General features: G+C 72.8%; 57 protein-coding genes and 1 riboswitch (2 of these 58 cut by a window edge). Of the genes, 23 read left to right on the forward strand and 34 right to left on the reverse strand.

Annotation, left to right across the window (positions count from 1 at the left end; genetic code table 11):
- Positions 1–383: the final stretch of a PAC2 family protein gene (locus ACIA6A_RS25075; RefSeq protein WP_396100276.1), read on the forward strand. The gene continues 487 nt to the left of window position 1, outside the view; only the last 383 of its 870 coding nucleotides appear in the window; its start codon lies off the left edge, out of view; its stop codon occupies positions 381–383.
- A gap of 69 nt (positions 384–452) precedes the next feature.
- Here the strand turns inward: ACIA6A_RS25075 and ACIA6A_RS25080 are convergent, their stop codons facing one another.
- Positions 453–716, reverse strand: coding sequence for a hypothetical protein (locus ACIA6A_RS25080; RefSeq protein WP_396100277.1), 264 nt, complete (start codon positions 714–716; stop codon positions 453–455).
- A gap of 72 nt (positions 717–788) precedes the next feature.
- Entirely contained in the window at positions 789–1,142 is a 354-nt protein-coding gene (locus ACIA6A_RS25085) for a hypothetical protein (RefSeq protein WP_396100278.1), read from the reverse strand.
- Between the two features lie 186 nt (positions 1,143–1,328).
- On the opposite strand from ACIA6A_RS25085, the gene ACIA6A_RS25090 reads away from it, so the two are divergent.
- The gene (locus ACIA6A_RS25090; RefSeq protein WP_396100279.1) at positions 1,329–2,120 is read left to right on the forward strand and encodes a GntR family transcriptional regulator; all 792 of its coding nucleotides are present in this window, start codon (positions 1,329–1,331) and stop codon (positions 2,118–2,120) included.
- Positions 2,121–2,261: 141 nt separating this feature from the next.
- On the opposite strand, the gene ACIA6A_RS25095 is transcribed toward ACIA6A_RS25090, so the two are convergent.
- From ACIA6A_RS25095 to ACIA6A_RS25125, 7 genes are all read right to left on the reverse strand, one after another.
- Entirely contained in the window at positions 2,262–2,486 is a 225-nt protein-coding gene (locus ACIA6A_RS25095; protein ID WP_396100280.1) for a hypothetical protein, read from the reverse strand.
- A 31-nt stretch (positions 2,487–2,517) separates the two neighbouring features.
- Positions 2,518–2,898, reverse strand: a complete 381-nt coding sequence (locus tag ACIA6A_RS25100) for a VOC family protein (protein ID WP_396100281.1) — start codon at positions 2,896–2,898, stop codon at positions 2,518–2,520.
- 425 nt (positions 2,899–3,323) lie between these two features.
- Positions 3,324–4,562, reverse strand: a complete 1,239-nt coding sequence (gene mshC, locus ACIA6A_RS25105) for a cysteine--1-D-myo-inosityl 2-amino-2-deoxy-alpha-D-glucopyranoside ligase (protein ID WP_396100282.1) — start codon at positions 4,560–4,562, stop codon at positions 3,324–3,326.
- Between the two features lie 55 nt (positions 4,563–4,617).
- On the reverse strand, positions 4,618–5,433 hold the full coding sequence (locus ACIA6A_RS25110) for an SCO1664 family protein (RefSeq protein WP_396100283.1): 816 nt from the start codon (positions 5,431–5,433) through the stop codon (positions 4,618–4,620).
- A complete protein-coding gene (locus ACIA6A_RS25115) occupies positions 5,430–6,029 on the reverse strand; it encodes a DUF3090 domain-containing protein (RefSeq protein ID WP_396100284.1) in 600 nt (199 codons plus the stop codon). Before ACIA6A_RS25115 ends, ACIA6A_RS25110 begins: the two co-directional genes overlap by 4 nt.
- Before the next feature lie 109 nt (positions 6,030–6,138).
- On the reverse strand, positions 6,139–6,810 hold the full coding sequence (locus ACIA6A_RS25120; protein WP_396100285.1) for a histidine phosphatase family protein: 672 nt from the start codon (positions 6,808–6,810) through the stop codon (positions 6,139–6,141).
- A gap of 1 nt (position 6,811) precedes the next feature.
- Entirely contained in the window at positions 6,812–7,864 is a 1,053-nt protein-coding gene (locus ACIA6A_RS25125; RefSeq protein WP_396100286.1) for an LLM class F420-dependent oxidoreductase, read from the reverse strand.
- A 141-nt stretch (positions 7,865–8,005) separates the two neighbouring features.
- Between ACIA6A_RS25125 and ACIA6A_RS25130 the strand changes: the two genes are divergently transcribed.
- On the forward strand, positions 8,006–9,022 hold the full coding sequence (locus tag ACIA6A_RS25130) for an aldo/keto reductase (RefSeq protein WP_396100287.1): 1,017 nt from the start codon (positions 8,006–8,008) through the stop codon (positions 9,020–9,022).
- Between the two features lie 5 nt (positions 9,023–9,027).
- Entirely contained in the window at positions 9,028–9,219 is a 192-nt protein-coding gene (locus ACIA6A_RS25135; RefSeq protein ID WP_396100288.1) for a DUF5703 family protein, read from the forward strand.
- 324 nt (positions 9,220–9,543) lie between these two features.
- On the opposite strand, the gene ACIA6A_RS25140 is transcribed toward ACIA6A_RS25135, so the two are convergent.
- Positions 9,544–10,212, reverse strand: a complete 669-nt coding sequence (locus ACIA6A_RS25140) for a hypothetical protein (protein ID WP_396100289.1) — start codon at positions 10,210–10,212, stop codon at positions 9,544–9,546.
- Positions 10,213–10,231: 19 nt separating this feature from the next.
- Entirely contained in the window at positions 10,232–11,542 is a 1,311-nt protein-coding gene (locus ACIA6A_RS25145; protein ID WP_396100290.1) for a M20/M25/M40 family metallo-hydrolase, read from the reverse strand.
- Positions 11,543–11,610: 68 nt separating this feature from the next.
- Between ACIA6A_RS25145 and ACIA6A_RS25150 the strand changes: the two genes are divergently transcribed.
- From ACIA6A_RS25150 to ACIA6A_RS25180, 7 genes are all read left to right on the forward strand, one after another.
- Positions 11,611–12,216 carry a hemerythrin domain-containing protein gene (locus ACIA6A_RS25150; protein WP_396100291.1) on the forward strand — a complete coding sequence of 202 codons (606 nt, stop codon included), beginning with the start codon at positions 11,611–11,613 and terminating at the stop codon, positions 12,214–12,216.
- Between the two features lie 151 nt (positions 12,217–12,367).
- Positions 12,368–13,345 (forward strand): LysR family transcriptional regulator, encoded by a 978-nt coding sequence (locus ACIA6A_RS25155; protein WP_396100292.1) that lies wholly within the window; start codon positions 12,368–12,370, stop codon positions 13,343–13,345.
- An 8-nt stretch (positions 13,346–13,353) separates the two neighbouring features.
- Entirely contained in the window at positions 13,354–13,728 is a 375-nt protein-coding gene (locus tag ACIA6A_RS25160; protein WP_396100293.1) for a hypothetical protein, read from the forward strand.
- Between the two features lie 129 nt (positions 13,729–13,857).
- Complete coding sequence (locus tag ACIA6A_RS25165) at positions 13,858–14,118, forward strand: hypothetical protein (RefSeq protein ID WP_396100294.1); 261 nt, start codon at positions 13,858–13,860, stop codon at positions 14,116–14,118.
- 4 nt (positions 14,119–14,122) lie between these two features.
- The gene (locus tag ACIA6A_RS25170; protein WP_396100295.1) at positions 14,123–15,019 is read left to right on the forward strand and encodes a hypothetical protein; all 897 of its coding nucleotides are present in this window, start codon (positions 14,123–14,125) and stop codon (positions 15,017–15,019) included.
- Complete coding sequence (locus ACIA6A_RS25175) at positions 15,012–17,651, forward strand: FtsK/SpoIIIE domain-containing protein (RefSeq protein ID WP_396100296.1); 2,640 nt, start codon at positions 15,012–15,014, stop codon at positions 17,649–17,651. The genes ACIA6A_RS25170 and ACIA6A_RS25175 overlap by 8 nt, the downstream gene beginning before the upstream one ends.
- Entirely contained in the window at positions 17,648–18,349 is a 702-nt protein-coding gene (locus ACIA6A_RS25180; protein WP_396100297.1) for a hypothetical protein, read from the forward strand. Before ACIA6A_RS25175 ends, ACIA6A_RS25180 begins: the two co-directional genes overlap by 4 nt.
- 12 nt (positions 18,350–18,361) lie before the next feature.
- Here the strand turns inward: ACIA6A_RS25180 and ACIA6A_RS25185 are convergent, their stop codons facing one another.
- Both ACIA6A_RS25185 and ACIA6A_RS25190 read right to left on the reverse strand, forming a co-directional pair.
- Positions 18,362–19,630, reverse strand: a complete 1,269-nt coding sequence (locus tag ACIA6A_RS25185; protein WP_396100298.1) for a cupin domain-containing protein — start codon at positions 19,628–19,630, stop codon at positions 18,362–18,364.
- Between the two features lie 13 nt (positions 19,631–19,643).
- Positions 19,644–19,961, reverse strand: coding sequence for a BatC protein (locus tag ACIA6A_RS25190; protein ID WP_396100299.1), 318 nt, complete (start codon positions 19,959–19,961; stop codon positions 19,644–19,646).
- Positions 19,962–20,099: 138 nt separating this feature from the next.
- Here ACIA6A_RS25190 and ACIA6A_RS25195 point away from each other — a divergent pair, with 138 nt between their 5' ends.
- Entirely contained in the window at positions 20,100–20,882 is a 783-nt protein-coding gene (locus ACIA6A_RS25195) for an aminotransferase class IV (RefSeq protein WP_396100300.1), read from the forward strand.
- Positions 20,883–20,935: 53 nt separating this feature from the next.
- Here the strand turns inward: ACIA6A_RS25195 and ACIA6A_RS25200 are convergent, their stop codons facing one another.
- From ACIA6A_RS25200 to ACIA6A_RS25210, 3 genes are all read right to left on the reverse strand, one after another.
- A complete protein-coding gene (locus ACIA6A_RS25200) occupies positions 20,936–21,358 on the reverse strand; it encodes a TraR/DksA family transcriptional regulator (protein WP_396100301.1) in 423 nt (140 codons plus the stop codon).
- A gap of 214 nt (positions 21,359–21,572) precedes the next feature.
- A complete protein-coding gene (locus ACIA6A_RS25205) occupies positions 21,573–22,205 on the reverse strand; it encodes a uridine kinase (RefSeq protein ID WP_396100302.1) in 633 nt (210 codons plus the stop codon).
- A 9-nt stretch (positions 22,206–22,214) separates the two neighbouring features.
- Complete coding sequence (locus ACIA6A_RS25210; RefSeq protein WP_396100303.1) at positions 22,215–23,033, reverse strand: helix-turn-helix domain-containing protein; 819 nt, start codon at positions 23,031–23,033, stop codon at positions 22,215–22,217.
- 103 nt (positions 23,034–23,136) lie between these two features.
- Between ACIA6A_RS25210 and ACIA6A_RS25215 the strand changes: the two genes are divergently transcribed.
- A complete protein-coding gene (locus ACIA6A_RS25215) occupies positions 23,137–23,880 on the forward strand; it encodes an SDR family oxidoreductase (protein ID WP_396100304.1) in 744 nt (247 codons plus the stop codon).
- Positions 23,881–23,887: 7 nt separating this feature from the next.
- On the opposite strand, the gene ACIA6A_RS25220 is transcribed toward ACIA6A_RS25215, so the two are convergent.
- A complete protein-coding gene (locus ACIA6A_RS25220) occupies positions 23,888–24,454 on the reverse strand; it encodes a winged helix-turn-helix domain-containing protein (protein ID WP_396100360.1) in 567 nt (188 codons plus the stop codon).
- A 923-nt stretch (positions 24,455–25,377) separates the two neighbouring features.
- The gene (locus tag ACIA6A_RS25225; RefSeq protein WP_396100305.1) at positions 25,378–25,842 is read right to left on the reverse strand and encodes a signal peptidase I; all 465 of its coding nucleotides are present in this window, start codon (positions 25,840–25,842) and stop codon (positions 25,378–25,380) included.
- Between the two features lie 101 nt (positions 25,843–25,943).
- Between ACIA6A_RS25225 and ACIA6A_RS25230 the strand changes: the two genes are divergently transcribed.
- Both ACIA6A_RS25230 and ACIA6A_RS25235 read left to right on the forward strand, forming a co-directional pair.
- Positions 25,944–26,336 carry an ankyrin repeat domain-containing protein gene (locus ACIA6A_RS25230; protein WP_396100306.1) on the forward strand — a complete coding sequence of 131 codons (393 nt, stop codon included), beginning with the start codon at positions 25,944–25,946 and terminating at the stop codon, positions 26,334–26,336.
- Positions 26,337–26,347: 11 nt separating this feature from the next.
- Positions 26,348–27,244, forward strand: a complete 897-nt coding sequence (locus ACIA6A_RS25235; protein ID WP_396100361.1) for a DUF3500 domain-containing protein — start codon at positions 26,348–26,350, stop codon at positions 27,242–27,244.
- Here ACIA6A_RS25235 and secA2 read toward each other — a convergent pair.
- Genes secA2 through ACIA6A_RS25255 form a run of 4 tightly spaced genes read right to left on the reverse strand, consistent with a single transcriptional unit; the run spans position 27,241 to position 33,360 of the window.
- Entirely contained in the window at positions 27,241–29,529 is a 2,289-nt protein-coding gene (secA2, locus tag ACIA6A_RS25240; RefSeq protein WP_396100307.1) for an accessory Sec system translocase SecA2, read from the reverse strand. The two genes, ACIA6A_RS25235 and secA2, sit on opposite strands and share 4 nt — an antisense overlap.
- Positions 29,530–29,567: 38 nt before the next feature.
- Entirely contained in the window at positions 29,568–31,274 is a 1,707-nt protein-coding gene (locus ACIA6A_RS25245; RefSeq protein WP_396100308.1) for an ABC transporter ATP-binding protein, read from the reverse strand.
- 21 nt (positions 31,275–31,295) lie between these two features.
- Entirely contained in the window at positions 31,296–32,372 is a 1,077-nt protein-coding gene (locus tag ACIA6A_RS25250; RefSeq protein WP_396100309.1) for a zinc-binding alcohol dehydrogenase, read from the reverse strand.
- Positions 32,365–33,360 (reverse strand): Gfo/Idh/MocA family protein, encoded by a 996-nt coding sequence (locus ACIA6A_RS25255; RefSeq protein WP_396100310.1) that lies wholly within the window; start codon positions 33,358–33,360, stop codon positions 32,365–32,367. Before ACIA6A_RS25255 ends, ACIA6A_RS25250 begins: the two co-directional genes overlap by 8 nt.
- 144 nt (positions 33,361–33,504) lie before the next feature.
- Here ACIA6A_RS25255 and ACIA6A_RS25260 point away from each other — a divergent pair, with 144 nt between their 5' ends.
- From ACIA6A_RS25260 to ACIA6A_RS25275, 4 genes are all read left to right on the forward strand, one after another.
- Positions 33,505–34,518, forward strand: coding sequence for a glucosyl-3-phosphoglycerate synthase (locus tag ACIA6A_RS25260; RefSeq protein ID WP_396100311.1), 1,014 nt, complete (start codon positions 33,505–33,507; stop codon positions 34,516–34,518).
- Positions 34,515–35,681: a glycosyltransferase gene (locus ACIA6A_RS25265; protein ID WP_396100312.1), complete on the forward strand. Its 1,167-nt coding sequence runs from the start codon at positions 34,515–34,517 to the stop codon at positions 35,679–35,681. The genes ACIA6A_RS25260 and ACIA6A_RS25265 overlap by 4 nt, the downstream gene beginning before the upstream one ends.
- Before the next feature lie 9 nt (positions 35,682–35,690).
- Positions 35,691–36,419, forward strand: a complete 729-nt coding sequence (locus ACIA6A_RS25270) for an ATP-binding protein (RefSeq protein WP_396100313.1) — start codon at positions 35,691–35,693, stop codon at positions 36,417–36,419.
- A gap of 221 nt (positions 36,420–36,640) precedes the next feature.
- The gene (locus ACIA6A_RS25275; RefSeq protein ID WP_396100314.1) at positions 36,641–37,270 is read left to right on the forward strand and encodes an ATP-binding protein; all 630 of its coding nucleotides are present in this window, start codon (positions 36,641–36,643) and stop codon (positions 37,268–37,270) included.
- Between the two features lie 5 nt (positions 37,271–37,275).
- Here the strand turns inward: ACIA6A_RS25275 and ACIA6A_RS25280 are convergent, their stop codons facing one another.
- Positions 37,276–38,100, reverse strand: coding sequence for a hypothetical protein (locus tag ACIA6A_RS25280; RefSeq protein WP_396100315.1), 825 nt, complete (start codon positions 38,098–38,100; stop codon positions 37,276–37,278).
- 2,709 nt (positions 38,101–40,809) lie between these two features.
- On the opposite strand from ACIA6A_RS25280, the gene ACIA6A_RS25285 reads away from it, so the two are divergent.
- A complete protein-coding gene (locus tag ACIA6A_RS25285) occupies positions 40,810–41,049 on the forward strand; it encodes a CDGSH iron-sulfur domain-containing protein (RefSeq protein ID WP_396100316.1) in 240 nt (79 codons plus the stop codon).
- Here the strand turns inward: ACIA6A_RS25285 and ACIA6A_RS25290 are convergent.
- Positions 41,046–41,999 (reverse strand): iron-containing redox enzyme family protein, encoded by a 954-nt coding sequence (locus tag ACIA6A_RS25290; protein ID WP_396100317.1) that lies wholly within the window; start codon positions 41,997–41,999, stop codon positions 41,046–41,048. The genes ACIA6A_RS25285 and ACIA6A_RS25290 overlap by 4 nt on opposite strands.
- 142 nt (positions 42,000–42,141) lie before the next feature.
- Here ACIA6A_RS25290 and ACIA6A_RS25295 point away from each other — a divergent pair, with 142 nt between their 5' ends.
- Positions 42,142–42,681 (forward strand): hypothetical protein, encoded by a 540-nt coding sequence (locus ACIA6A_RS25295; RefSeq protein ID WP_396100318.1) that lies wholly within the window; start codon positions 42,142–42,144, stop codon positions 42,679–42,681.
- 5 nt (positions 42,682–42,686) lie between these two features.
- On the opposite strand, the gene ACIA6A_RS25300 is transcribed toward ACIA6A_RS25295, so the two are convergent.
- Positions 42,687–43,952: an SGNH/GDSL hydrolase family protein gene (locus ACIA6A_RS25300; protein WP_396100319.1), complete on the reverse strand. Its 1,266-nt coding sequence runs from the start codon at positions 43,950–43,952 to the stop codon at positions 42,687–42,689.
- Between the two features lie 98 nt (positions 43,953–44,050).
- Positions 44,051–44,368, reverse strand: coding sequence for a DUF3817 domain-containing protein (locus tag ACIA6A_RS25305; protein WP_396100320.1), 318 nt, complete (start codon positions 44,366–44,368; stop codon positions 44,051–44,053).
- A 75-nt stretch (positions 44,369–44,443) separates the two neighbouring features.
- Here ACIA6A_RS25305 and ACIA6A_RS25310 point away from each other — a divergent pair, with 75 nt between their 5' ends.
- Positions 44,444–45,919 (forward strand): glutamate--cysteine ligase, encoded by a 1,476-nt coding sequence (locus tag ACIA6A_RS25310; RefSeq protein ID WP_396100321.1) that lies wholly within the window; start codon positions 44,444–44,446, stop codon positions 45,917–45,919.
- On the opposite strand, the gene ACIA6A_RS25315 is transcribed toward ACIA6A_RS25310, so the two are convergent.
- Positions 45,916–47,424 (reverse strand): serine hydrolase domain-containing protein, encoded by a 1,509-nt coding sequence (locus tag ACIA6A_RS25315; protein WP_396100322.1) that lies wholly within the window; start codon positions 47,422–47,424, stop codon positions 45,916–45,918. The genes ACIA6A_RS25310 and ACIA6A_RS25315 overlap by 4 nt on opposite strands.
- 96 nt (positions 47,425–47,520) lie before the next feature.
- Between ACIA6A_RS25315 and ACIA6A_RS25320 the strand changes: the two genes are divergently transcribed.
- On the forward strand, positions 47,521–47,817 hold the full coding sequence (locus ACIA6A_RS25320; protein ID WP_396100323.1) for a hypothetical protein: 297 nt from the start codon (positions 47,521–47,523) through the stop codon (positions 47,815–47,817).
- Here the strand turns inward: ACIA6A_RS25320 and ACIA6A_RS25325 are convergent.
- The 7 genes from ACIA6A_RS25325 to ACIA6A_RS25355 all read right to left on the reverse strand — a co-directional run.
- The gene (locus ACIA6A_RS25325) at positions 47,771–48,160 is read right to left on the reverse strand and encodes a cobalamin biosynthesis protein (protein WP_396100324.1); all 390 of its coding nucleotides are present in this window, start codon (positions 48,158–48,160) and stop codon (positions 47,771–47,773) included. The two genes, ACIA6A_RS25320 and ACIA6A_RS25325, sit on opposite strands and share 47 nt — an antisense overlap.
- Positions 48,157–49,515, reverse strand: a complete 1,359-nt coding sequence (locus ACIA6A_RS25330; protein ID WP_396100325.1) for a cobyrinate a,c-diamide synthase — start codon at positions 49,513–49,515, stop codon at positions 48,157–48,159. The genes ACIA6A_RS25325 and ACIA6A_RS25330 overlap by 4 nt, the downstream gene beginning before the upstream one ends.
- Positions 49,509–50,111 (reverse strand): cob(I)yrinic acid a,c-diamide adenosyltransferase, encoded by a 603-nt coding sequence (gene cobO, locus ACIA6A_RS25335; RefSeq protein WP_396100326.1) that lies wholly within the window; start codon positions 50,109–50,111, stop codon positions 49,509–49,511. The genes ACIA6A_RS25330 and cobO overlap by 7 nt, the downstream gene beginning before the upstream one ends.
- Positions 50,111–50,269: a hypothetical protein gene (locus ACIA6A_RS25340; RefSeq protein ID WP_396100327.1), complete on the reverse strand. Its 159-nt coding sequence runs from the start codon at positions 50,267–50,269 to the stop codon at positions 50,111–50,113. The genes cobO and ACIA6A_RS25340 overlap by 1 nt, the downstream gene beginning before the upstream one ends.
- A 38-nt stretch (positions 50,270–50,307) precedes the next feature.
- Positions 50,308–52,356, reverse strand: coding sequence for a VWA domain-containing protein (locus ACIA6A_RS25345; protein WP_396100328.1), 2,049 nt, complete (start codon positions 52,354–52,356; stop codon positions 50,308–50,310).
- Positions 52,357–52,413: 57 nt separating this feature from the next.
- A riboswitch (cobalamin riboswitch) is annotated at positions 52,414–52,490 on the reverse strand.
- A 69-nt stretch (positions 52,491–52,559) separates the two neighbouring features.
- The gene (locus ACIA6A_RS25350) at positions 52,560–53,429 is read right to left on the reverse strand and encodes a helix-turn-helix domain-containing protein (protein ID WP_396100329.1); all 870 of its coding nucleotides are present in this window, start codon (positions 53,427–53,429) and stop codon (positions 52,560–52,562) included.
- Between the two features lie 47 nt (positions 53,430–53,476).
- Positions 53,477–54,929 carry the 3' portion of a gluconokinase gene (locus ACIA6A_RS25355; protein WP_396100330.1) on the reverse strand. It continues 122 nt past the right edge of the window, so only the last 1,453 of its 1,575 coding nucleotides appear in the window; its start codon lies off the right edge, out of view — the gene reads right to left on this strand; its stop codon occupies positions 53,477–53,479.

The raw sequence follows: 54,929 nt of genomic DNA on the forward strand, positions 1-54,929 counted from the left end.
GCCCCACCGGCATCGTCGGCGTCCTGCAGGAGGCGGCCGGACGGGCCGACCTCGAGGCGCTGTCGTTCTGGGTGCACGTTCCGCACTACGCGAACAACCCGCCCTGTCCCAAGGCGACGCTGGCCCTGCTCAGCCGCCTCGAGGACGTGCTGGACCTGCCGATCCCCCTGGCCGACCTGGCCGAGGAGTCCTCCGAGTGGGAGCAGCGCGTGCGAGCGGCCGCCGAGCAGGACGCGGAGCTCGGCGATTACGTCCGCGAGCTGGAGGAACGGGTCGGCGACGAGGGCATCACGCCCCTCACCGGCGACGAGATCGCCAGCGAGTTCGAGAAGTACCTGCGCCGCCGCGGCGGATCGGCCGGCCCGACCGCCGGCTCCTGGTAGTCACCGGAACGGCCCCCGGACACTCCCGGGGGCCGGTTCCGATTACCGCCCGTCGCGTGTTGCCGCCGGTCAGCGCGCCAGAGCCGGGCCGCGGATCGAGTGCCGGGTGGTGCGAGCCGCCGCCGTCGCGGTCAGGGTGGTCGCGGCGAGCACGATCATCGCGTACGGGATGATCGACGCACCCGGCCAAAGCGACCGGCACGGGCCGATCCACCCCGCACCCTGCGCCAGGTCGTCGACGTCGCGATCCGGGTCGCCGACGCGGAAGGCCGCACCGGCCTGTCGATGCGCCACCTCGCCGCCGAGGTGGGACTGCCGACGATGCCGCTCCACCCAGCCGGACCGGACGCCGATGTCAACCTCGACATCCTTACGGCCTCGAACACCTGGCCGGCCGCTGACGGCTCAGTGCCAGAACGTCGCCACCGCGGCATTGACCAGGGTGAGCGTGATGATGCCGATGAAGTGGCCACGGTTGACGTTCTCGCGCTTGCGACGCCAGGGCACGAACACCATGACGAAGATGAGGATCGCGATGACCAGCTTCACCGCGAGCTTGACCGGGCTGGGCTCGGCGTCACCGCCACCCCGCAACGGGGCCGCGAGCGCCAGGCCGGTGAGAACCTGGATGATCGAACCCCACAGCATCGCCGGATTGATGCGCAGTTTGCCCGCGACGAACTGGGCGATCGTGCCCCCGAGCAACAACGCGAACCCGATCAGATGCGCATAGCGCAGGATCAACCGCAAAGCCTCCATGGCCGGACAGCTTAGTCACCGGTGATCACCCTCGAGCCTGCAGGCCCGGCGAGCGGATCCGCAGCGAAGACGGTACGAACCCCGGCAGCGACCGCCGATCACCGGGCCACATCACCGGGCGTGTCGGTATGGCGCCACCCACCCCGTCTGGGGCATCCTAGGAACCTAGGGTTTGGAGGTCGGCGCATGACGATCAACCCCGGCGCCGCGGAGTTCCCGCATCGCCAGATCGCCGCTCAGCTCAAGGAACGGATCCGGCGTGGTGAATGGCAGCCCGGAGAACGGCTGCCGTCGATCCCGGCGATGGCGGAGATGTTCGGCGTCGCCAAGCAGACCGTCCAGCGCACCGTCGACCAGCTGCGCGTCGAAGGCATCCTGATTACCAAGCCCGGATCCGGAACGTACGTCCGGGGCACCCGCCGCCGCCTCAACCGGCTCTCCCGCGGGCGGTACGGCGTCCACCGCGGATACCACGCCGACCTCGCGGCCCGCTATCGCCAGCAACTGACCGCGGTCGGCCGGGAGCCGGCCCCACCCGAGGTCACCGACGCTTTCGGGGTGCGCGACGGCACCGAGATGCTGGTGCGCCGCCACATCGTCCGGGCCGACGACGCCACGGTCGAGCTGGGTGCTTCCTGGTTCCGGGTCACCGACGCGTCGGGCACCTCCCTGGAACGGCGCGAATCCTACGGACGGCCGCTGTACCAGGAGGCCGAGGAAGCGATCGGCCGCCGATACGCCTCCGCGACGGACACGATCAGCGCCCGCCAGCCGAGCCGTGACGAGGCGGAGACCCTGCAGATCCGCCCGGACACACCGGTTCTGCACCTGCTGCACGTCGCCTTCGACGAGACCCGCAAGCCGATCGAGGTGGCCCAGGCGACCTGGCCCGGCCCGATGACCACGCTGACCGAGGAATACCGCATCCCGGCGCCCACCCCCGAACCCGACCCGGATCCGGGTCTCACCCTGGCCTGAACCCGGCCCGCCCACCGGTCGCTCCCCCGCCGGCCCCGTTCCCGCCCACCGGTCGCTCCCCCGCCGGCCCCGTTCCCGCCCACCGGTCGCTCCCCCGCCGGCCCCGTTCCCGGGCGGCGGCGGCGGAGCGAGCGTCGGCTCCTATTCGGAGCACACCGGATCGGGCGGGAACGGATACTCCACCGAACTCGTCGCGGCTGTCCGCGCGGCATACCGTGCCACCAGCCCGTGGGCCCGCCGGGCCGCCTGTGCTCTGCGAAAATCGTCCTTCGCCGCTCTCCTGCGGGCGGTCTGCTCCGCCCGGGCCCGGAGCCCGGCCTGCCACTCGTCGAACTCCGTCAAGCACATCTGCTCAGCGTCACTCATCGCACCATCATCGGGACCGAGTACGACAGTTTCAGGGGTATCCCGGACACGGCCGCCGGTGACGGGCACCACACGCGTGGCACGGCCGGTCGCAGAGCGCGGTGCGGCGGGACCTGAGCAGGCAGAACTCATTGCCCTCGGGGTCGACCAGGACGTGCCATGACTCCTCGCCGGTCTGGCCGATGTCAACCGGGCGCGCACAGATGCCCAGGAGTCGTCCGAGTTCGGCGTCCTGGTCGCGATCGGTGGGGTTGACGTCGATGTGCAGCCGGGACTTCCCCCGTCCGGCTTGTCGCGGCGACTGAGGAAGATCGTCGGTTGCGGGCCGCCGCGGGGGCCGATCTCCACCGAGCCGTCGTCCTCGCGGCCGAGGACGACGAAGTCCAGGACCTCGCACCAGAATCGCGAGCACCTCGGGGTCACGCCATCGCGAACCCTCTCAACCGGAATCTGGTGGGACGGCTGTGCACACAGAGTGCGGGCACCCACCGATGGGGACAGTCTCGGACCGGCCGAAACGGCGGGCACCGGCCGGGAGCGCGAGCAGGCGCGCCCCACAGGTCGGGCGGCGGGTAGGCCCGGACGGTCTGACAACGGCGTACGCACTCGACGGGTGAAACGGCAGCAGGGCACGCCCGAAGGGGTTCAACGGCCACGCACACACCCGGCGGTAAAGACGGTGACGGCGCCCGGAAGGCAAACCGGCCACGCACGCACACCCATGAGGGTGAAGCGGTGACGGGCGCGCCCAGAGGGTGAAGCAGTGACGGGCGCGCCCGGAGGGTGAAGCTGGTCGTGGGCGCGCCCGGAGGGTGAAGCTGGTCGTGGGCCGGTCGGTCAGAGGCGGATGCCGAGGAGAGCGTCCACCGTCCGGGACATCAGCTTCGGGGCCTCGGGGTCGGTGCCGGTCGCGGTGAGGGCCGCTTCGACCCAGGTGTCCACGATGGCGATTGCCCTGGGGGCGTCGAGGTCGTGGTGGAGGGCCTCGCGGACCGCTGCCAGCAGGGCCTCCCCGGAGGGGCCGGTGGGGGCTTCGGCGGCTGCCCGCCAGCGGGCGAGGCGTTGCTCGCCCGACTTGAGGGTTTCGTCGGTCCATTGCCGGTCGGAGCGGTAGTGGCCGGTCAGCAGGCCCAGGCGGATGGCCATGGGGTCGACGCCGTCACCGCGGAGGCGGGAGACGAAGACCAGGTTGCCCTTGGATTTTGACATTTTCTCGCCGTCCAGGCCGATCATGCCGGCGTGCACGTAGTGGGTGGCGAACGGGGACTCGCCGGTGAGGCGTTCGGCGTGGGCGGCCGAGCACTCGTGGTGGGGGTAGAGCAGGTCGTTGCCGCCGCCCTGGACGTCGATGCGGTTGCCGAGCAGGCCCAGGGCGATGGTCGCGCACTCGATGTGCCAGCCGGGGCGGCCGGGGCCGAGGTCGCCGCCGTCCCACGCGGGTTCGCCGTCGCGGGCCCCGCGCCAGAGCAGCGGGTCGAGGGGGTCGCGTTTGCCGGGGCGTTCCGGGTCGCCGCCGCGCTCGGCGGAGAGGGTGAGCATCTCCGGCCGGGTGAGGTTGGACTCGTAGCCGAACGACGGGGTGGCCGCGATGGAAAAGTAGACGTCGCCGGTGCCGTCGTCGAGGGTGTACGCGGCGCCGCCGGCGATGAGCTCGCGGACGTGGGCGGCGATCGCGGGGATGGACTCGACCGCGCCGACGTAGTGGGCCGGCGGAATCATCCGCAGGGCTTCCATGTCCTCGCGGAACAGGGCGGTCTCGCGCATGGCCAGGACGATCCAGTCCTCGCCGTCGCGGTTGGCGCGTTCCAGCAGGGGGTCATCGATGTCGGTGACGTTCTGCACGTAGGTCACGTCGATGCCCGCGTCGCGCCAGAGCCGCTGCACGAGGTCGAACGTGATCATCGTGGCGGCGTGCCCGAGGTGGGTCGCGTCGTACGGGGTGATGCCGCACACGTACATCGTCGCGGCGGGCCCGGAGGTGGTCGGGAACACCCCGCGGCGTGACGAGTCGTAGAGCTCCGGCGGGGTGGCGTTCCCCGGCAGTTTCGGCACCTCGTGCCCGGTCCAAGCGTCCATGCCCGTGAGCCTAGCGAGCACCTGCGACAGAATCGGCGTTCACGTGAGTAAAGCCTCAGACCGGCGGCCAGGGCACCGCGGGCCAGTCCTGCGGCGGGCTGGGGAAGCGTCCCTTGCGCAGCAGGCGGCGGACGCGCAGCCGGGTCTGCTGCACCTCGGAGATCATGAGGTGTTCGTCGAGCTTCTCGCCGAGGCCCTCGTCGAGCGCGGCGGAGAGCTGTTGCAGCACGGCGAGGGAGTCCGCCGGGATGGCTTTGCCGGTCCACCCCCAGAGGACCGTACGGAGCTTGTTCTCGACGTGGAAGCTGATGCCGTGGTCGACGCCGTGGATCCGGCCGTCCGCGGCGTACAGGACGTGACCGCCCTTGCGGTCGGCGTTGTTGATCACCGCGTCGAGGACCGCGAGGCGGGACAGGCGCGGGTCGTCGGCGTGGGCCAGCGCGTACGCGTCGCCGTCCTCGTCGCGGGCGTTGGCGACCGGGAACCAGCCCTCGGGCACGTCGAACGCCGGGACGAACCCGATCAGCGTCTCGGTCTCCTCCGGCTCGTCGATCCAGAGCTGGCAGGCGCCGGGGCCCATCGGGCCGTCGCGCAGGATCGTGGGCGGCACGAGGCCCCAGCCGGTGGCCTGCGAGACCAGGAACGCCGAGACCTCACGCCCGGCGAGGGTGCCGTCGGGGAAGTCCCAGAGCGGCCGCTCGCCCTGCACGGGCTTGTAGACGCAGCGCCGGGTCACGCCGTCGAGCGTGATCTCGGCCCGCAACGTGGTGTTGGAGGCGTCGACGAGGCGGCCCTCGAGCTCCATCGAGCCGCGGCTGAGCAGCTCCAGGGCGTCGTCCTCGGCGAGCACCGACGTCTGCTCCGTGGTCACCGGTGGTAACCGTTGTGCCGGGGGCAGAGGTGGCCGGCCGGGTCGAGCGGCTGGCCGCAGAGCGGGCAGGGTGGACGGCCGGCGTTGACGACGCGGCGGGCGCGGTCGATGAACGCCCGGGTCGCCTCGGGGGTGAGCCGGACCCGGAGCCGGTCGAGGTCGTCGTCCGGCTCGTCGTCGTCCTCGTCGTCATCGTCGTCGTCGACCGGGCCGTCCTCGTCCTCGACGAGCTCGACCTCGGGGTCGGCCTCCCCGGCCTCGATCGCCTCGATGACGACCGTGCTGGTGTCGACGTCGAAGGCGAGGCCGAGGGTGCCGACGCGGAATTCCTCGTCGACCGGGTTGTCGAGGGGCTCGTTGTCGTTGACCACGAGCGGGGACGTCTCCGGAAGGTCGACGCCGAACCGCTTGCTGGCCTCGACGAGCAGCTCCTCGAGCTTTTCGGCGAGCAGCGACACCTGGACCTTCTCCAGCGACACGCTGACGACCCGGCCACCACCGCGGGCCTGAAGGAAGAATGTCCGGTCGCCCGGCTCGCCCACCGTCCCGGCGACGAACCGCTCCGGCGGCTCGAAAGCATGCACCTGGTGGGTCATAACAACGACCCTATCCGCCTGCGCGCGTGAGCGCGCAGCGCACCGGGCCGGTTCGCCGAGGGCGCAACGCGAGCACACGCAGCGGTAACACGACGGTCACCAAAGGTAGTCACGCACCCGCGCCGCCACCCACGACGGCATCGGAACTCGCGGTCTTGCCCGGGGGTACGAGACCGGCCAGATCAGCGGTGTCGTTGAGCCGGACGAGAAACGGGCGGGTCGGGGTGTACCGGATGACGCTGACCGACGCCGGGTCCGCGACGAGACGCTGGAACTGGTCCAGGTGCAGCCCCATCGCGTCGGCGACAATGGCCTTGATCACATCGCCGTGGCTGCACGCGAGCCAGAGCGCGTCCGGCCCGTGCTCGGCGGTGACCGCGGCGTCCCAGAACCGCATGGCGGCGACCGCGCGGGCGGACATCGCCGCCATGGCCTCGCCGTTGGGGAACACCGCGGCGCTCGGGTGCTGCTGCACCACCGGCCAGAGCGGCTCCTTGGCCAGCTCCTGCAGCGGCCGGCCCTCCCAGTCGCCGTACCCGCACTCGATCAGTGCGTCGTCGACCCGCGGTGACACGCCCGGCAGGGCAAGCTCGAGGGTCTGCCGGCAGCGGATCAGCGGGCTGGTCACGACCGCCGACAGCGGCAGCTCGCGCAGTCGCTCGCCGACCCGTTTCGCCTGCTCGCGACCGGTGTCGTCGAGCTCGACGGGCTGGCGCCCGGCCAGCGTGCCGCCGGCGTTGGCCGTGGTCCGCCCATGGCGGAGCAGCAGGACGGTCGCCACGTTACTCGGCCACCCCGGACTCCTCGTAGGCCTCGGCGACCGTGCGGAGGGTGGCGATGCCGCTCTCCCGGTCGCCCACGTACAACGCGATCGACAGCGTGCCGACGCCGGCCGCCGCGTACTCCCGGATGCGCTCGACGATGCGGGCCTTGGGGCCGATGAGCGACGTCCGCTCGATGAATTCCTGCGGCACGGCCGCGGCCGCGTCGCGCACCTTGCGGTCAAGGTAGAGGTCCTGGACCTCCTTGGCCGCGTCGGCGTAACCCATGCGCACCGCGAGCTGGTTGTAGAAGTTCTGGTCGCGGCTGCCCATGCCGCCGACGTACAGCGCGGCGTAGGGCCGGATCAGGTCCGCGCAGGCGGCGATGTCGTCGCCGATCGCGACCGGCACGGTCGGGCAGACGTCGAAACCGGCCAGGCCGTTGCCACTCCTGGCCCGCCCCCGCTCGATGTGCTGCAGGCTCTCGCCCGCGGCGTCCGGGGCGAAGAAGATGGCGAGCCAGCCGTCGGCGATCTCGCCGGCCAGCTCCAGGTTCTTGGGACCCACGGCCGCGAGATAGATGGGTACGGAGGCCCGGGGCGGATGGAACCCCAGCCGCAACGCCTTCCCGGCCCCGTCGGGCAGCGGCAGCTGGTAGTGCTCGCCGTCGTAGGCGACCGGTTTGCGGGCGATCGCCAGTTTGACGATGTCGACGTATTCCCGGGTGCGGCCGAGCGGCTTGGCGAACCGCACGCCGTGCCAGCCCTCGGAGACCTGCGGGCCGGAGACGCCGAGCCCCAGCCGGAAGCGGCCGCCGGAGAGCGTGTCGATGGTCGCCGCGGTCATCGCCGTCATCGCGGGGCTGCGGGCCGGGATCTGCATGACCGCCGCACCCACGTCGATGCGCTCGGTCTGACCGGCGATCCACGCGAGCATGGTGGGCGAGTCCGAACCGTACGCCTCCGCCGCCCACACCACGGAATACCCGAGCCGGTCGGCTTCCTGGGCCATGGCGAGGTGATCGGCGGGTGTGGTCCACGAGGTCTGGTAGCCGAGGCTGAATCCGAGCCGCACGCGTCCTCCCGATGTGCTCCGGAGCTCCGGTGCTCCGCGATACCCACCCTAGCCCGCTGGTCCTCGACGAATTCGCACGGGTTTTCCGCCGCGGGTGGACAGAGCGTTCCGCAGGTTGTCGAAGCTGAATAGGGTTCACTCATGCAACAGCGACCGCTCGGCCGGAGCGGGCTCGCGGTCACGCGGCTCGGCCTCGGCACCATGACGTGGGGCCGGGACACCGACCCCGACGACGCGGCCGCCCAGCTCAAACTCTTCCTGGACGCCGGTGGCACGCTGGTCGACACCGCCGACGTGTACGGCGACGGTGACGCCGAGGCCGTGATCGGTTCGCTGCTGGACCACTTGGTCCCCCGCGACGACGTGATCATCGCCACCAAGGCGGGGCTCGGGCAGTCCGGTTTCCGCCGCCGCGACAGCTCCCGCGGCCACCTCCTGAGGACGCTCGACGCCTCCCTGCGCCGGCTCGGCACGGACTATGTGGACCTCTGGCAGCTGCACGGGTACGACCCGCACACGCCCATGGAGGAGACGCTCGCCGCGCTGGACCACGCGGTCACCAGCGGACGGGTCCGTTACGTCGGGGTGTCCAACTTCGCCGGCTGGCAGACCGCCCAGTACGCGACGTGGCAGCGGGCCTACCCGGCCCGGGCCCCGATCGTCGCCACCCAGGTCGAGTACTCCCTGCTGGAGCGCGGCATCGAACGCGAGGTGCTGCCCGCCGCCATGGCCCTCGGCCTGGGCATCCTGCCCTGGTCGCCGCTGGGGCGCGGCGTGCTCACCGGCAAGTACCGCAACGGCCGCCCGCTGGACTCTCGCGCCGCCACCGACCACTTGGCGCCGTTCGTGCGTACCTATCTCGAACCCCGCAGCTCCAGCATCGTGGAGGCGGTCGTGACCGCCGCCGCGGGCCTGGGTGTCGAGCCGCTCGAGGTGGCGCTGGCGTGGATCCGGGACCGTCCCGGCGTGGCCGCGCCGATCCTGGGTGCCCGCACCTCCGGACAGCTGCGGGGCGCGTTGCTCAGCGAGGACCTGACCCTGCCGGCCGAGATCGCGCTGGCCCTCGACGACGTGTCCGCCGACCCGGTGGGATATCCGGAGAGAGAGGGCCTGACCGGCCCGGGGACTGGTCACCCGCCGGAGCCTGGCGCATATTAGGAGCCATGGATTATGAGTACGCGCCGCTGCGGTTGCCGTCGAACGTCGATCGCCTGACCGCCGCGGCCCAGCTGGCGATCCAGGCCGAATTCTCCGGATGGGAGCTGGCCCGGGTCCAGCTCTTCCGCGACGGCAGCCGCAAGGTCGTGCTGCGGCGCAAGGTCCGCGACACCCCGCAGCCGGGCCTGTCCCTATGATCGCCGTCTGACCGCTGGGGAAGTTCATGTGGTCGTTCGGATGGTATGGCGAGCGCGTCGCGTCACCGGTGCAGTGCCGGTGCACACCGACGGCCGTCACGGAACAGCGGCGAACAGCCCGTTCGTCGAGGTCAGCCCGTCGCTCACGCCCTGCTCGGCACGCTCACGGCCTGGACCCGCTGACAGCCCGACCAAAGTCGCACTTCGCCCGTCGCGGTCCGGGGTGCCGAAACAGACAAGCGCCTTCTGCGTGGTCTGTTTCGGTGCCCCGGACCGCGGCTCCCAGGGCGAAGTGCCCGCCGGAGCGAAGCGGAGGCCAGTAGATCAGTGGTTGTGACCGGCGTGGTCTTCTTCCTCGTCGGGCAGGAAGGGGTGTTCGTCGAGACGTCCGACGAGCAGGTCGTCGGCGCCGGGGGTGAACGGGCCGGTGCCGTCCTCGTCGGCGAAGGACTCGAGGTCGAGGGGCTCCTTCACCTCCGTGACGGTCAGCAGGCCGTCGAGCGGCTCGAGCTCCGGGACGTCGAGCGACGACAGCGAGCCGTCGCCCGCCTGCAGGAGTTCGAGGACCGCCTCGCCGACCGATTCGACCGGGCCGGCCTCCTCGTCGTCGGGGACGAGGTCGCCGCGGGCCGCGTCGGCGACCTTGAGCAGAGCGGCCACGCTGGGGACGCGGTAGTCGCGGCGCTGGCGCACCGAGATGATCTGGGCGTACGGGTCGGCGGCGGAGCCGTCGGCGCCGGTGACCGTGGCGGCGAAGCGGGCGTCCGCCTCGTCGGGGTCGATGGCCTCGACATCCCAGGGGGTGACCTCGCCGAACGACTCGAGCAGCTGCTCGTCGTAGGCGAAGGACGCGTTGTTCAGGTCGACGTAGGCCTGCCACACGTCGTCGTCGTCCACGCGACCCTGGGCGGCCTTGACCGCGGCCAGGTGCGTCTTGGCCGCCTCCACGACCCTGTCGAGGGCGGCGTCAAGCTCCGCGTACTGGTCGGTCATTATCAGTTGAGTCCTCTCATCAGCTCGCCTTGAGCAGGCGGTCGAGCACACGCACGCCGAACTGTAGTCCCTCCACCGGGACACGCTCGTCGACGCCGTGGAACAAAGCGGAGAAGTTCAGGTCGGCGGGCAGCTTGAGCGGCGCGAAGCCGAAGCACCGGATGCCGAGCGTGCTGAACGCCTTGGCGTCGGTGCCGCCGGAGAGCATGTACGGCACGGCCCGGGCGCCCGGGTCCTCGGCGCGCAGCGCGGCGCTCATCGCCTCGACGAGCGGGCCGTCGAAGCTGGTCTCCAGCGCGTCCTGCTGCTGCAGGTGCTCGATTTCGATGTCCGGCCCGATGACGGCGCGCAGCTGGGCGAGGAATTCCTCGCTCTGCCCGGGCAGGAAGCGGCAGTCGATCGTCGCGGTCGCCTTGCCGGGGATGACGTTGTCCTTGTACCCGGCCTCGAGGCGGGTCGGGTTGGCCGTGTTGCGCACGGTGGCGCCGATCAGGTTGGCGATCGGGCCGAGCTTGGCGATGGCCAGTTCCGGGTCGGACGGGTCGAACTCGATGCCGATCGCGTCGCAGACCTGTTCGAGGAACGTGCGCACGGTCGGGGTGATGACCATCGGGAACTTGTGCCGGCCGACCGCGGCGACGGCCTCGGCCAGCGCGGTGACCGCGTTGTCGTCGTGCACGAACGAGCCGTGCCCGGGGCGGCCCTTGGCGTGCAGGCGCAGCCAGTCGATGCCCTTCTCGGCGGTCTCGACGAGGTACAGGCGCAGGTCGTCGTTGACGGTGTAGGAGAAGCCGCCGACCTCGCCGATCGCCTCGGTGCAGCCGTCGAACAGGCCGGCGTGCTCGCGGACGAGGAACTGCGAGCCGTATTCCATGCCCGCTTCCTCGTCGGCGGTGTAGGCCAGGACGATGTCGCGGGGCGGGACGTAGCCGGTGCGCTTCCAGTCGCGCACGACGGCCAGCATCATGGCGTCGAAGTCCTTCATGTCGATCGCGCCGCGGCCCCAGAGGTAGCCGTCCTTCTCCTCGCCGGAGAACGGGCCGACCGACCATTCGCTCGCGTCGGCGGGGACCACGTCGAGGTGCCCGTGCACCAGCAGTGCCCCGCGGGACGGGTCGCGGCCGGGGATCCGGGCGACGAGGTTGGCCCGGGTGGGCGCGGACTCGAGCAGCACGGAGTCGATGCCGACGTCGCTGAGCTGGGCCGCGACGTACTCGGCGGCGACCCGCTCACCCACGGTGGTGCGCGGGTCACCGGTGTTGCTGGTGTCGATCCGCAGGAGATCGCGGCAGATCCCGACAACCTCGTCGGCGGCGGTAAGTGGTTCCATCGGTTCTTCTTACCAGCTGGTGATCGACGGCGTTTGGCGGGCGACCGGGTCCGGGTACTACCGGCGGCGTGTCCGCACATCTTCCCCCGCTGCCACCCGTAGGTGGCGAGACGACCGGCGTCAACGTCGTCGACCTGATCACGCGTGAGCACCGTGAGCTGCTCGCGCTCTGCGAGGAGCTCACCGCGAGCGGTACGGACGCCGCGCGGCGCCGCACCCTGGCGCAGGTGCTCGTGGCGTCGCTGTCGCGGCACCTGTCGGCCGAGGAGCAGTACCTGTATCCCGCGGTGCGCTCCACGGTGCCCGACGGTGACGGCCTGACGACCCGGGAGCTGCAGGAGGACCAGGCGCTGCTGGTCGCGTTGCGGATGCTGGACGCCGCGGGTGACGGGGACCGGGCGGAACGCGCCGCGAACGTCGCCGAGCGCCTGCACCGCCACGCCGAGGCGGCGGCGGGTGAGCTGGTGCCGTTGCTGGCACGGCTGGTGCCGGTCGAGGACCTGATCCGGCTCGGCAACCGCTTCGAGATGGCCGAGGAGGCGGCGCCGACCCGGCCGCACCCGGGCACCCCGCTGCGCCCGCCGTGGAACAAAGTGGTCGATCCGGCGGTGGCTCTGGTGGACAAGGTGCGCGATGTGATCGGTCGCAGGACCACGTACCACCGCGACTTGTGACTTTGAGCATCTGGAAGAACACTTAACGTTCCCGTACGGGCGTACGGCTTAGTCGTTTCTGTCCTTTTGTTTAACCGGTTCGTCATATATGGGGGATCTTTGACTGGCCGAAGGTCTAGCCCTTATCCCGCGAACGTCCTACCGTCACGCTATGAACCTGGAGCTGCGGCATCTCAAGGTGGTCTGTGCCATCGCGGAGACGGGCAGCGTGACGAAGGCGGCGTCGCTGCTCGGCCTCGCCCAGCCCGCCCTGACCGCGCAGTTGCAACGCATCGAGCGCACGCTCGGTGGTCCGCTGTTCGAACGTGACCGTCGCGGTGCCCGGCCGACCGCCCTGGGTGAGCTGGTGCTGTCCCGGGCCCGGGTGCTGCTGCCGGCCATGAAGGGCCTGCAGGACGAGGCCGCCCGCCTGGCCGGATCCGGGTCGGACCGCACGATGAGCCGCTACCGCATCGGCTCGGTCGGCGGGCCGGTCGTCGGCGGGATGGTGCAGCGACTGGCGGAGGCCCAGCCCGAGGCCCAGATCACCACCCAGGCGTCGTACTACATGGAAGAACTCGCCGAGATGACGATGGCGGGCAAGCTGGACTTCGTCCAGGTCGGGGTCTGCGGCGACGCCAACCCGTCCGCGGAGTACGGCCTGACCTGGCAGTCCATCGCGATGGACGCGGTCTGTGTGCTGATGCCCGAGGACCACCCGCAGGCCAAGGGCATGGACGTCGACCTCGCCGAGCTCAGCGACGCCACCTGGGCCGGCGGTCCGGGCGGCGGCTGCTTCACCGACTGCTTCTCGGCCGCGTGCGCCCGGGCCGGTTTCACCCCGCGCAAGATCCTCGAGACCGACATCCGCTCCGCCGTGGACCTGGTCGAGACCGGCGTGGCGGTGACGGTCGCGCAGCCCAGCTTCCGTCCCCCGGCCGGCCTGGTCACCCGGCCGCTGCGCAACGCTCCGGTCCGCTGGCGGCAGATGCTCGGCTGGCACCCGGACAGCCCGGCCGCCCAGGAGGCCGGCCGGCTGATGGCGATGGCCCGCGACGCCTATGTGGAGTCCGCCACCCGCAACCCGCTGTACCAGGAATGGCTCGCCGACTACCCGCACCTCGGCGTCGACAACCTCGCCACGGTCTGACCCGTCACATGACTCCCGCGCTGCTGGTCGTCGACGGCGCCAACGTCGTGGGCTCGAAGCCCGACGGGTGGTGGCGTGACCGCGCGGGGGCCGCCGTCCGGTTGCGGGACAAGCTCGTCCCGCTCACCGCCGCCGGCCTGCCGGATCTCCCCGGGCCCGTCGAGGTCGTCCTGGTCGTGGAGGGCAAGGCCCGCGACATACCGGAAACCGGCGGGGTACGCGTGGAGCGCGCGCCCGGATCCGGTGACGACACGATCGTGGACGTGGTGGCCGGGGCGGGCGCCGGACGCCGGGTGGTCGTGGTGACGGCCGACCGGGGCCTGCGGGAGCGGGTCACCGCCCTCGGCGCCGAGGTCCGCGGGCCGTCCAGCGTGCCGCGCTGACGTGTTTTCGACAGCGTACGGTACAGCCACCATTACGCGCTGAAACGGGCACTCGGGCACGACCTCCGCATCCGGGACGACTAAGCTGATCCCAGCAAGGTGGTGCCGATCAACCGGGAGGCTGCACGAGTGGCCAGCGTCGCCGAGGTCAGAGCGGCTGTGGACGCCGCGCTCCAGCAGGTGAACGAGGGGCAGGCCGCGATCCAGGCGGCCCGCGACAAGATCGCCGAGGCCCAGCAGAGTCTGGCCGCCGCGCTGGACGGATCCGCCAATGACGCGGTGGGTTCCGCGCACGCGTCGCTGTCGCAGGCCGACCAGCAGCTCGAGGAGTGCTTCGGCGCCACCGCCCTGGCGGTCGAGCAGGCCCAGACCTACACGGCGACACTCTGACCCGATGTCGCTGCTGCAGGAACTCGGCGCCCAGCTCCGCGCCACCTCCGAGGAGCTGCCCACCGGTCTCGTCTCCGTCGCCCGCGAACGCCTGCGCAGCGCGTCGGAGCTGCTCGACTGGGTCCGGCAGACCTCCGTGGACCCGCTCGGTGTGCCGCTGCTCGGCAACGCCGTCGAGCACGCGGAGCACGCCGCCGCCGCGCTACGGATGGCCCAGGATGCGATCGAGGCCTACCTCGCCGCGGTCGGGCTGGCCGGCGCCGGCGGCCCGCCCCCGGACACCGACTACAAGGCCGGCCTCAAGCCCGAGGAGACCCGGATCGCCGCTCAGCAGGATCAGCCGGCGCCCGAGAAGCTCGGCCGGTGGTGGCAGGAGCGGGTGGCCCAGCTCACCGGCGAGGCCGCACCCGCCCAGGACCCGGACGCCGCGCCCGGCACCAACGGCGACACCGCCGAGCTGCTGCGCAAGGTGGCCGCCGGGGTGCGCTCCGGCGACAAGGCGCGGGTCGGCCGGGACCTGCACGAGGTCAACGCGGCGACCGGGCTGGGGCTGTCCGCGGTCAGTTCCCCGGTCCTGCACCGCCTCGCCGGCGACCTGCTCGGCCACGAGCCCGGGCCCGACGACCTGAAACGACTGCGCAGTGCCGCGGCCGGCCGGGTGCAGTCGCTGCTGCCGGGCACCCCGCCTGAGGTGCTCGACACCCTGCTGGCCCGGATCTGCCGCACCCCGGCCGGGTCGCCGGCGCCGGCCCACCCCGCCGACTCGGCCGTCACCGCGAGCGTGCTGACCGGCGTGCTGCTCGCCCGGCTCGGCCGTGACCCGGCCACGCTCGACCCGAGTGCCCCCGAACCGCTGCGTAGGAACCCCGAGTCAGGACGGAGCCAAGGCGTCGATGCCTGAGTCCGCCGCCCGCCAGGTCGTCGAGGTCCGGGCCCTGCTGTCGCACGCCCTGGGCGCCGCGACCGGGGCCCTGCGCGCCGCCCAGGACGAGTACGAGAACGCCCGCACCCGCCGGAGCCGGGTGGTGACCGCCGCCCGCGAACGCCGGGCCCGGCTCGTCCACGAACGCGACAAACGGTTGCGCGAGATCGACGAGAACCACGACGCCGACCTCGCCGACCTGGCCGGGGCCGCCGCGCAGACCGGGGCGCTCGCCGCCCCCGGTGCCGCCGGGGCGCCCTGGTCCCGCTGGGCGCCCACCCCGGCCGCCTCCGGCACCGCCGCGCCCGAGTTGCGGGCCGGCCGGCTGCTGCTGCCGTACGAGGGTGAGGTCCCCGCCCTCGTGCCGCTGCTCGACCAGGGCCACGTGCTGGTCCGCGGCGACGAGCGGATCGGTGACGACGTGGTGGCCGGGCTGCTGCTGCGCGCGCTCGGCAGTGCCGAACCCGGCCGGATCCTGCTCACCGGGTACGACCCCGAGCAGCTCGGCGGCGGTCTCGCCGGTTTCGCGCCGCTCGCCCCGGCCGGGGCCCTGCAGTTCGTCGGGCCGGGCGGGCTCGGCGCGCTGCTCGACGACCTCGTCGACAACGTGCGGCGGATCAACGAGACGGTCCTCGCGGGCGAGCACTCCTCGCTGCGGGAACTGGCCGCCGCCACCGGGCGCCGCCCCGAGCCGTGGCGGATCGCGATCCTGCTCGGCCGCCCCGACGAGCTGTCCAAGCACGAACGCGGCCAGCTCGACCGGCTGCTGCGCACCGGCGCGGCCTGCGGCGTACACCTGATCGTGCGGGGTCTGGCCGTGCCGCGGACCGCGAAGGTCGAGGTGGTCGACGCGGCCCCCGGCGACGCCGCCCGCCTCAGCGGCCTCGGCGACCTGCCGGTCCGCCTCGATCCCGCCCCGGACCCGGGCCTGATCACCCGCACGTGCCGGCAGATCGCCGACGACTTCGCGGCCGGTCCCGCGCCGGTGGCCCTGGACAGCCTGCTGCCCGACCAGGAATGGCAGGAGACGTCGGCGCGGGCGCTGACCGCCCCGCTGGGCGACAACCCGCAGGGCGCGCCGGTGCACGTCACGCTCTCGGACTACCCGCCGCACGCGCTGATCGCCGGACCGTCCGGCACCGGCAAGACCAACCTCATCTACGCGTGGATGGGTGCGCTGGCCTCCCGCTACTCCCCCGCCGAGCTGGCGTTCTACCTGCTCGACTTCAAGGAGGGCGTCTCGTTCGCCCGGTTCGCGCCGGGCCGCCGCGACCCGAGCTGGCTGCCGCACGTGCGTCTCGTCGGCGTCAACGTGAACACCGACCGCGAATTCGGCCTGGCCCTGCTGCGGTTCCTCGGTGCCGAACTGCGCAGCCGGGCCGACGCCGCCAAACGCCACGAGGTCACTAACCTGGCCGAGCTGCGCGCCGAGGACCCGGACGGCTCCTGGCCCCGGATCGTGGCGGTCGTCGACGAGTTCCAGGTGCTGCTGTCCGGCCGGGACGCGGTCGCCGCCGAGGCCGTCGACCTGCTCGAGGACCTCGCCCGCCGGGGCCGCTCGCAGGGCATCCACCTCGTGCTGGCCAGCCAGGACGTCTCCGGCATCGAGGCGCTGTGGGGCCGGCCCGCGCTGGTCGCCCAGTTCTCGCTGCGGATCGCGCTGCCCCGCGCCCGGCGGGTCCTCGCCGAGACCAACACCGCGGCCGACGTGCTCCCCCGCTACCACGCGGTGGTCAACGCCGACTCCGGCGCGGTCGAGGCCAACCGGATCGTCCGGGTGCCCGACGCCGGCAACCGGGAACGCTGGAGCGCCCTGCAGCACCGGCTCTGGGACAACCGCCCGCCGGAGCTGGCCGCGCCCCGGCTGTTCGACGGCGACGCGATCCCGCGGCTCGACGCCAGTCCGGACTTCGACCAGCTGACCCCGGCGGCGACCGTCGCCGCCCCGATCGTGCTGCTCGGCGAGACCATCGATGTGCAGGCCCGCTCGGCGCGCACGCTGCTGCGCCGGGCGCCGGGCCGCAACATCGCCGTCATGGGTACCCGCGTCGAGGAGGCCTGCGCGGTCCTGCACACCGCCGCCCGCTCGCTCGCGGCCCAGTTCGAGCCGGGCGCCGCCCAGTTCGCGGTGGCCTGCCTCGACACCGACGCCGGGCCCGCGGTCGAGGCGCTCAAGGGGGTGCTGCCCGACGACACCGGCTACTACGACATCGACACGGTGGAGTATCTGTTCGAGGACGCGGCCACCCGCGCCACCGAGGGCACCGCCGCCGACCGGCCGCTGTTCCTGCTGCTGTACGCCGTCGACGCGGCCCCCGGCAAGACCCCGGCCCTGCTGCGCCAGATCCTGCGCCAGGGCCCGGAACGCCGGGTCCACGTCATCGGCTGGTGGCGGGGGGCGTCCCTGCTGCGCGACACGCTCGGCGGGCAGGCCAGTCGTACCGATGTCATCGGCTCCTGGGTCGCGCTCGACGTGCACGGCAGCGAACTCTCGCCCTACTACCCCGGGCACGGCTCCCCCACCTGGTATCCCCGCCCCTGGCGGGCCCTGCACTTCGACCGCTCGGTGCATCGTGGCGCCGAGGTGATCATCCCTTACGGACCGACATGACCTCTGAATCCGACGGCACCCTCGAGCGCCGCACCCCCGACTACCGCAGCGTCGTGCACAAACTGATCAACCTCGACGACGAAGCCGCCGGCCACCGCGGTGAGGCACACTCCTGGCACGACACCCGGGCCGACGAGACCGACGAGGCCGTACGCGCCGCCGACCAACGGGTCCGCGACGCCCAGCAGGCCGTCGAGGTCGCCCAGCAGCGCCTCGACGAGGTCGACGCGGACGTGGCCGGCCTCTGGGCAGAGTTCGCCCACCGGACCGGCCGGCTCGCGGACCGGTTCGGCGGGGCGCCCCAGCCGGAGATCCCCCGCCAGCGCGACCGCGACGCGGCGGAATACCTGCAGGAGGCCGCCGCCACCGCCGCCTGGACCCCGGCCGCCAAACCGCTCAAGGGAGCGGCACTGCTGTACACCGGTCTGGGCGCGCTCGGCGGCGCGGTGGGCCTGGCGGCCTGGTCCCTGCTGCGCTGGGCGGGCCGGGAGAGCGGCGGCGACCTGGCGGCCGGGCTGCCGGTGGTGGCCCTGATCGTGGCCCTGCTCGGCCCGATCCTGGCGGTGGTGACCGCCAAACGGGTCGCGGACCGCAGCGGGACCCCGCTGGACGCCTCGGCCGTGACCACGGTGCTGGTCTCCGCCCTGATCACGGCCGGGCTGATCCTCGCGCTGGTCCGCAACAGCGCCGCCACCTGACCCGTTGCGGGTCTAGCTGTCCGGGACCAGGACGGCCTCGCGGAGCAGGCGGCGGACCAGGACCAGCCGGTCGTGATCGTCCTCCAGCCCCGGCAGATCGGCGACGCGATGCGGGGAGCCGTCCAGAACAGAGCGCAGAGCCACCGCACAGTACGCCGGGAAGCGCAGCGTGCGTCCGGTCAGACGCAGCACCACGTGCTCGGCGCCGTCGGGGGTGAGCTGCCGGCGCAGGCCGTGCCGGACGGTGACCCGGTCATCGGGCGTCAGGGCCTGGGCGAACGCGAGCTGGGCGAGTGGCTTGACCGGCTCGGGGCGCTGCGACGGCCAGTCCCGGGCGCGCAGCCGGTCCGCGACCTCGGCCGGGTCGGCGGTGAGCAGCCAGTCACGCAGCGCGGCCACGGTCTCGGTGAGCTCGGGCGCGACCTGATCCGGATCGGCGACGTCCATCGCGTACGGCAGGGTGGCTCGTAGCCGTTGATCGGTCGCCGCCATGGTCAGCAGCTCCTCGACCAGGGCGTAGCGGGTCAGGGCCCGGACACCGAACGTCAGGTGCAGGGAGCTGTCGCTCTGCGCCTCGGCCGAGTGCAGCCAGCCGCGCGGGAGGTAGAGGGCGTCGCCGGGGGCGAGGACGACATCCAGCGCGGCCGGGCCGTCGGCCACCGCGCCCACCTCGTCGGCGCGGCCGCCCCAGGCCTGGCGTTCGAGCGGGTCGGGCAGCACCGGCTCGTGGACGCGCCAGCGCTTGGTGCCGTCGACCTGCAGGACGAACACGTCGTGGGTGTCGTAGTGCGTCGCGAAACCCTTGTTGCCGGCCGGGGTGAGGTACGCGTTGACCTGCAGCGGTTGACGCAGCTCAGCACCGAGGCGGCGGGCGTACTCGATCAGCGGCGGCCAGATGCGGTGCAGTCCCTGGAACACGAGGGTGGCACCGTCGGCGTACAGCTTCATGACCTTGTCGTCGATGACCTGGTCGGTGATCTCCGCCCCGGCCCCGCCGCCGCCGGTGAACGACGACGCGGGCAGGACGGTGCCCTTCGAGGCGACCCGCAGGAACGGGGTGCGCAGACCGCGCTCGCTGAGCAGCTCGTCGGCGGCCTCCGGCGACAGCAGATCGCGGAAGCCGCCCGGGCCGGCGAACTCGTCGGCCCGGGTCAGCAGCGGCTGACGACCCCAGTAGGCCTCGGCGAACTTCACGGGATCGATGGCCACCGCCCGCCCCAGCGCGGAACCGGCGGAGGTGGCCGGACGGTCCTCGGTGCCGTCCGGCGTGGGGTTCGTCATTGCCGGGCTCCCGTCAGGACGCGGTGCCGTCAGCGCCGCCGTCGTGGCCGGCCGGGTTCGCTCCGCCGTCGGCCGGGCCCTCGCCCGAGGCACCGCCGTCGGCACCACCGTCGTGGCCGTGCACGTTGGCCCCGCCATCGGCCTGGCCCTCGCCCGAGGCACCGCCGTCGGCACCACCGTCGTGGCCGGCCGGGTTGGCGCCGCCGTCCGCGGGGCCCTCGGCACTGCCGTCGGCACCGCCGTCGTGGCCGCTCGCGTTCGCCCCACCGTCGGCCAGACCCTCGCCGGTCACGCCGCTGCCGCCGGTGATGTCGTCGTCATTGAGTCGCATGATGATTCTCCTTCGTCGGTGGAGACCTCCGGATACCCGTTCCGATCACCGCTAATCTCCCGTGACGGACGCCACCACCGGCGCCGCGCCGGTCGGCGTGGGAACGCGATGACGGACCCACACCGTAGGGTGGACGGGGTGCTGAACGTGGAACTGAACGGACACGCGCCGGATGTGGCCCAGCTGCACCGGCTCGTGACGCTGAACTACGGCCACTACACCAGCCTGCAGGTGCGCGACGGCCGGGTGCGGGGCCTCGCTCTGCACCTCGCCCGGCTCGCGGACGGGGCCGAGGAGTTGTTCGGGCATCGCATCGGCGTCGCGGAGGAGCATCACCTGCTCGGACTGATCCGCCATGCGCTGGGGCCGCTGCGCGACGCGTCCGTCCGGGTCACCCTGGTGCCCGGGCCCGACGTCCAGTCGCCGCCCGACGTGCTGGTGTCGGTGTCCGATCCCGCACCCGACGCCCCCGGGCCGCCGTTACGCATCCAGAGCATCGAATACGCCCGTGACCTGCCGGAACACAAGCACCGGGGCACGTTCATGCAGAATTTCCACCTGCGTGAGGCCCGGTTGGCCGGGTTCGACGACCGGGTCTTCGTCGGCACGGACGGCCGGGTCAGCGAGGGCACGTCGTGGAATCTCGCGCTGTGGGACGGCGAGCAGGTCGTGTGGCCGGCCGCGCCGATGCTGCGCGGCGTCACCATGGTGTTGTTGCAGCTCGCGATGTCGATGAACGGCACGCCGTGGACGCTGCGGCCGGTCGACGCCGGTGAGCTGACCGGGTTCGCCGGGGCCGCCTTGGTCAACACGATCGGGATCCAGGACGTCGCCAGTCTCGACGAGGTGCCGCTGGTCGACCACCGGATCGCGAAGATCCTGGGCGAGGCGTGGGCCGAGGTCCCGTACGACGAGCTCTGAGGACCGGCGGTCCGCCGCCCGGGTGTGCGGGCGGCGGACCGGGAGGCCTGGTGTCAGCCCGCGCGACGCTCGCGGTTGGTCTTGCAGTGGACACAGGTGGTGGCCGACGGGAACACCTCGAGCCGCTCGACCGGAATCGGGTTCGAGCAGTTCTCGCAGTTGCCGTAGGAACCGTCCGCGAGGCGCTGCATGGCAAGCTCTGCCTGCTCGCGCCGGTCGAGAAGGGTCCGCAGCAGCGACGTCGCGGCGTCGCGCTCGGCGGTCTTGGAACCGCTGTCCGCCTGGTCGTCACCGGCGGCGTCGCCGATCTCGACCAGCCTGAGCCGATGGTTCTCGGCGACGGCTTCCTCGTACTCCGCGTTGAGGTCGTCGAAACGGGTCTGCAGCAGCACCCGGATCCGGTCGGCGTCGTCCTTCGAGCGACCCTTGGCGGTGTCGGCACCTTTACCCGTGATGACCGCGCTGTTGACGAGCATGTGCTCCCCTGCCCTTCCCTCTGCCCCTGCCGATGAGACTCCCCCGAGCCGGCCCCTCGTGTCTCACCGTGGAGCCGCCTTGTACCCACCGGCGAAGATCCCAAACGGGGTCCCCGCAAAAAAGTAACCGCAGCATAACTGTCAGTGCTCGCTACCGCCACGGACTGCGCAAACCTGCTTTCGAGTCGCAGGTCACAGGCGTGTGAGTCGGCATTCACTCACGTGGGAGCACCATCGCGGGGCGGCGCGGGTCATCCATCCGGACGACAACATCGGCGAATGCGGCGGGGCCGACCTCACCCGCGTAACGGGCCAGCGCCGGCAGCGTCCAGCGCTGCTCCGGGCCGGTGCGGCGGGCCAGCGCGCCGGCCGAGAGTTCCAGATGGACGGTGAGATCGAACGGCAGCCCGGCACCGAGCAGCAACGGCCCGCTGACGATCACCACGGCGTTCGGGGCCAGCTCCCGATAGGGCTCGCGGGCCGCCCGATCGGCCGCCGCGTCCCACAACCTGGTCACGACCCGCCCGCTGCCACCGGGCCCGGCCGGATCGAGCACCTCGCGGCGCAGGCCCGGCTCGTCGAGCCAGCCCGCATAATACGAGTCCGGATTGGTCCGCCCGAACTCCAGACGCACGGAGGCGGGCCGGAGAAAATCCTCGGACGACACCCGTACGCAGGGACGGCCCAGCACCCGCAGTGGACCGACCAGGGCGTCGGCGAGCGACCCGGGGTCGGCCGCCGCGGCCCCGTCCACCGCCACCCGGACCCGGCCCGTGGGCCAGCCGTCGGCGACGCGGCCGGTCAGCTCCCCGACCAGCACGTCGATCGACACGGGACGCACCTGCACCGCACGAGCCTAGGGGGCCGCCGTGAGCGAGGCCAGCAGGCGCAGCTTCTCGGCGCTGCCGGAGCCCGCGTCGGGATAGTAGACCACCAGGATCAGGCCGTCGGCCGGCAGCTTGTCCCGGTGCAGCACGAGCTCGCCGACGACCGGGTGCCGGACCGTGGTCGTGCCACCCCGCAGCTCGCGGACGTCGTGGCGGGCCCACAGCGTGCGGAACCGCGCGCTCGCCAGTGACAGCTCACCCACGAGCTGCATCACCCGCTCGTCGTCGGCCCCGTCGCCGACACTGCGCCGGAACGCCGCGACGAAGCCCTCCGTGGCCCGTTCCCAGTCGGCGTGGAACTCCCGCTCCTCCGGGTCCAGCAGCATCGAGCGCAGGCGGTTCTCGCCCGGGCGCAACCGGGGCGACAACGCCACGGCCAGCGCGTTGGAGGCGAGCACGTCGAACGCGCGCCCCTCGACGAAGGCCGGCACCCCGAGCGCGGCCAGCAGCTGGTGCAACCGGGCCGGCACGTGCTCGCGCCGGCGCCGCGGGCGGGCCCGGGGCCGGGCCGCGGCGAGATCGTGCAGATAACGGCACTCGACGTCGTCCAGCAGCAGGACCCGGGCGAGCGCGTCGAGCACCTGCGGTGACGGATTCTTGTCACGGCCGCGCTCCAGCCGCAGGTAGTAGTCGGCGCTGATCCCGGCCAGCAGCGCCACCTCCTCACGGCGCAGGCCCCGGACCCGGCGCCGGATCCCCGGCTGGATCCCGGCCCGCTCGGGCGAGATCAGGTCCCGCCGCGCCTTCAGATAGGCGCCGAGCCGGTTCGTGTCGTCGTCACCGCTCATGACGCCGAGATTAGTCCCGGCCCGCCCCCGCAGAGGGGGCCCTGCCACTCCCCGGATCCGCACGGATCTTCCTGGCCCGGCACCCCGGTGCGAGCTTGTGACCATGGACTTCACGAACCGTACGGTCTTCATCGCCGGAGGTACCTCGGGCATCGGCCTGGGCCTCGCCCACCGCCTCGTCGCCGCCGGCGCCACGGTCGTCGTCGGCGGCCGCCGCACACCCACCGGCACCGGTCCGGCCTTCGTCGAGATCGACGTCACCGACCCGGACTCGGTCCGGCGGGCCCGGGACAGCGTGCTCGCCGATCACCCCGGCCTCGACGTCGTGGTCACCATGGCCGGGATCATGCTCCCGGAGGACCTGCGCGACCCCGGGCACTTCGCCGACGCCGAGACCACCGTGGCGACCAACCTGCTCGGCACGATCCGGGTGATCGACGCGTTCACGCCGCACCTGCTCGGGCGCGGGGCCGCGACGATCGTCACGGTCAGCTCGGGCATCGCCTTCCTGCCGTTCCCGCTGATGCCCACCTACGCCGCCACGAAGGCCGGCGTGCACGCGTACTCGGAGGCATTGCGCGCGCAACTCGCCGGCACCGGCGTGGAGGTCACCGAACTGGTCCCGCCGGCCGTCGCCGTCACCCCGGAACACCGGCGGATGAACCCGCGCGCCTTGGACCTGGCGGCCTACCTCGACGAGGTGATGACGCTGCTCGGGAGCAACCCCACCCCGGACGAGATCCTGGTACGGGGTGTGCGGCAGCACCGCTGGGCCGAGCGCGACGGCACGTACGCCGGCCTGGTGGCGCAACGGTCCCAGGCCCTCACCGGCCTGCCGGGTCGCTGACAGCGAATCAGTTCTGCGGGTCGATCACGATATCGGCGTCGTCGGAGAGCCGGTATCCCACGCCGTAAACGGTGGTGATCAAAGGAACGGCACCCATCTTGACCCGGAGCCGGCGCACGTGGACGTCGACCGTGCGTTCGCCGGTATGGTCGTATCCCCACACGCCGGTGAGCAACTGCATGCGGGTGAACACCCGGCGCGGGTTGGCGGTCAGAAATTGCAGAAGATCGAATTCCAGCCGGGTCAACGGCATCGGTTCACCGCCGACGAGCACCTGTCGGGAACTGGTCAGCAACCGTACCTCCAGCCGGGGATCCCCGGGCCGGGGCGGATATCCCGGACCGGGGTCTTGGGCCGGCGCGAGATCATCGGCGGGCGAGAGATCCTGGCCCGGCGAAAAAGGCTGATCCGGTGCGAACGACAGGGCCGGAGAAAACGGCTGGGCCGACGGGAAAGGCTGGGCCGGCGGGAAAGGCTGGGCCTGAGAGTACGGCTGGCCCGGCGGGAAAGGCTGGGCCTGAGAGTACGGCTGGCCCGGAGAGTACGGCTGAGCCGGTAAAAAGGGCTGAGCCATGGGAACGGCCTGGGTCGGGAGGGACTGCCCCGGATGAGCCTGGGCCGGGTGCGCCGGGGCCGGGTACGCCTGGGCCGGGTACGCCTGGGCCGGGTGCGCCTGGGCCGGGTGCGCCTGGGCCCAGGAACGGCCGGGCACCGTGGACGGGCCCGAGGGAGAGTCCTGGGTGGCGGACGAATCCCGGGCCGCCGGCACCTGTCCCGATAGAAGCTGGGCCGATGGAAGCTGGACCTGGACCGGGGTCCCGGGCGCCGGGGCGCCGTCCTGGCCGGTCACGGAGACCTCGCCGCCGCCGGATTCGACCAGGTCGCAGACCGCGTCGAGCAGGCGCTGGGCCTGCGGCGGCAGGGAATCGCCGGTGAGCGGGAAGTTCAGGGTGACCGTCAGGGCCGTGGGCGCTCCCGGCTCGCGAAGCGCGGTGAACGCGAGACCAGCTCCCGCCGGACCAGCTCCCGCCGGACCAGCTCCCGCCGGACCAGCTCCCGCGAGATCGGCACCCGGGCCGGCGGCGGACCCGGCGACCGGACCACCGGACGAGCCGGCGCCCACCGGGGTGACAGCCGCGCCACCTGCCGGGGTGACAGCAGGGCCGGCGTGCCGGCCGGCGCCGGGAACGGGGCCCGGCGCCTGGGTGGGGCCCGGGATGGTGTTCGGGCCGCCCTCGCGTGCCGGATGTCGTCCCGGGCGTCCGGGCAGGACCGTGACCGGCATGAAGTTCTCCCCCGTCTTTTGCAAAATGGGAACGGTACCACCTTCCACAGTGCACACAGACTGTGGAATTAATGCACGCTTAAACCGCCATCGATATTTGCGGTGGCCCGGGTGAGCGGTCAAGACGGCATCCACACTGTGGGAATCCGGTTCCACGGTGCCAGAATGCATTGAGTTTTCCGGCACCGGGAATGCGATTACCATCACGTCGGCTAACGGTTGCCGTCCGTTTCCATACCGTCCTGGCCATAGCCTCCGGGCGGGGGTGGCAGGCGCCATCCCGGCAGCGATGGCCAGCGCACCGTGAGCACCACCGTCTCCTGGTCGCCGGCCTGCCAGGAGTGGTCCTGACCCGGTCCCCAGACCACATAGTCGCCCGGCTGGCGCAGCACCACGGTGCGGTCCCGCAGCTCGATGTCGAACGAGCCGCTGATGAGCACCAGCAGTGCCGTGCGGGTCTCGTGGGTGGCCCAGGCCGCCCGCCGGTCACCCGGGGGGTGGATCCCCCATTTGACCTCGACCTCGCCGCTGTGCAGCAGGTCGCCCTCCGGCATGAAATGGCCCAGCAGCCATCCCTGGTTACGGACCCCGTCCTCACCGGCGCGGCCCACGTGGACCCCGTCGCTCGGCCGGTGGGTCTCCTGCGGTAGGCCCTTCCGGCCAGCCTCGACTGTCATGCCTGTCATCCATCTCGATAGGCGCAGTTCAGTGCCGCCGATCAGGCACCGGGACCCCTGCGCGAATGTGCGGCGCACATTAGCACCGTAGGCTGATGGGTATGGCCGAGGAATGGGATGCCGAAACCATCGCCTTCGCGCACCGGATGTTCGACCTCGCGCGCGACGGCGGCACCGGCGAGCTGGCCGGTCAGCTCGCCGCCGGGCTGCCCGCGAACCTCACGAACGACAAGGGTGACACGCTGCTGGTGCTGGCCGCGTACCACAACCATCCGGACACGGTGGCGATGCTGCTCGAGCACGGCGCCGATCCGGCGCGGGTCAACGACCGGGGGCAGACGGCCCTGGCCGCAGCGGTGTTCCGCAAGAACACCGCGACGGTGACGAGCCTGCTCGCGGCCGGGGCGAGGCCGGAGGACGGCAGTCCCAGCGCGCTCGAGACGGCCGCGTTCTTCGACCTGCCCGAGATGGCAGAGCTGCTGAGCGGCGCATGATCGCCGACGACATGGCCAAGGTGGCCGGCGCGCTGCTGGAGAGCCACCCGGAGGCCGGGGCGGGGCTGGACGACCGGTTCCGCCGCTGGATCGACTACACGCCGGTGCCGGACCGGCCCGGGGTGTCGCTCGCCGATCTGGGGCCGGGGCCGCGCAAGCTGGCGCACCGGTTGCTGGCCACGGCGCTCAGTGAGCCCGCCTACGCCCAGGCCATGGCGGTCATCGCGCTGGAGGAGGTGCTGGACCGCCGGGAGGGCGGGCGGCGTTCCCGGCACAGCGAGGATTACCGGTTCATCGTTTTCGGGGTGCCCGGCACCGACGCGTGGGCGTGGCGTTTCGAGGGCCACCACCTGTCGGTGAGCATGACCGTCGTGGACGGGCGGGTCTCCCCCGCGCCGCTGTTCCTGGGCGCCAATCCGGCGCGGGTGGACGTGCTCGGGCGGCCCGTGCTGCGGCCCCTGGGGGTCGAGGAGGATCTCGGGCGCGAGCTGTTGCACGCGCTGAGCCCGCAGGCGCGGCAGGCGGCGGTGGTCGCCGAGCTCGCACCGTACGACATCCGGACCGCGACCGGCGCCCGCAGCGCGCTGATCGATCCGCCCGGCGTCAGCCGCGATGCCCTGCGGCCCACCGAGCGGGCGCTGCTCGACCAGCTGGTGGCGCTGTATCTGGGCCGGCTGCCGGACGAGCTGGCCGCGGAGCTGGACCCGCGCGGCGGCGACGTGTTCTTCGCCTGGGAGGGGCCGCCGCAGCCCGGCACCCGGCACTACTACCGGGTGCAGGCCGACGACCTGGTCATCGAGTTCGACCATACGAGCGACGACGGCAACCACGCGCACAGCGTGCTGCGCCGCCCGCGCGGAGAGTTCGGCGAGGACCTGCTCGCCGAACACCTCCGCGGCAGGATCTAGCTGCTGGACGTGAGGCGCCGGCCGACCGCCGCGATGAGGCGGTCGAGCTCGGAGCCGAACGGGTTGTCGTGCACGAGGTAGGTCCAGGTGGCGCTCGGGCGCACGATCTCGGCGCGCTCGGGCTGCCAGCCGTCGGAGAAGTCAACCTCCTCGAACGTCTCGATGGTGCGGCGCTCGATCTCGGTGAAGACCTTCTGGAACGCCGGGACCGCCGAGCGGTGGAACTCGTCGAGCGGGTCGAGCTTGCCCAGCGCCCGCAGGTGCACGCCCTCGCGCACCTCGGAGAGCTCGGCGAGGTGGTCGACCCAGAGCCGGTCGAGGTGGTTCAGCGCGATCGCCCGGGCCGCGTCGGAGAGCACGTCCTCGTCGATCTCCTTGGCCTTCTCCGGGGTGCGCTCGAGCAGCATGATCGCGGCGATCTCGGAGGTCAGCAGGCGCTCGCGGCGCTCGGCGAGGGCGATGCGCTGCTGCTCGATGACGACGCTGTAGCGCCAGGTGTTGCGGTGGATCTCGTGGTTGACGCCCTCGGCGACGCGCTGGGCGTGCTCGACGGCGTACTCGACCTGGTCGTCGTGGACCACGCCGTCCATGTCCATCCGCGGCGAGGACGGCAGGATGTCGCCGGCGTGCCGGGTGACCAGGTCGTCCTCGAGGCTGACGAAGAAGACCGAGCCGCCCGGGTCACCCTGGCGGCCGGCGCGACCGCGCAGCTGGTCGTCGACGCGGCGGCTGTCGTGCCGGCCGCTGCCGATGACGTAGAGCCCGCCGAGCTCGACGACCTCGTCGCGGTCCTTCTCGTCGCTGCCGCCGAGGCGGATGTCGACGCCGCGGCCGGCCATCTGGGTGGAGACGGTGACCGCACCCTTGGCGCCGGCCTCCGCGATGATGGCGGCCTCCTCGCCGTCGTTCTTGGCGTTGAGCACCACCGAGGGGATCCCGGCCGCGGCGAGCTGCTTGGCGAGCAGCTCCGAGGCCTTCACGTCGAGGGTGCCGATGAGCACCGGGCGCCCCTTGTCGTGGGCGATCTTGATCTCCTCGACCAGCGCCTCGTCGCGCATGTCGTGCGCGGAGTAGATGCGGTCGGGCTCGTCCTCGCGGATGTTCGGGGTGTTGGACGGGATGACCGCCACCTCGAGCTTGAAGTACTCGCGGAGCTGCTCACCGACGTGCACCGCGGTCGCCGTCATGCCGCAGACCGTCTTGTAGAGCGCGATGTACGCCTGCACGGTGATCGTGTCGAGCACCTCGCCCTCGGCGGTGGCGTGCAGGCCCTCCTTGGCCTCCACGGCCGCCTGGAGCCCGTCGGGCCAGCGCCGGCGCTGGGCGACCCGGCCGCGCATCTCATCGATCAGCTCGACCGAGCCGTCCCGGACGATGTAGTCGACGTCGCGGCGCAGCAGGGCCTCGGCGTGCAGGGCCACGTTCACCGCGGACAGCTCGCTGACGTGCTCGTCGGCGTACAGGTCGAGGTCCATCTTCTCCTCGAGGGCCTTGAGGCCCGCGTCGGTGAAGGCGACGCTGCGGCCGTCCTCGGCGACCTCGAAGTCCTTGCCGGGGCGCAGCTCGCGGACCAGCTCGGCGGCGTTGAGGACCGGGTTGGTCTCGCCCAGGACGCTGCCGGCGAGGACCATCGGCACCCGGGCCTCGTCGATCAGGATCGAGTCGGCCTCGTCGACGATCGCGGTGGCCAGCGCGCGCTGCACGCGGTCCTCGATGTCGGTGACCAGCTGGTCGCGCAGGTAGTCGAAGCCACCCTCGCTGACCGACACGTACGTGACGTCGGCCGCGTACGCCGCGCGGCGTTCCTCCGGAGTGGACGCCTCGGTGACCCAGCCGACGCTCAGGCCGAGCAGCTGGTAGATGGGCTCCATCCAGGTGGCGTCCCGGCGGGCCAGGTAGTCGTTGACCGTGAGGATGTGCACGGGGCCGTTGCCGAGCCGGACGTGGCCGTACGCGGCGATGGTCGCGGTGAGCGTCTTGCCCTCACCGGTGGCCATCTCGGCGACCTTGCCGGAGAGCAGCGCCATCGCGCCGAGCAGCTGCACGTCGTACGGTCGCTGCTCGATCGCGCGGAACGCGGCCTCGCGCCCGATCGCGCAGATCTCCTCGAACGTCGTCGCCTCGCCGGCGGCGGCGGTCAGCGCCTCGTCGTCGAGCTCTTTGAGGCCCTCCTCCCGGGCCTCGACGGCCGGCAGCCGCTTCTCCAACGGACCGAGATCGACCGTGGTACCCGGACGCTGCAGAAACTTGCGGAACCGGCTCTTCAGCCGCTGAGACACACCCATGGCGATGTACGGTACTTCACTTTCCTGGTAGCTGTGCGTCAGGACACCAGGAGCTGATGCGTGGCGAGTTCGCGGTACAGCGGGCTGATGTCGAGGAGTTCCTGGTGGGTGCCGGTGGCGGCCACCGCGCCGCCCTCCAGGACGACGATCAGGTCGCTGTCGACAACGGTGGAGAGCCGGTGCGCGACGACGATCAGCGTGCGGCGCCGGGCCGCGGTGGCGATCGCGGCCCGCAGCGCGGCCTCGTTGCGGGCGTCGAGATTGCTGGTGGGCTCGTCGAGCAGCAGGATCGGGGTGTCCGCGAGCAGTGTCCGTGCGATGGCCAGGCGCTGGCGCTCGCCGCCGGAGAGCAGCACCCCACCCTCACCGACCTGCACACCGAGACCTTCCGGGGTACGCGTGACGAGGCCGCCCAGGTTGACGTCGTCCAGGGCGCGCAGCAGGGTCGCGTCGTCGGCCCCGGGCGCGGTCAGCAGCAGGTTGTCGCGCAGCGTTCCGGCCAGCACCGGGGCTTCCTGCTCGACGTATCCGAGCCGGGCGCGCAGGGCGTCGCGGGGCAGGTCACGCACGTCGGCGCCGTCCACCCGTACGGTGCCGGAGGTGATCTCGTAGAAGCGCTCGACGAGGGCGAGGGCGGTGGACTTGCCGGCCCCGGACGGGCCCACGAGCGCGACCCGGGAGCCGCGGGGGACGCGGAAAGAGACATCCCGCAGCACCGCGTCGCCGTTCGGGTAGGCGAAGCTCACATGATCGAACTCGACCGCGTCGGCGTGTTCCGGGAAGACGGCACCGGTGGCGTCGCCCGCGGTCTCGGACGGCAGGTCCAGGATCTCGTCGATGCGGGTCAGCGCGCCGAGGCCGGTCTGCAGCCGGGTGTACGCGTTGAGCGCCTGGCCGAGCGGCATGATCATGAAGAACAGGAACAGGATGAACGCCACGAGGTCGCCGACGCCGATCGCGCCGGACGCCACCCGGGCCCCGCCCACGCCGAGGACCAGCAGGAACGCGCCCTGGGTGGCGGCCGTGGAGGCGGGGCCGACGATCGCTTCGAGACGGGCGACGCGCATGCCGGCCTCGTACGCCTCGGTGGCGCTGCCGGCGACGGTGACGGCCTCGCGGTCCTCGGCGCCGCTGGCCCGGATCGTGCGGACCGCGGAGATGGCCCGCTCCACCGCCGAGGTCATCTCGCCGAGCCGCGCCTGGGCCTGCTCGGAGAGTGCGCGGACGCGGCGCGACACGGTGATCGCGACGCCCATGCCGACCGCCAGGCCGCCCAGGGCGACCGCCAGCAGCAGCGGGTCGAGCACGGCCATCGCCACGGTCGCGCCGATCACCATGACGACGCCGGCGACCATCTCGAACAGTCCGGAGGTGACCACGGCGCGCAGCAGGGTGGTGTCCGCGCCGACCCGGGACAGCAGATCGCCGGTACGGCGGGCGTCGTACTCGGCGATCGGCAGGCGCATCAGGTGACCGGCCAGCCGGCGCCGGGTGGTCAGCACGACCCCTTCGGCCGTGCGTTGCAGCAGGTAGTCGCGCACGCCGCCGAGTGCCGCGCCGGTGACCAGCAGCGCGACCAGCAGCGCCACCGGCGATCCGACCGGCTCCCGGGCCGAGATCGCGTCCAGCACCGTACGGACGAGCAGCGGTTGCACCAGGGAGGCACCGGCCCCGGCCACCGACAGCACCGCGACGACGATCAACGTGCCGCGGTGCTGTCGCAGGTAGGGCAGCAGTTTGCGCATACCGCCGAGCGTAGCCAGCGATCAGAACGAGATGACCGCCTGCAACTCCTGCCGCTCACGGGCGGCGAGGTCGGTGAGCAGCGCGGGCGCCTCGTCGAAGGGCACCACCGCGGAGATCAGGTTCTTCCGGATCTCTTCCCCGTACGCCCAGAGCAGCGCGATGGTCTCCGCCGAGAGCCGTTCGCGGTCCCAGAACGGGGCCAGGCCGCGCGGCACCCGTCCGATCTGGGCGGTGCGCACCCCGAGCCCGTTGTGGTGGAACTCCTCGCCGAGCCGGACCTCGTCCGCCCCGCCCTGATAGAACGCCAGGTCGATGACGGTGCCCTGGGGCCGCAGCAGGCGCAGGGCCAGCTGCAGCGCGGACGCCTGGCCGCGGCACTGGAACACCACGTCGGCGCCGCGGTCCCCGGCGTTGTGCCGCCAAGCGGTCTTGAGCGTGACCGCCGGGTCGTCCGCGTCCGGGTCGAGGGTCTCGAGCCCGAGCGCCTCGGCCACCGCCCGGCGCGCGGGCGTCGGGTCGAGCACCACGACCGAGGCGGCGCCGTGGGCCTGGGCGAACAGCGCGGTGAGCAGGCCGACCACCCCGGCGCCGGTGACCGCGACCCGGCGGCCCTGCACCCCGTCGCCGAGGCTCTGGACCGCGGTGCCGCGCAGGTCGGCGGCCGCGTGCAGCAGCCCGTTGGCGCAGATCGGGCCCATGTGCGCGACGTAGATGCCGAGGATCGGGTCGAGGTCGGCGGGCAGCGGGACGACCCGGTCGCGCAGCGGGTCACCGGTCCAGCCGGTGCGGTGGCCGTACGTCATGGCCACGAGCGCGCCCTCGGTGACCGCGGGGGTGCTGCTGCTCTCGACCCGGCCGACCTCCATGTAGCCGAGCCGGGTCACCGGCCAGGCCTCGGCGGCGGCGCCCTCGAACAGCCCCAGCTCCGGGTCGAGGCGGGAGTGCAGGGCGGGGTTGGTGCCCTTGACGTACGTCAGCTCGGTGCCGGCCGAGACGCCGGAGTACATCGTGCGGACCCGGAACGGCCCCGGCGCGATGTCCTCCTCGACGATCTCGACGCTGCCGGGCTTGGTCACGACGATGTTGCGGTCACGCACTGGCGAGCTCCTTCAGCTGGACCGGGCGGCCGGACGAGGCGGACCGGGCGACGGCGAGGGCCAACGCGTGGGTCCGGGTGGCCTCGGCGTACGGGACGCGGATGTCGTCGCCCTCGCCGCGGACCGCCGCGATGAAGGCCCGGTCGACCGCGACGCGGGCCGTCTCCGGGTCGCTCTCGATCTCACGGACCCCGTCGGCGTCGCGGATCGTGAGGCCGGTCTCGCTGATCGCCACGGCGAGGCCGTCGGCGTACACCTCGAGCCCGGCGCGTTCCTTCCAGCCCAGCACGCAGGTCGCGGCGAGGGTGCCCACCGCGCCGCTCGCGAAGCGCAGGGTGGCCGCCGTGGCGCCGTCGATGTCGGCGCCGTCCGCGTCCGGCGGGGTGCCGTTGCCGATCGCGGTCACCTCGGAGACCTCGCCGGCCAGGTAGCGGGCGAGGTCGAGCACGTGGGCGGCCTGCTCCACGACCGGGCCGCCCGAGCGGTCCTTGTGCGGCCACCAGCCGACCGGCGGCACCTTGTCGAGCCACGCGCCGGTCACCAGCCGGATCGCCCGGCCGGCGAGCAGTTCCCGGGCCTGGTCGACCACGGCGAGATACCGCCAATGGTGACCCACCGCACTGACAATTTCACGCTGCGCAATTAGCTCGCCGATTTCATGGGCAATGTCCAGATCAAGTGAAATAGGCTTTTCCACGAAAATGGGCAGCCCCGCGGCGATCACCGCCCGCTCGGCGGGACCGTGCGCGAACGGCGGGACACACACGTACGCGGCGTCGAGCCCCGACTCCAGCAACGCCGCCACGTCCGGCAGCGCCCGTGTCGAGAACTCCTCAGCGAACCGCTGAGCCGCCTCCGGCACCACGTCCGTCACGCCCGCAACCTGCACATCCGGCAGTGCGGACAGGACCCGCGCGTGCCGCTGAGCCACCCCTCCGGCTCCGATGATTCCCACCCGTGTCGCAGCCATCCGGCCCTGTTTTGACATGGGCGGGAAAGTCTCCTGGCGCCGGGTGCCGAAACGTGAGACATGCCATTCACAGCGATTCGTAACCTGCCGTCAAGATTGACTTCGGTCTCCACGGGGGATTTGCCGATCTCCATTCGTGATCGTGACCGGGGGACTCCGCAGATGCGCAACGGCACCGCACCACCGACCGCTTCGCCCGTGGTCGAGGCCTGGACCAAGTACCGCAGCTCGAACGCCGGTCAGTGGACACCCGCCCGGCTCCTGCGCGCCAAGCGGCGCACCACGGTCAGCGTGGTCATCCCGGCCCGCAACGAGGCCGCCACGGTCGGCGACATCGTCGCGGCCATCCGGCACGACCTGATGGACGTCGTGCCGCTGGTGGACGAGATCGTGGTGGTCGACTCCCGCTCCACCGACGCGACCACCGACGTGGCCCGCGCGGCCGGTGCCAGGGTGGTCCACCAGGACGACGTGACCCGCGGCCTGCCCCGGATGGAGGGTAAGGGCGACGCGCTGTGGGCCGGGCTCGCGGCCAGCACCGGTGACGTCGTGGCGTTCGTCGACGGCGACCTCAAACAGTTCTCGTCGACGTTCGTGACCGGGCTGATCGGACCGCTGCTCACCGACCGTACGGTCGAGTTCGTCAAGGGCTTCTACCACCGGCCGCTCGTCGGGGTCACCGGCACCGAGCCCGACGGCGGCGGCCGGGTCACCGAGCTGGCCGCCCGCCCGCTGCTCAACCTGTTCTGGCCCGACCTGGCCGGCTTCGTCCAGCCGCTCGCCGGCGAGTACGCCGGGCGCCGCGCCACCCTCGAACGGATCCCGTTCGTCTCCGGGTACGGCGTCGAGATCGCCATGCTCATCGACCTGCTGGACCTCGTCGGGCTCGACGCCCTCGCCCAGGCCGACCTCGGCGAGCGGTACCACCGCCACCAGGGCACCGAGGCGCTCGGCCGGATGTCCGCGCAGATCATGGTCACCGCGTGGTCCCGGCTGCACCGCCGCGGCCTGGTCGCCGACGCGCTGCCGCCCTCGACGATCCTCACCCAGTTCCACCGCGGCGCCGGCCCGGTCGCCTCGCACCTGGACCGGGAGATCGTCGTCAGCGACGCCGGGGTCAGCGAACGCCCCCCGCTGGTCACCATCCCCCGCATGCTCCCGCTGACCGCCGCATGAGGGTCCTGATCAACGCCGGCCCCTGGCTGCCGGTCCCGCCGATCGGCTACGGCGGCATCGAGAACATCATCGCGACCCTCGTCCCCGGGCTGCGCGAGCTCGGGGTCGAGGTGGTGCTCGCCAGCGTCGGCGACAGCACCCTCGCCGTCGACGAACGGGTCTCGGTGTTCCCCGACGGACAGTTCAAGCTGCTGCAACGGCCGTACAACCAGGTCTGCGGCGTCATCCCGGCGCACCAGAACGCGGTGGTGCGCCGGATCGCCGAGGGCGACATCGACGTCATCCACGACCACGTCGAGGCCGCCGGGCTCGCCACCCTCGCTGCCCTGGGCCACGACGCACCGCCCGCACTGCACACCCTGCACTGGGACCTGCAAAAACACCCCGAGCTGTACGGCACGTTCGACGGTGCCGGCCGGGTGTACGTCAACGGCGTCTCGGCCGACCAGCTCACCCACGCTCCGGTGGCGTTGCAGGCGCACTCCGTCGGGCACGTGCACCTCGCGACCCCGCTGGCCGCCGACCCGCCGCCCCTGGCCACCAAGCGGGGCTATGTGGTCGTACTCGGCCGGATCAACGCCGGCAAGGGACAGGACCTGGCCGCGCGGCTCGCCCACCGGTACGGGTTCGATCTCGTGCTCGCGGGGCCGGTCGGGCCGTACCACTCGCCGGCCGCGCTGGCCGGCGCCGACCCGCAGAACCCCGACGTGCGCTTCTGGCTCGACCACGTCGCGCCGCATGTGGACGGTGACCGGGTGCGCTGGCTCGGCACCCTGCACGGCCAGGAGCGCGACGACCTGGTGGCGGGGGCCGACGCCGCGCTGTTCCCGTTGCGCTGGAACGAACCCGGCGGCACCGCGGTGGTCGAATCGCTCGCCCTGGGCACCCCGGTGGTCGGCATCGCCCGCGGCTGCCTGCCCGAGATGATCGACCACGGCCGGACCGGCCTGCTCACCACCGACGAGGAGGAACTCGGCGAGCTCGTCCGCGCGGCCGGCACGCTGGATCCGGGCGAATGCCGCGCCGAGGCCGCCCGGCGGTTCTCCCCCGCCACGATGGCCGCCTCCTACCTCGCACTCTACGAACAGGTCCGACGTTTGCCCCCGGGATCCGGTGGGCAATCAGGGACGCGCGACGCGACGGGAGCGACGCGACGGGGGTGAGGGGACGAGATGTCGAGCCAGCTGGTCTGCCGGCCGGAACGCAGCCTCCCGGTGGCGATCCTGCGGGTCAGCGGCGTGCTCGACGACCTCACCGGGGCCGCGCTGGAGCAGGCGGTCGCGCGCAGCCTCTGCGCCCAGCCCGAGTCACTGCTCATCGACGTCGCCGGGCTGGACATCCCCGACCCGCTCGCGTTGCGGGTCCTCACCGGCATCCTGTGCCGCAACGCCGAGTGGCCAGGTGTGCCGATCGTGCTCTGCGGCGCCGGGGCCACCGTCGCCGCGGAGCTCTCCGGCTGCGACAACGTGACCGCGGCGCCGAGCTGTGAGCAGGCCCTGGCGGCGGCCGGACCGGAACCGGCACCGCAACGACTGCGGGTCCGGTTGCGACCGGTCCCCGACGCCTGCCGGCAGGTCCGCCAGCTCGTCACCGCGACCTGCACCGGCTGGCACCGCCGCGAGATGGCCTCGACCGCGGCGCTGGTCGCCACGGAACTGGTCGCCAACGTCGTGCGGCACGCCCACACCACCATGGAATTCACCCTCGGCCTGCGCGGTGGGCTGGTCGGTCTGACCGTACGCGACGGCAGCCGCCTGTTGCCCCGGCCGAAGGACCCGGCAGCCGCCGAGGCCGGGGGACGCGGGCTGCACCTCGTCAAGGAACTCACCGACGCCTGGGGTGTGCTGCCGGTCACCGACGGCAAGGTCGTCTGGACCCGCATGGCGGCGAGCACGGCGTGAGCCCCGGCGAGGAGCTCACCGCCGACAGCGACGGCGCCATCATCGTCGTGGAGGCCGACGACATCTGAGTTTCGACGCGACGACCTGCGGGTAGGGGGACCGGTGCCAGATCGTAGACGGCATTGAGCCTCGATGCATCGGTCCGGGCGGATGACGGGTGACTGCTGGTCACCCTCTCCGGGACACTATCCCTGAGCGAGGTTCCGCAGATCCGCACCACATTGCTCAAACGCCTCGCCGACCAGCCGGAAGCCCTCCTGGTGGACATCTCGGCGATGATTGTGCAGGACCCGCTCGCGCTGACGGTGTTCCCCGACGTGGCCCGGCAGGCAGCCCGCTGGCCCGGCATCTCGATCCTGCTCTGCGCCCCCGCCCCGGCCACCCGCCGCGCCCTGGAGGTGGCGGCCTGCCGCCGGCTGCCGGTCCTGCCCGACCTGGCGACAGCCCGCACCCAGGCCCGCACCGAACACCGGACCCTGCCCACGATCAGCGACGACCTGCTCCCGGTGCCCGGCTCGGTCCGCCAGGCCCGCACCGTGGTCACCGACGCCTGCCACCGCTGGGACCTGCCCGCCCTCACCGGCCCGGCCACGCTCATCGCCAGCGAATTCGTCACCAACGCGGTCACCCACGCGGCCACCCCGATGACCCTGCGCCTCAGCCTGACCCGGCGCTACCTGCACCTCTCGGTCCGCGACGGCTCCCCGGCCGCCCCCGCGATCAGCCGGGACGTCTTCCCGGCCACCACCGGCGGCCGCGGCCTGCTGCTGGTCGAGACCATGGCCCACAGCTGGGGCTGGCTACCCGGCAACGAGGGCAAGGTCGTCTGGGCCTGCCTCCCCCGCGCCTGACCCGCTCACTGCTGCGGGCGCGGCGGCAGCCCGCTCGGCGCGTCTTCCTCCCGGCCCACCGGAGGCCAGGCCGGAGGAGCCGCCTGCGTACCCGGTTGCGCCCCCGCTCCACCCGGACCGGGCCGCGGCGGCAGCCCCGACGGTTCCTCCGTCGTACCCGGATTGAACGCGCCCCCGAGCTGCCCACCCTGCTGCCCCGGCGCGGCTTGCTGCCCCGGCGCGGCTTGTTGAGACGCGGCCGGGGACGGTGCTGCCTGCGGGAACGAGGTCGGCGCGGTCTGCTGCTCGGCACTCTGCGCCGGAGCGGCCTGCTGGAAGGGACTCCCTGCCGGCGTCGCCTGCTGGAACGGATTCGGCGCGGGGGTCGCTTGCTGGAACGGATTCGGCGGCGCTTGCGGACCGGGAGGCGATGCTTGCGGACCGGGGGGCGACGCCTGCTGGTCGGCGCTCTGCGCCGGAGCGGCCTGCTGGAACGGATTCGGCGCGGGCGAGGCCTGCTGGAACGGGTTCGCAGCCGACGCGGCCTGCTGAGACAGGTTCGGCGCCGGCGCGGCTTGCTGGAACGGATTCACAGCCGACGAGGCGGGCTGAGACGGATTCGGCGCCGACGAGGCCGGCTGGGAGAGGTTCGGCGCGGCGGTGGCGTCCGGGGCCGGCCGCGGCTGGAACGGGTTCGCGGCCGGCGTCGCCTGCAAGAACGGGCTCGGCGCGGGCGTAGCCTGCTGGAACGCGCTGGACGGTGCCGCACCGGCGGGCAGGCCGGACGGTTCCGCACCCCCGCCCGGACCGGCTTGCGGGACGTCGAGCGCCGGAGGCGACACCTGCGGCACATCGACCCACCCACTCGCCTGGCCCGCGGACGGCCGGCCCTGGTCCGGACCTCCGGGAGCAGCCTGACGGCGACCCGCGGGATCGGGCACCCGGAAGGCGTTCTCCACCGAACCCGCACCGGGCGGAGAGATCTGCGGCCCGGCATGCGGCGCCTCCGCCGAGCCACCCCCGGCGGCACCAGGAGCAGCCACGCCGCCGGACCCGGACCCGGCAGGCCCCAGGCCCCCAGATCCCAGACCCCCAGATCCCAGACCCCCAGATCCCAGACCCCCAGGCCCCAGACCACCAGATCCCGGGCCCCCAGACCCTGGTCCAGTGGATCCCGGGGCCGCGGGCCCTTGGCCTCCAGACCCCGGAACCCCAGACCCCGGAACCCCCGACCCCGGAACCCCAGACCCCGGGCCCGCAGGCCCTGACCCAGCGGATCCCGGGCCTCCGGGCCCCGACCCGGCAGATCCCGGCCCAGCGGATCCCAGCCCAGCGGATCCCAGCCCGGCAGATCCCAGCCCGGCAAGGCCGGCCGGGGTGGCGCCAACCTGGCCTGGGCCGGACATTCCGGGCGTCGATCCGGCAAGTCCGGCACCGCCCGACGTCGTCAGGTCCGCGGGAGACGGGGCGGTCAAGCTTCCCGGGGCGCCGGGCGTCGCCGGGGTGACGGGTGCGGATCCGGGGCCCGGTTCGCCGGCGTTCGGAGCTGCGGCCGGAGTCAGGAGCTCTGACGAGCCGTTACGTGACGCAGATGCGCCGGCCGGGCCCGGCGATGCCTCGGGTGGGCGGGCCGAGGGCGTGAAGCGGGGTGCGTCCAGCGGACGGTTCTGCTGGGTGAACAGGGGCGGGCCCAGCAGCAGCGGGTCGATGCCCGTGAGGTCGGGGCGCGGCGCCTGCGGCGTGGGCTGCGGCGCCTGGTCGAACGCCTGCGGACCGGCGGGATGGCCGCCCGACGGCACCGCCTGGCCGGATGGACCCCCGGCGGCGGGCAGTAGCGGGTCCTGGAATCCACCGGCCGGGGGCAGCAGCGGATCTTGGTAACCGCCGCCGGAAGGACCCGGATAGCCGGGAGACGACGCCGGGTGATCACCAGGAAGCGGGGGTGCCGGGTTCAGGTTTCCGGCCGGTCCGGAGCCGTGACCCGGGTAGCCGCCGGGCGATCCGGTCATGGGTCCGGAGCCGTGACCCGGGTGGCCGCCGGGCGATCCCGTCATGGGTCCGGAGCCGGGGCCTGGATAGCCAGCGGGAGGTCCGGCTGGACCGGGGTGGGCCCCGGCCGGAACGTCGTGCTGACCTGGGGGGAACGGCGGGTGGGCGTTGCCCGCGGTGGGATAGCCCGCGTCCGGCGGTCCGGGATGGCCGCTGCCCGGTTGCGGGGACGACAGGTGGTCCTGCCGGTCGCCCGGCTGCGGGTGGGCCGCGTCCGGGCGACGAAACGGTGGCGCCTGCGGGGACGCCGACGGCTGGCCCGACGAGAACGACTGGCCCGACGAGAACGACTGGCCCGATGGGAACGGCTGGGCGGACGGGAAGGGCTGGGTGGACGGCGGCTGCTGGCCGGCGGGGAACGACCCGGGCGGGGGGAAGGCGTCGCTGCGGGGTTCGTCGTACGGGGACGGCAGCGGCAGGGAGCGCTCGAAGGTGGGCGGGGCCAGCGGTTCCCGGGGGGTGTCGAACGCCGGGGGTGCCAGCGGGGACGGGTGGGCCGGGTGTGCCGGTTCGGGAATCGGTTCGCGGGACACCGTGAACGTCGATGGCTCGACGGGTGGCGGGGCCACGGCCGGGGTCGGGTAGGGGCGCCGGGTGCCCGGGCCGGAGGGCTGCGGGATGGGCCGGGGCCCGGAGTCGGCGTCACGGTCGACGGATCGACGGGGGCCGCCCGGCCGGCGCGGCGGATCGGTGCGCAGCGCGTCAAAAGAGGGCTGCGGCGCCTCGAATGAAGGCGCCTCGAACGAAGGCGCCTCGAAGGAGGGCGGCGCGCCGGGAGAGGACTGGGCCCCGTACGAAGGCGGCGGGCCGAAGGAGGACTCGGCGTCGTGAGAAGGATCAGCACCGGGAGAGGACGGCGGGCCGAAGGAAAATTCAGCGTCGTACGAACGAGGCGTGCCGGAAGACGGCGGGGTGCCGTACGAGGGCGGCGGGTCATCAGAGGGCTGCCCGTCGAGTGACGGCAGTGGGGCATCCAGCGCCGAGCCCGGGCCGTTGAACGAGGCGAGAGCGTCGACGGACGGGCGCGGGGGGTCGGCAGCGGGGGTGCCGGCGGACGGGGTGAAGAACGGGGAGGCCTTCGGGCGGCCGGCCGGGGGCATCAGGCTGCCGCCGCCGGTTGCCGCGGGCAGGCCGAGCGGGCCCCGGGACGCGGCCACCAGGCCGGAGGATTCGGCCAGGCCGGCGGCTTGGACGACCTCGGCGGCGGCCTGGCCGGCGGTGCAGGGCAGGTGTTCGCCGCAGATCGGGCAGATGGTGATGCCGTCGCGGGGGCCGGCGCCGCCCATGTGGGCCTGGAGCACTTCCAGGGCGGTGCGCGCCAGCACACTGTCCGGTTTGACGTATTTCATGCCCAGCAGAGCCATGGTACCCACCCCCGAATGTCCGCCGTGACCGGCGTTCAGGCTCCAGTTCACCGTGGAAAGGCCCAGCTCCGGGCGGGTTTGGCGCAATCGGTCGGCAGGCGGGGCGGTGCGGGTTTCGCTCGGTGCGGGCCGGGCATCAGCTGCGGCATGAGTGACATGGGTGACGGGGGCGGGGCAGTGATCGTCCCGTACGAGGACGGTCCGCTGCTTGTTCGTGGCGACTTCACCCTGCGTACCCCGGATGGTGACGTGATCGACCCCGGACGTGGAACCGTCGCGCTGTGCCGGTGTGGCAGGTCGGCCGTGAAGCCTTTCTGCGACGGCACCCACAAGGCGGTGGGTTTCCGGGCGGGCACCGGCCGCGACGCGCCCGCCCCGCGGGATTAGCGCAGCGAGGACTCGCCGGCCGCCCACTTGTCCAGCACGTGCTGGGCCCAGCGGTTCTCCAGGGCCAGGGCGCAGGCGGCGCCGAACAGGACGTCGCCGGCCAGTTCCGGTTCGGCGGCGGCGAACGCCCCGCACATGTCGAACGCCGCGATCTGTTCGTGGACCGCGTCCGCCTCGACGTGCTCGTCGTAGAAGCGGGTGGCCTTCTCGTCGCCGCCGAGCCGGCGCAGGCCGTTGCCGTAGTTGCGGTTGGGGGCGGTCGACGTCATCTCGTAGGCGGCGAGGTGCCCGAGCAACGCTCCGCGCAGACGCCGGTGCAGCCCGAAGAACGACATGAGGTTGTTGTTCGCGAGAGTCGGCGCGGGCACCACGTCCACGTACGCGCCGTACGTGGTGTCGAGGTTGAGGGCCGTCATCGTGTCCTTGAAGAGTTCCTGGTGCATGCGACGGGCCACTCCCCCGCCGTACTCATCGATCTGGATCTCGATCAGTGCGGCCTTGGCCGGCCCGCTGAGCCGGGGGATCGCGAAGGTGTGCGGGTCCGCCTCGCGCAGGTGGTAGACGCCGCGGTGGGTGGCGAACTCGCGGAACTGCGCCATGCTCGCGCGGCCGCGGATGAATTTGGACAGCTGCGGTCCGCTGTCGTCACGGGTCATCGCGATCAGGGCGTGCGGCACGTCAAGATCCGTTTCGGGTACGGCCAGAGCGCGCAGATCAGCCTCGAACAGCGCTTCCGAGCGGGTCCGCAGCGCGATCAGCCCCGGGTGCCACTCCCAGCGGTCGTCGACGCCGTCCCAGCCGCGGTAGTGCAGCTCGTAGAGCACGAACAGGGTGAGGTGCAGGTCGTCGTCGGTCGCGGGATCGTCGACGGCGCCGAGGTCGTGCGGCTCCTGGGCGAGCGCGGAGATGACGAACTCGGAGACGGGGCCTCGCGGCGCGGGCAGTTTCATCGGGATGTCCTCGCAGGTCAACGGTACGGAACGCTGGGATTCCCCGCCGATCCCGCGCAAAACGGCGTGAGTCGGTGATTCACTCACTGTGTCCGAAGGATTGCTCTCCGTACCATTGAGGAACCCCCAGGAGGTGATCCCCATGGATGACACCGAGCTGTACCGCGAGCAGATCCTGCGCCATTACGGGCCCGTCATCACCGGCCGCTTCGTCGGCTTCCAGAGCTCCTACACCCGCCAGGTGAAGGTCGGTCAGCCGATCCTCATCGCCATCTTCGTCACCGCGACGATCGCCCAGGCCATCGGCGGCCTGCTGCTGTCGCTGGTCCGCAGTGGTGGCGGCGGGGCCCGGCGCACGTTCAAGGACCTCAAGAAGGGCCCCGAGTACCTGGTCACGCCGGTCCGGCTGCGTGACGACCTCGGGCAGACGTACGAGATCGAGATGCACGGCCAGCTCCCCCAGTCGGCCCTGCACCGCGGTGATCTCGTCCAGGTCCGCACGATCGCGCAGAAGGACCCGGAACTGCCGGTGAAGCTGCAACAGGTGATCAACCTGGAGACGCTGCAGCCGTACCGTCCGTGGGTGCCGACGATGTGGTCGCACCTCGGTCCCGGACTGCTGATCCAGGCGATCCTCGGCGTGCTCGTGGCGCTCGCCGTGGCCGTCGCCTGGATCAGCTGACAAATCTAGATCCGGGCGAGAGGCACCACGGCCGCCATCGCCTTGTCACCCGCGTCGTTGGGGTGCAGGTGGTCACCGCTGTCGTACGCCGGCAGCAGCACCGCGGGATCCGCCGGGTCCCGGGTGGCCGCGTCGAAGTCGGCGAGCCCGTCGAGCGCGCCGTCGCCGCCCGCCCGGATCCAGTCGTTGACCGCGGCGCGGACCTGCTCCAGCTCGGGCGTCCACGTACCCCAGCCCTTCCACGCCATGATGGTGGCGCCGACGACCTTGAGCCCCCGGGCGTGCGCCTGCGCGGTGATCTGGGCGAGCCCGGCGATGATCTGCTCGGGGTCGCGCTGGTTCGGGGTCTGCTGGATGTCGTTGATGCCCTCGAACAGGATTACGCTGCGGGCGCCCGAGCGCTCCAGCACGTCCCAATTGAGCCGGGTCAGCGCACTGGGTCCGAAGCCCTCGTAGATCGTGTAGTTCGGGTAGTAGGCGTCGAGCAGGATCCGGTTGCCGCTGATCCCCGAGTTGGCCACGCCGTAGTCGGGCACCGGGCTGCGGCCGAGCCGGGCGGCCAGATAGTCGGTCCAGCGGCGGTTCGCGCCCGCGGTCGATGTGACGCCGTCGGTGATGGAGTCGCCGAGCGCGACGACCGTGCCCGCCCCGCCCGAGACGTCGACGCCGTTGACGTAGTGCCAGACACCGGTGGTCCCGGTGAACGCGGCCGCGGCGGTGTCGGCGGCATGGTCGGCCGGGCCCTGGCTGTAGAACGAGGTCTGCATGGCCGCCGGGTGGTAGGTGACCGTCCCGGACGGCTGCGGGGTCCAGGTCGAGACGAGCAGGTCCCGGTCCGCGGGTACGCGCAACCGCACCGGGTCGCTGACCACCTCGGCGCGCGCCGGGATAGTGATCTGACCACGGCCGTTGAACAGCACGTCGCGTACGGTGCCGGTGGCCGCGGTGCCGTCGCTGGCGTCGACCGTGCCGTCCCAGCGTCCACCGGCATGGGCGGACAGTGCCACCGTCACGTGCCCCATGAGGACGGGCCGGGTGCCGAAGCGGTTGGACAGGTGGATCCGTACGCTGCCGCCGCTCGCCGTGGTGTGCACGACGTTGCGGATCGTGTAGCCGGCGTACCCCTGTTCGGCGCCGGCGACCGCGGCGGAGGGCGCGGTCGCCCAGGCCGTGGTCCAGTCGGGCCCAGGTCTGGCCGCCGCCGACGCCGGCGCGGTCACCATCCCCACGAGAAGTGCTGCTCCCGCGAGGATTCCGGAGACTCTGCGCATCGTTACTCCCCTTCACCGAGGTCAAAGACAACGATCAGTGTCGATGCCACGTATCCTCTGTGTAAAGGGTGGGTAACGCTATGGAATATTTAGATCTGCTACGCGGGCTCGGCCACCCGCGCGGCGAGCAGTCCCCGCGACTTGGCCCAGCGCTCGAACAGCAGTGTCGCGAAAGGCGGGATCGAGCAGATCAGCGCGATGAGCGTGACCCACCACTTCCAGCCACCGACCCGGGCCTGCAACGCTGTCACCGCGAGATAGGCGGTGAACAGGGCCCCGTGCAGCGGACCGGCGATCTGCACGCCGATCTGGTTGCCCACCGGCCCGTACTTGAAGAACATCCCGGTCAGCAGCAGGCCCCAGCTCACCGCCTCGGCGATTGCGACGGTGGCGAACAGGGCAGGTATGCGGCGCACGCGGTTCTCCTCGGGCGTCAGACGCGTGTGAACGTGCAGATCATAGGTGTGCGCTGCTGAGAGGTAGGTGTGAAGGTGGGCGAAGAGGTCGATCGGCAGGAGTTCACCCGCGAGGACCGCACGAGATACCGGCAGAAGATCCGGCGCAGCCTGGACGTGTTCGCCTCGATGCTGCGCGAGTCGCGCTTCGATTTCGAACGCCCGATGACCGGCATGGAGATCGAGTTCAACCTGGTCGACGCCAACGCCGACCCGGCGATGCGCAACGCCGAGGTGCTCGACGCCATCGCCGACCCGGACTTCCAGACCGAGCTCGGCCAGTTCAACATCGAGATCAACGTGCCACCCCGGCGGCTCATCGGGGAGAGCAACGCCGACCTCGAGGGCGAGCTGCGCGCCAGTCTCAACAACGCCGACAAGCACGCCCGGGCCGCCGGCGTCCACACCGTGATGATCGGCATCCTGCCCACGCTGCGCCGCGAGCACCTGACCCCGGAATCGCTGTCGGCCAACCCGCGGTACGCCCTGCTCAACGAACAGATCTTCGCGGCCCGCGGCGAGGACCTCGACATCCGCATCGACGGCGTGGACCGGCTCGCGGTCACCACCGACTCCATCGCCCCCGAGGCGGCCTGCACCAGCACCCAGTTCCACCTGCAGGTCAGCCCGGACCAGTTCGCCGCCTACTGGAACGCCGCCCAGGTCATCGCCGGTGTGCAGGTCGCCCTCGGCGCCAACTCGCCGCTGCTGTTCGGCCGCGAACTCTGGCGCGAGACCCGGATCCCGCTCTTCGAGCAGGCCACCGACACCCGATCCGAGGAGATCCGAGCCCAGGGGGTACGCCCGAGGGTCTGGTTCGGCGAACGCTGGATCACCTCGGTGTTCGACCTGTTCGAGGAGAACGTCACGTTCTTCCCCGCCCTGCTGCCCATCTGCGACGACGACGACCCGGAACAGATCCTGCAGAGCGGCGCCACCCCGGCGCTCAGCGAACTGCGCCTGCACAACGGCACCGTGTACCGCTGGAACCGGCCCATCTACGACGTCGTGAAAGGACGCCCCCACCTGCGCGTCGAGAACCGGGTCCTGCCGGCCGGCCCCACGGTCGTCGACACCGTCGCCAACGGCGCGTTCTACTACGGCCTGGTCCGGATGCTCGCCGAGGCCGAACGCCCGGTCTGGTCCCAGATGAGCTTCAGCGCCGCCGAGGAGAACTTCCACTCCTGCGCCCGGCACGGCATCGCGGCCTCGGTCTTCTGGCCCGGCCTCGGCTACGTCCCCGTCACCGAACTCGTCCTGCGCCGCCTGCTGCCCCTGGCCCACCAGGGCCTCGAACGCTGGGGCGTCTCCCAACCGGAACGCGAACGCCTGCTGTCCATCATCGAGCAACGCTGCCTCACCGGCCGCAACGGAGCCACCTGGCAGGTCGACACCCTGCACGGCCTCGAACGCGAGGGCCACCTCGACCGCCAGGACGCACTGCACGAGATGCTGCGCCGATACCTCCCCCTCATGCACGAGAACATCCCCGTCCACAAATGGCCGGTCTAGATCATCGGGTACGGGAAAGTGGTCGCCCTCGACATGGTCCGCGGCGTTGCCGGTGCAGCGCCGCGGCGGTAGAGACGGCCGCCGTACCGCAGCCACGCGACCGTGCCATCGGATCCGCGGACGAAGTTGCCGCGGAAGTGCGTGTCCGTGCCGTCGGGCTGCCGGATGAGCACGTGGTCCCTACGGTAGAACGCCAGCCGTAGCCCCTCCACGCCCCCGGAGCGAACGCTCAGTCCCCCGCCGGCGGCCACCAGCTCGAGCGTCACCGCCACCGTGGCACCGTCCGGGCCGACCTGCTCGGCGGTGTAGCCGCCCTCGTAACCGGCCAGCTCGGACGGCCGCAGCCCGCGGACCACCGCCGGGAGGTTACGGACACCGGCGAACCGGCGCAGGGCCCCGTCGCCGGCGAACAGCTCCGCGGTCAGGGCCGGGCCACCGACCGAGTTGGTCAGCACGGTCAGGGCGAAGTCCCGCTCGGGCACGATCAGGAACCCGGAATGCTGCCCCGGCCAGTCACCACCGTGCTGCACGACCCGCGGTCCCTCGGCGGTCGGCCGCAGCATCCAGGTGACCCCGGCGCCGTCCAGCTCCACGAACAGGGTGCCGCCCGGCCCGGGCCGCGACTGCATGGCGCGCATCGACCGGCGGGTCAGCAGCCGGCCGCCGTCACCGAGGTGGAACCGGGCCCAGCGCAGCTGATCGCGGGCACTGGAGATCAGCCCGCCGGCCGGGTGGACCCCGCGCGGCATGTCCCACAGCTCGGGCAACGGCATCAGCGCACCGTCCGGCCCCGGAACATGCGGCACCGCCCGCGACGCCCCGGGGATCTCGTCCAGGAAGAACCCGGAACGCGTGAGCCGCAGCGGATCGAGGACCAGAAGACGGACCGCGCGCTCGTACGGCATGCCGGTCACGACCTCGACCAACCGACCGGCCAGCGAGATCGCGGCGTTGTTGTAGGCGAACACCGAACCCGGAGCGGTCAGCTGGGGAAGTCCGGCCATCCCGGCCACGTAACGTTTCAGCGCGTCGTCGTCACGGCCGGTGTCCAGGAAGTAGTCCCCCAGCCAGCCCGCGCTGTGGTTCAGCGCCTGGCGGACGGTGACCCGTGCGGAGGCCCCGGCGTCGGCCGTCCGGAAATCCGGCAGATAGCTGCGCACCGTCCGATCCAGATCGAGCCGGCCACGCTCGACCAGGCGCATGACGGCGGTCCCGGTGAACGTCTTGGTGGTCGACGCCACCCGGAACACGGTGTCACCGTCGACCGGCACCGGATCGGTGACATCGGTGACGCCGAAGCCGCGGACATAGTCGACGCCGCGGTACCGAAGGCCGAGAGCGACGCCGGGAATCCCGTACCGCTGCATCCCGACCCGGATCTTCCGCTCCAGGTCGTGTACGGCCGGGGGCAGCCCGGCCTCCGCCGGCCCGGACCAGATCGCCGCCGCCGCGGCACCACCCGCGGTCGCGGACAACAGCGCCCGCCGGCTCAATGACACAGACATCGACCCACCCCCTTGCCCCCACCGTATACGCGACCGGCCGGGCCGAGCGTCCGTCGGAGTGGCCCGCTCCGCAAGCGTCAGCGCGGCGCCGGATGGGTGTGGATCGAGCCGCCGCTGCACGTGGCCTCCGGGAGCAACCTGCACCTGGGCGACGACGTGTACGTGAACCTCGGCCTCACCGTCGTCGACGACGTCGAGGTGCGGGTCGGTTCCCGGGTGATGATCGCCCCGAACGTGACCGTCACGGCGACCGGCCATCCGGTGCACCCGAAGCTGCGCCGGGTGGTGGTGGCCGGGGTACCGGCCCGGGTGATCCGCGCGATCACCGACGCCGACCGGAGTTCGCCTACCGGCCGCCGCGTGACCTGTCGTAGGCCGCGATCGCGACCGTGACGCCGGGATAGGTCCGTTTCGGCAGGATCAGTGTCGCTCCCGGACCGGCGGCCCGCAGCGCGGCGGCTTCGCAGACGCTCGGTGCCCCGGTCAGGCGTACCACGTTCGGCGTCGGCATCCCGGCCAGCTCGGCGTCGGTGAAGGCCAGCAGCGTCCACCCCCGCCGGTCGGCGAGTGGCCTGACCAGGTCCGCGCGGCGGTCCAGGGTGGCGAGCACGGTGACGCTCACCCCGGCGAGGCCCATGGCGGCCTCGGCGGCCCGCTCCAGCTCCCCGTCGGGTACGGCCGACCGGGCCCCGACCCCGAGCACGAAGCCGGGGTCGGGGGCGGCGGCGGGGCTCATGTCGCGGCGGCTGCGGTGACCAGGCGGTGGGCCATGGCCGGGTCGGCGGCCCAGTGCAGGTGCAGGTACGACGCGTGCAGGTTCGGGGCCGCGAAGCCTTCCGGGTCCGCGCCACGCCACGCCCAGGCCGCTCCCCCGGCCGGTTCGAGCAGCAGGCCGGAGCGGGGGTGCACGGTCGTACGGTGGAACTCGTGGCCGGTGATCCGGGAGCCGGCGGGCAGGATCGGGCTGTCCGACAGCGCCACCGCGTCGCGGTAGCCGAGGGTGAGGCTCGGGGTCATCGCCGCGTCCGCGTCGAGCACGCCGCACATGGGCGCGCCGTCGAGGGTGCGGCAGAGCCACAGCAGACCGGCGCATTCCGCGGCGATCGGCATGCCCACCGCCGCGAGCGACGCCACGGCCAGGCGCAGCGGCTCGTTCGCGGACAGCTCGGACGCGTACACCTCGGGGAAGCCGCCGCCGACGACCAGCGCGCGGGTGCCGTCGGGCAGCTTCTCGTCGCGCAGCGGGTCGACCACCACGACCTCGGCGCCGGCTCCGGCGAGGAGTTCGGCCGTCTCCGCGTACGCGAAGGTGAAAGCGGGACCACCGGCGATGGCGACCACCGGACGGCCCGGCACCGGTTCCCGGGCCTCGGGACTCCAGGGCGTCGCGCTCAGGGTGGGCGCGGACCGGGCCAGCGCGAGCACCGCCTCGAGGTCCACCGAGGACTCGACCAGCGCGGCGAGCGCCTCGACCGAGGCGAGGGCCTCGGTGCGGCGTTCGGCGGCCGGCACCAGACCGAGGTGCCGCGAGGGTGCCGCGACGGCCGAGGCCCGGCGCATCGCCCCGAGCACCGGCGTGCCGACCTCCTCGAGGGCCTCGCGCAGCATCGCCTCGTGCCGGTCCGAGCCGACCTGGTTGAGGATGACGCCGCCGATGTGCACGTTGCCGAAGCTGCGGAACCCGTGAACGAGCGCGGCCACCGACCGGCCCTGGGCCGCGGCGTTGACGACGAGGATGACGGGAGCGTTCAGCAGGGCCGCGACGTGCGCGGTCGACCCGGTGTCCCCGGCCCCGGTGCGCCCGTCGTAGAGCCCCATGACGCCCTCGACGACCGCCAGGTCGGTGCCGGCCGACCCGTGCGCGAACAGCGGCCCGATCAGCTCCTCGCCGACCATGACCGGGTCGAGGTTGCGCCCGGGCCGCCCGGCGGCGAGCGCGTGGTAGCCGGGATCGATGTAGTCCGGCCCCACCTTGAAGGGAGCGACGGACAGACCCCTCTTGCGGTACGCGGCGAGCAGCCCCGTGGCCACCGTCGTCTTCCCGGTGCCGGAGGCGGGCGCGGCGATGACGACCCGGGGGACGCTCACCATTCGATGCCCTTCTGACCCTTGCGGCCCGCGTCCATCGGGTGCTTGACCTTCGTCATCTCGGTGACCAGGTCGGCGGCGGCGAGCAGATCCGGGTGCGCGTCCCGGCCGGTGATGACGACGTGCTGGGTGCCGGGCCGGTCCCGCAGCGTGGCGACCACGTCGGCGACGTCCACCCAGCCCCACTTCATCGGGTACGTGAACTCGTCCAGCACGTAGAACGCGTGGGTCTCGGCGGCCAGGTCCCGTTTGATCTGCGCCCACCCCTCGGCGGCCTCGGCGGCGTGGTCGCGTTCGGTGCCGGCCCGCTGGATCCACGACCAGCCCTCGCCCATCTTGTGCCACGCGACGGGCGCCCCGCCGGGCACCTCGCCGAGGGCCTTGAGCGCGGTCTCCTCGCCGACCTTCCACTTCTCGGACTTCACGAACTGGAACACCCCGACCGGCCAGCCGGCACTCCACGCCCGCAGCGCCATCCCGAACGCGGCGGTGGACTTGCCCTTGCCGTGCCCGGTGTGCACAGCGAGGACGGCCTGCCGCCGGCGCTGGCGGGTGGTGAGACCGTCGTCGGGCACCGTGGTGACTTTCCCCTGCGGCATCAGACAGCCCTTCCGGTCGGCGTGGTGGTGATGGAGATGGCGCGGCCCGGCACGGCGGTGGCCGGCACGGCGGTGGGTGGCGCGGTGGTGGCCGGCGCGGTGGTGGCCGGCGCGGTGGTGGCCGGCGCGGTGGTGGCCGGCGCGGTCGTGGGTGGCACGGTCGTGGGTGGCACGGTCGTGGGTGAGCCTGCCGGCATCAGGCGGCCCGGCCCAGCGGGGTGGCGGAGGTGGCGCTGAGCGCGTCGAGCGGCATGACGTCGGCGTCCAGGGCGGCGGCGAGGCGGCGGGCCAGGCCGAGGCGGATCGGGCCGGACTCGCAGTCGACCACGACGGTGGCGACGCCGGCGAGGGCCGGGGCGACGGTGACCGGGTCGGGGCCGCTGGTGGCCCGGCCGTCGGTGACGACGACCAGCAGCGGGCGGCGGCGCGGGTCACGGCGGCGTTCGGTGGCGATGGTCGCGGCGGCGGCGCCGAGGCCGGCCGCCAGCGGGGTACGGCCGCCGGTGCGCAGGCTCGCGAGGCGCATGACCCCGACCTCGTGGCTGGAGGTGGGCGGCAGGACCTGCTCGGCGGTCCGTCCCCGGAACGTGATCATCCCGATCCGGTCCCGGCGCTGGTAGGCGTCGCGCAGCAGGGACAGCACCGCGGTCTTGACCACGGTCATCCGCTTGCGGGCGGCCATCGAGCCGGACGCGTCCACGACGAACAGCACCAGGTTGGCCTCCCGGCCGACGTGCACCGCCTCGCGCAGGTCCCGGGCCTGCACCCCACCGGTGCCGCCACGGTGGATGGCCGCGATCAGCGTCGCCGGCAGGTGCGGCGCGCCCCGGAGCTTGCCCTGTGGGATCCGGGAGCCGACGACCCGGCCGCGCCGGGCGAACGCCGGGGAGCGGCGACCGGCGTGCCCGCCCTCGCCCCGGGCCGAGATCCGCAGGGTCCGGGGCCGGTAGGCCTGCCCGGCGGCGGCCGCCCGCTGACCACCCGCCGGCTGCTGCCCGCGGGCCGCACGCTCCTCAGCGTCGGCGCCATCTCCGGACGTTTCCGATTCGTCGGGCGAGGCAGTGCTCGGCGAGGAGGCGTCGGATGCCGAGTTGCCGGGTGCGGAATTGTTCGGCGACGAGCCGCCACGCGAGCCACCATCGAGGCCGCCACCGTCATCCGGGCCGCCGTCATCGGGGCCGTCACCGTCCGGCCCGCTCTGGGAGCCACCGTCGTCGTCGGGGCCGTCGTCCTGCTGGGCGGCCTGGTCCAGGGCCTCCTCCAGGCGGTCCTCGTCGGTGCCCGGCGGGTCCAGGGGGTCCTTGCGGCGGCGGTGCGGCAGCGCCAGGCGGGCGGCGTCGCGGATGTCGTCGGCGGTCACCCGGTCGCGGCCGTTCCAGGCGGCCAGAGCGACCGCGCAGCGGGCCACCACGATGTCCGCGCGCATGCCGTCCACCCCGTAGGCGAGGCAGACCCGGGCGATCCGGTCCAGCTCGGCGTCGGGCAGCAGCACCCCGGGCACGGCCGCGCGGGCCACCACGATCCGCTCCGCGAGCGCCTTCTCGTCCTGGGCGAAGCGCTCGGCGAAGGCGTCGGGGTCGAGCTCGTACGCGAGGCGGCGGCGCACGACCTCGGCCCGCAGTTTCGCGTCGCGGGGCGCGGCCACGGTCACGACCAGCCCGAACCGGTCGACGAGCTGCGGGCGGGGCTCGCCCTCCTCGGGGTTCATGGTGCCGACGAGCAGGAAGCGGGCGGCGTGCTTGACCGAGACGCCGTCGCGCTCGACGTGCGCCCGGCCCATCGCCGCCGCGTCGAGCAGCAGGTCGACCAGGTGGTCGGGGAGCAGGTTGACCTCATCGACGTACAGCGCGCCGCGGTGGGCGGCGGCCAGCAGGCCGGGTTCGTAGGCCTTGACGCCGTCGGCGAGCGCGCGCTGGATGTCGAGGGTGCCGACGACGCGGTCCTCGGTGGCGCCGACCGGCAGCTCGACCAGGGTCGCGGGCCGATGGGTGTGCGGCGCCCCGGCCTCGTGCGGCCCGTCGGGGCAGGCCGGGTCGGGGGCCTGCGGGTCACAGGCGAACCGGCAGCCGCGTACGACGGCGACCTCGGGCAGCAGGGTTGCCAGGGCCCGTACGACGGTGCTCTTGGCGGTGCCTTTCTCACCCCGCACGAGCACGCCGCCGACCGCGGGTGAGACCGCGGTCAGCAGCAGGGCGAGGCGCAGATCGTCGAGGCCGACGACGGCGGAGAACGGGTACGGCGTCACGGCCACAAGTCCTTTCCGCGGGTGTCCACGCCCGCGTGCAGAAGGTGCGAGCGACCGGAGTCTCCTGACTCCCGGACGCCCTCGGACGCCCGGTCACAGTGGCGGGACCGTCCCGGACTCGCACCGGGTTCCTCCGCGACCGCTCGCCGGTCACTCTGTCGCACCCCGGCCCGCACAGTCAACGCGGCCCCAGGTGTCGATCCTCACGCCCGCCGATGCGGCAGGGCGGCGGAGCTGGTCGCGGCCCAGCCGGCCAGCAGGCGCAGGCTGTCCGCGGAGGGGCTGCCCGGCTCGGCGCTGTAGGCCGTCAGGGTCAGGCCCGGGTCCGCGGGCAGCGGCATGGCCTCGAACGACAGGATCAGGTCGCCCACCACCGGGTGGTGGAAGGTCTTGACACCGGTGTGGTGCAGGCGGACGTCGTGCGCCGCCCAGCGGACCCGGAACTCCTCGCTGCGGGTGGACAGCTCCCCCACCATGTCGCAGAGGTCCCGGTCGTAGGGGTCACGGCCGGCCTCCGTACGCAGCAGCGCCACGGTCTGGTCGGCCGCGCCCGCCCAGTCCGGGTAGAAGACGGTCGCCCGGGGGTCGAGGAAGCAGAACCGGGCGAGATTGACCGGGCGGGACCGGGCCGCGTACGCCGGGGAGTAGAGCGCCTCCGCCGCCGGGTTGGCGCCGAGCACGTCGAGCCGGCCGTTGCGGACGAACGCCGGCGCGTCGGTCATCGCGTCGAGCAGTTGCCGGACGCCGGGGCGGACCACCGGGGCCGGGCGGCGGCGGGGGCGGGCGGTGCCGTTCGCGGCGCGGGCCAGGTCGTGCAGGTGGGCGTGTTCGGCCTCGTCGAGGCGCAGGGCCCGGCTGATCGCGTCGAGGACGGTGCCGGAGACGCCACCGAGGTTGCCGCGTTCGAGCCGGATGTAGTAGTCGGGGCTGACGCCGGCGAGCAGGGCGACCTCCTCGCGGCGCAGCCCCTTGACCCGCCGGGTGCCACCGTAGTGCGGCAACCCGGCCCGCTCCGGGGTGATCCTGGCCCGGCGCGAGGCCAGGAACTCCCGCACGTCGTCCCGGTTGTCCACGGGATCCACCGTACGTCCGGCGGCGGCCGGGCTGAGAGGCCCTGCTGTTACCCCTTACCCGCGCCGACGGCCTTCTCCGTGCTGGGCAGTGCCGGGGAGTTGAGGCGGTCGAGCTCGGTGAGGACCTCGGTGACGGCGTGGGCCGACTTCTCGACGAGCGGGCGCATCCGGCGGTACAGGTCGGCGTTGGCGGGGTCGGGTTCGGTCCGCCCGGTGATCTGCACCAGCGTCGCGGCCTCGTCGAGGTCGGGCAGGTCCCCGATGGCGTGCAGGCCCAGCAGGCAGGCGCCCAGGGCCGTACCCTCCGGGGTGTCGGCGATGGTGACCGGCAGGTCGAGCGCCGCCGCCAGCACGCCGACCCAGAGGTCGGAGTTGACCGCGCCGCCGGTGGCGCGTACCTCGGTCATCCGGATGTCCTCGTCGGCGAACGTGTCGCGGACCAGCGCGAGCTGCTGGCAGACGCCCTCCACCGCGGCCCGGACCAGGTGGGCGCGGCCGTGCTCGCGGCGCAGCCCGAGGTAGGCGCCGCGCATGCCGCCGCGCCACCAGGGGGCCCGTTCGCCGAGCAGGTAGGGCAGGCAGAGCAGGCCGTCGCTGCCGGGCGGGGCCCCGGCGGCCTCGGTCAGCAGCGCGGCGTCGCGCACGTCGGCGTCCTCGCCCTCGGCGGCCGGGCGGTCGAAGCCCTCGGCCATGGTCTGCCCGGCCCAGCGGACCACCGACCCGGCGTTGTTGATCGCGCCGCCGAGGGCCCAGCGGTCCTCGGTGAGCGCGTAGCAGAACAACCGGCCGGCCTTGTCCGCGACGGGGTGGTCGACCAGCATGCGCAGCGCGCCGCTGGTGCCCAGCGAGACCGCGGCGACCCCGGCCGGGGTGGCGCCGACGCCGAGGTTGGCGAGCGGCCCGTCGGCGGCGCCGATGATCAGCGGGGTGCCCGGGGGCAGGCCGGCGGCCGAGGCGACGTCGGGGTGCAGTTTCAGGGCGGTGGTGGTGGGGACGACCTCGGCGAGCTGGTTCTCGCGGACACCGGCGATCTCCAGCGCCTCGGGGTCCCAGCGGCGTTCGTGGATGTCGTAGAGGCCGGTGCCGGACGCGACCGACAGGTCGAGCACGAAGCCCTCCGCGGCGAGCCCGCCGAGCACGACCTCCTTGACGCCACCCCAGCGGGGGGTGTCCCGCAGCGTGGTGGGGTCGGTCTCGCGCCACCACGCCAGTTTCGCGAGCGGCGCCATCGGGTGCACCGGGGTGCCCGTACGCGCCTGCAGGATCTTGGCCCTGCCGGCCTCGGCGATGTCCTGGGCCTGGCCCGACGCGCGGTTGTCGGCCCAGGTGATCAGCGGGCCGAGCGCCCGGCCGTCGGCGCCGATCGGGGCGAGGCCGTGCAGGAACGCGGACAGGCTGACCGCGACGACCCGGTCGCCCCGCTCGCGCACCCCGGCGGCGACCGTGATCAGCGCCTCGACGGCGGCGGCACGGAGCTTGCCCGGGTCGAGCTCGGCCCGG

It is taken from the genome of Actinoplanes sp. NPDC051494, assembly GCF_044454705.1.
Taxonomy (GTDB): Bacteria; Actinomycetota; Actinomycetes; order Mycobacteriales; family Micromonosporaceae; genus Actinoplanes.

Excerpts from the sequence above, each read along its gene's own strand:
- ACIA6A_RS25085 (WP_396100278.1), bottom strand. The coding sequence starts at position 1,142 with ATGGAGGCTTTGCGGTTGATCCTGCGCTATGCGCATCTGATCGGGTTC.
- ACIA6A_RS25090 (WP_396100279.1), top strand. The coding sequence starts at position 1,329 with ATGACGATCAACCCCGGCGCCGCGGAGTTCCCGCATCGCCAGATCGCC.
- ACIA6A_RS25095 (WP_396100280.1), bottom strand. The coding sequence starts at position 2,486 with ATGAGTGACGCTGAGCAGATGTGCTTGACGGAGTTCGACGAGTGGCAG.
- mshC (WP_396100282.1), bottom strand. The coding sequence starts at position 4,562 with ATGGACGCTTGGACCGGGCACGAGGTGCCGAAACTGCCGGGGAACGCC.
- ACIA6A_RS25115 (WP_396100284.1), bottom strand. The coding sequence starts at position 6,029 with ATGACCCACCAGGTGCATGCTTTCGAGCCGCCGGAGCGGTTCGTCGCC.
- ACIA6A_RS25130 (WP_396100287.1), top strand. The coding sequence starts at position 8,006 with ATGCAACAGCGACCGCTCGGCCGGAGCGGGCTCGCGGTCACGCGGCTC.
- ACIA6A_RS25135 (WP_396100288.1), top strand. The coding sequence starts at position 9,028 with ATGGATTATGAGTACGCGCCGCTGCGGTTGCCGTCGAACGTCGATCGC.
- ACIA6A_RS25140 (WP_396100289.1), bottom strand. The coding sequence starts at position 10,212 with ATGACCGACCAGTACGCGGAGCTTGACGCCGCCCTCGACAGGGTCGTG.
- ACIA6A_RS25145 (WP_396100290.1), bottom strand. The coding sequence starts at position 11,542 with ATGGAACCACTTACCGCCGCCGACGAGGTTGTCGGGATCTGCCGCGAT.
- ACIA6A_RS25155 (WP_396100292.1), top strand. The coding sequence starts at position 12,368 with ATGAACCTGGAGCTGCGGCATCTCAAGGTGGTCTGTGCCATCGCGGAG.
- ACIA6A_RS25160 (WP_396100293.1), top strand. The coding sequence starts at position 13,354 with ATGACTCCCGCGCTGCTGGTCGTCGACGGCGCCAACGTCGTGGGCTCG.
- ACIA6A_RS25170 (WP_396100295.1), top strand. The coding sequence starts at position 14,123 with ATGTCGCTGCTGCAGGAACTCGGCGCCCAGCTCCGCGCCACCTCCGAG.
- ACIA6A_RS25175 (WP_396100296.1), top strand. The coding sequence starts at position 15,012 with ATGCCTGAGTCCGCCGCCCGCCAGGTCGTCGAGGTCCGGGCCCTGCTG.
- ACIA6A_RS25180 (WP_396100297.1), top strand. The coding sequence starts at position 17,648 with ATGACCTCTGAATCCGACGGCACCCTCGAGCGCCGCACCCCCGACTAC.
- ACIA6A_RS25185 (WP_396100298.1), bottom strand. The coding sequence starts at position 19,630 with ATGACGAACCCCACGCCGGACGGCACCGAGGACCGTCCGGCCACCTCC.
- ACIA6A_RS25190 (WP_396100299.1), bottom strand. The coding sequence starts at position 19,961 with ATGCGACTCAATGACGACGACATCACCGGCGGCAGCGGCGTGACCGGC.
- ACIA6A_RS25200 (WP_396100301.1), bottom strand. The coding sequence starts at position 21,358 with ATGCTCGTCAACAGCGCGGTCATCACGGGTAAAGGTGCCGACACCGCC.
- ACIA6A_RS25210 (WP_396100303.1), bottom strand. The coding sequence starts at position 23,033 with ATGAGCGGTGACGACGACACGAACCGGCTCGGCGCCTATCTGAAGGCG.
- ACIA6A_RS25215 (WP_396100304.1), top strand. The coding sequence starts at position 23,137 with ATGGACTTCACGAACCGTACGGTCTTCATCGCCGGAGGTACCTCGGGC.
- ACIA6A_RS25220 (WP_396100360.1), bottom strand. The coding sequence starts at position 24,454 with ATGGCTCAGCCCTTTTTACCGGCTCAGCCGTACTCTCCGGGCCAGCCG.
- ACIA6A_RS25225 (WP_396100305.1), bottom strand. The coding sequence starts at position 25,842 with ATGACAGTCGAGGCTGGCCGGAAGGGCCTACCGCAGGAGACCCACCGG.
- ACIA6A_RS25230 (WP_396100306.1), top strand. The coding sequence starts at position 25,944 with ATGGCCGAGGAATGGGATGCCGAAACCATCGCCTTCGCGCACCGGATG.
- ACIA6A_RS25235 (WP_396100361.1), top strand. The coding sequence starts at position 26,348 with ATGGCCAAGGTGGCCGGCGCGCTGCTGGAGAGCCACCCGGAGGCCGGG.
- secA2 (WP_396100307.1), bottom strand. The coding sequence starts at position 29,529 with ATGGGTGTGTCTCAGCGGCTGAAGAGCCGGTTCCGCAAGTTTCTGCAG.
- ACIA6A_RS25245 (WP_396100308.1), bottom strand. The coding sequence starts at position 31,274 with ATGCGCAAACTGCTGCCCTACCTGCGACAGCACCGCGGCACGTTGATC.
- ACIA6A_RS25255 (WP_396100310.1), bottom strand. The coding sequence starts at position 33,360 with ATGTCAAAACAGGGCCGGATGGCTGCGACACGGGTGGGAATCATCGGA.
- ACIA6A_RS25260 (WP_396100311.1), top strand. The coding sequence starts at position 33,505 with ATGCGCAACGGCACCGCACCACCGACCGCTTCGCCCGTGGTCGAGGCC.
- ACIA6A_RS25265 (WP_396100312.1), top strand. The coding sequence starts at position 34,515 with ATGAGGGTCCTGATCAACGCCGGCCCCTGGCTGCCGGTCCCGCCGATC.
- ACIA6A_RS25270 (WP_396100313.1), top strand. The coding sequence starts at position 35,691 with ATGTCGAGCCAGCTGGTCTGCCGGCCGGAACGCAGCCTCCCGGTGGCG.
- ACIA6A_RS25285 (WP_396100316.1), top strand. The coding sequence starts at position 40,810 with ATGAGTGACATGGGTGACGGGGGCGGGGCAGTGATCGTCCCGTACGAG.
- ACIA6A_RS25290 (WP_396100317.1), bottom strand. The coding sequence starts at position 41,999 with ATGAAACTGCCCGCGCCGCGAGGCCCCGTCTCCGAGTTCGTCATCTCC.
- ACIA6A_RS25295 (WP_396100318.1), top strand. The coding sequence starts at position 42,142 with ATGGATGACACCGAGCTGTACCGCGAGCAGATCCTGCGCCATTACGGG.
- ACIA6A_RS25300 (WP_396100319.1), bottom strand. The coding sequence starts at position 43,952 with ATGCGCAGAGTCTCCGGAATCCTCGCGGGAGCAGCACTTCTCGTGGGG.
- ACIA6A_RS25315 (WP_396100322.1), bottom strand. The coding sequence starts at position 47,424 with ATGTCTGTGTCATTGAGCCGGCGGGCGCTGTTGTCCGCGACCGCGGGT.
- ACIA6A_RS25325 (WP_396100324.1), bottom strand. The coding sequence starts at position 48,160 with ATGAGCCCCGCCGCCGCCCCCGACCCCGGCTTCGTGCTCGGGGTCGGG.
- ACIA6A_RS25330 (WP_396100325.1), bottom strand. The coding sequence starts at position 49,515 with ATGGTGAGCGTCCCCCGGGTCGTCATCGCCGCGCCCGCCTCCGGCACC.
- cobO (WP_396100326.1), bottom strand. The coding sequence starts at position 50,111 with ATGCCGCAGGGGAAAGTCACCACGGTGCCCGACGACGGTCTCACCACC.